General features: G+C 34.0%; 54 protein-coding genes (1 of these 54 running past the window's edge). 36 read left to right on the forward strand and 18 right to left on the reverse strand.

Annotated elements, in window-relative coordinates; translation table 11 throughout:
* Positions 1 to 695: 695 nt before the first annotated feature.
* Entirely contained in the window at positions 696 to 2,114 is a 1,419-nt protein-coding gene (locus Q0845_RS22065) for an L-serine ammonia-lyase (protein ID WP_298518030.1), read from the reverse strand.
* Positions 2,115 to 2,350: 236 nt separating this feature from the next.
* Here Q0845_RS22065 and Q0845_RS22070 point away from each other — a divergent pair, with 236 nt between their 5' ends.
* On the forward strand, positions 2,351 to 2,530 hold the full coding sequence (locus Q0845_RS22070; RefSeq protein ID WP_298518034.1) for a hypothetical protein: 180 nt from the start codon (positions 2,351 to 2,353) through the stop codon (positions 2,528 to 2,530).
* A gap of 150 nt (positions 2,531 to 2,680) precedes the next feature.
* Positions 2,681 to 4,597 carry a molecular chaperone DnaK gene (dnaK, locus tag Q0845_RS22075; RefSeq protein ID WP_298518037.1) on the forward strand — a complete coding sequence of 639 codons (1,917 nt, stop codon included), beginning with the start codon at positions 2,681 to 2,683 and terminating at the stop codon, positions 4,595 to 4,597.
* 65 nt (positions 4,598 to 4,662) lie between these two features.
* Here dnaK and Q0845_RS22080 read toward each other — a convergent pair whose 3' ends face one another.
* From Q0845_RS22080 to Q0845_RS22095, 4 genes are all read right to left on the reverse strand, one after another.
* Entirely contained in the window at positions 4,663 to 5,499 is an 837-nt protein-coding gene (locus Q0845_RS22080; RefSeq protein ID WP_298518040.1) for a DUF6569 family protein, read from the reverse strand.
* Positions 5,500 to 5,835: 336 nt separating this feature from the next.
* Positions 5,836 to 7,488, reverse strand: a complete 1,653-nt coding sequence (locus Q0845_RS22085) for an HYR domain-containing protein (protein ID WP_298518043.1) — start codon at positions 7,486 to 7,488, stop codon at positions 5,836 to 5,838.
* A 218-nt stretch (positions 7,489 to 7,706) separates the two neighbouring features.
* A complete protein-coding gene (recQ, locus tag Q0845_RS22090; RefSeq protein ID WP_298518045.1) occupies positions 7,707 to 9,809 on the reverse strand; it encodes a DNA helicase RecQ in 2,103 nt (700 codons plus the stop codon).
* Between the two features lie 360 nt (positions 9,810 to 10,169).
* A complete protein-coding gene (locus Q0845_RS22095) occupies positions 10,170 to 10,814 on the reverse strand; it encodes an esterase (protein WP_298518048.1) in 645 nt (214 codons plus the stop codon).
* Between the two features lie 73 nt (positions 10,815 to 10,887).
* On the opposite strand from Q0845_RS22095, the gene Q0845_RS22100 reads away from it, so the two are divergent.
* The 7 genes from Q0845_RS22100 to Q0845_RS22130 all read left to right on the forward strand — a co-directional run bounded on the left by Q0845_RS22100 (position 10,888) and on the right by Q0845_RS22130 (position 16,676).
* Positions 10,888 to 11,307 (forward strand): hotdog fold thioesterase, encoded by a 420-nt coding sequence (locus tag Q0845_RS22100; protein ID WP_298518051.1) that lies wholly within the window; start codon positions 10,888 to 10,890, stop codon positions 11,305 to 11,307.
* 11 nt (positions 11,308 to 11,318) lie between these two features.
* Positions 11,319 to 12,410: a chorismate-binding protein gene (locus Q0845_RS22105; protein WP_298518054.1), complete on the forward strand. Its 1,092-nt coding sequence runs from the start codon at positions 11,319 to 11,321 to the stop codon at positions 12,408 to 12,410.
* A 34-nt stretch (positions 12,411 to 12,444) separates the two neighbouring features.
* Positions 12,445 to 14,193 carry a 2-succinyl-5-enolpyruvyl-6-hydroxy-3-cyclohexene-1-carboxylic-acid synthase gene (menD, locus tag Q0845_RS22110; RefSeq protein WP_298518058.1) on the forward strand — a complete coding sequence of 583 codons (1,749 nt, stop codon included), beginning with the start codon at positions 12,445 to 12,447 and terminating at the stop codon, positions 14,191 to 14,193.
* Between the two features lie 95 nt (positions 14,194 to 14,288).
* Positions 14,289 to 14,630 (forward strand): DUF2853 family protein, encoded by a 342-nt coding sequence (locus tag Q0845_RS22115; RefSeq protein WP_298518061.1) that lies wholly within the window; start codon positions 14,289 to 14,291, stop codon positions 14,628 to 14,630.
* A gap of 192 nt (positions 14,631 to 14,822) precedes the next feature.
* Positions 14,823 to 15,296, forward strand: a complete 474-nt coding sequence (locus tag Q0845_RS22120) for a hypothetical protein (RefSeq protein ID WP_298518064.1) — start codon at positions 14,823 to 14,825, stop codon at positions 15,294 to 15,296.
* A 12-nt stretch (positions 15,297 to 15,308) separates the two neighbouring features.
* Positions 15,309 to 15,788, forward strand: a complete 480-nt coding sequence (locus tag Q0845_RS22125; protein ID WP_298518067.1) for a hypothetical protein — start codon at positions 15,309 to 15,311, stop codon at positions 15,786 to 15,788.
* 57 nt (positions 15,789 to 15,845) lie between these two features.
* Positions 15,846 to 16,676: a S1-like domain-containing RNA-binding protein gene (locus Q0845_RS22130; RefSeq protein WP_298518070.1), complete on the forward strand. Its 831-nt coding sequence runs from the start codon at positions 15,846 to 15,848 to the stop codon at positions 16,674 to 16,676.
* A 63-nt stretch (positions 16,677 to 16,739) separates the two neighbouring features.
* Here Q0845_RS22130 and Q0845_RS22135 read toward each other — a convergent pair whose 3' ends face one another.
* From Q0845_RS22135 to Q0845_RS22150, 4 genes are all read right to left on the reverse strand, one after another.
* Positions 16,740 to 16,874 (reverse strand): hypothetical protein, encoded by a 135-nt coding sequence (locus Q0845_RS22135; RefSeq protein ID WP_298518073.1) that lies wholly within the window; start codon positions 16,872 to 16,874, stop codon positions 16,740 to 16,742.
* 154 nt (positions 16,875 to 17,028) lie between these two features.
* Complete coding sequence (locus tag Q0845_RS22140; protein ID WP_298518076.1) at positions 17,029 to 17,760, reverse strand: LamG domain-containing protein; 732 nt, start codon at positions 17,758 to 17,760, stop codon at positions 17,029 to 17,031.
* A gap of 70 nt (positions 17,761 to 17,830) precedes the next feature.
* Positions 17,831 to 19,093: a hypothetical protein gene (locus Q0845_RS22145; protein WP_298518079.1), complete on the reverse strand. Its 1,263-nt coding sequence runs from the start codon at positions 19,091 to 19,093 to the stop codon at positions 17,831 to 17,833.
* A gap of 30 nt (positions 19,094 to 19,123) precedes the next feature.
* Positions 19,124 to 20,245 carry a C1 family peptidase gene (locus tag Q0845_RS22150; RefSeq protein WP_298518084.1) on the reverse strand — a complete coding sequence of 374 codons (1,122 nt, stop codon included), beginning with the start codon at positions 20,243 to 20,245 and terminating at the stop codon, positions 19,124 to 19,126.
* Positions 20,246 to 20,337: 92 nt separating this feature from the next.
* Here Q0845_RS22150 and Q0845_RS22155 point away from each other — a divergent pair, with 92 nt between their 5' ends.
* On the forward strand, positions 20,338 to 21,177 hold the full coding sequence (locus Q0845_RS22155; RefSeq protein ID WP_298518087.1) for a 1,4-dihydroxy-2-naphthoyl-CoA synthase: 840 nt from the start codon (positions 20,338 to 20,340) through the stop codon (positions 21,175 to 21,177).
* Positions 21,178 to 21,315: 138 nt separating this feature from the next.
* The gene (locus tag Q0845_RS22160; RefSeq protein ID WP_298518089.1) at positions 21,316 to 21,918 is read left to right on the forward strand and encodes an outer membrane beta-barrel protein; all 603 of its coding nucleotides are present in this window, start codon (positions 21,316 to 21,318) and stop codon (positions 21,916 to 21,918) included.
* 260 nt (positions 21,919 to 22,178) lie between these two features.
* Here the strand turns inward: Q0845_RS22160 and Q0845_RS22165 are convergent, their stop codons facing one another.
* On the reverse strand, positions 22,179 to 23,000 hold the full coding sequence (locus Q0845_RS22165; protein ID WP_298518092.1) for a DUF695 domain-containing protein: 822 nt from the start codon (positions 22,998 to 23,000) through the stop codon (positions 22,179 to 22,181).
* A gap of 150 nt (positions 23,001 to 23,150) precedes the next feature.
* Here Q0845_RS22165 and menA point away from each other — a divergent pair, with 150 nt between their 5' ends.
* The 7 genes from menA to Q0845_RS22200 all read left to right on the forward strand — a co-directional run bounded on the left by menA (position 23,151) and on the right by Q0845_RS22200 (position 28,583).
* Positions 23,151 to 24,083 carry a 1,4-dihydroxy-2-naphthoate octaprenyltransferase gene (gene menA / locus Q0845_RS22170; RefSeq protein WP_298518095.1) on the forward strand — a complete coding sequence of 311 codons (933 nt, stop codon included), beginning with the start codon at positions 23,151 to 23,153 and terminating at the stop codon, positions 24,081 to 24,083.
* 16 nt (positions 24,084 to 24,099) lie between these two features.
* On the forward strand, positions 24,100 to 24,777 hold the full coding sequence (locus tag Q0845_RS22175; RefSeq protein WP_298518098.1) for a metal-dependent hydrolase: 678 nt from the start codon (positions 24,100 to 24,102) through the stop codon (positions 24,775 to 24,777).
* Positions 24,778 to 24,888: 111 nt separating this feature from the next.
* Positions 24,889 to 25,926 carry an o-succinylbenzoate synthase gene (locus Q0845_RS22180; protein ID WP_298518101.1) on the forward strand — a complete coding sequence of 346 codons (1,038 nt, stop codon included), beginning with the start codon at positions 24,889 to 24,891 and terminating at the stop codon, positions 25,924 to 25,926.
* Between the two features lie 11 nt (positions 25,927 to 25,937).
* Positions 25,938 to 26,882, forward strand: coding sequence for a CPBP family intramembrane glutamic endopeptidase (locus tag Q0845_RS22185; RefSeq protein ID WP_298518104.1), 945 nt, complete (start codon positions 25,938 to 25,940; stop codon positions 26,880 to 26,882).
* Positions 26,883 to 26,961: 79 nt separating this feature from the next.
* Positions 26,962 to 27,366, forward strand: a complete 405-nt coding sequence (locus Q0845_RS22190) for a DUF2500 domain-containing protein (RefSeq protein ID WP_298518107.1) — start codon at positions 26,962 to 26,964, stop codon at positions 27,364 to 27,366.
* A 40-nt stretch (positions 27,367 to 27,406) separates the two neighbouring features.
* A complete protein-coding gene (locus Q0845_RS22195) occupies positions 27,407 to 27,856 on the forward strand; it encodes a hypothetical protein (RefSeq protein WP_298518110.1) in 450 nt (149 codons plus the stop codon).
* A gap of 40 nt (positions 27,857 to 27,896) precedes the next feature.
* Positions 27,897 to 28,583, forward strand: coding sequence for a hypothetical protein (locus tag Q0845_RS22200; RefSeq protein ID WP_298518113.1), 687 nt, complete (start codon positions 27,897 to 27,899; stop codon positions 28,581 to 28,583).
* Between the two features lie 6 nt (positions 28,584 to 28,589).
* Here the strand turns inward: Q0845_RS22200 and Q0845_RS22205 are convergent, their stop codons facing one another.
* The 5 genes from Q0845_RS22205 to Q0845_RS22225 all read right to left on the reverse strand — a co-directional run bounded on the left by Q0845_RS22205 (position 28,590) and on the right by Q0845_RS22225 (position 36,089).
* The gene (locus Q0845_RS22205) at positions 28,590 to 31,079 is read right to left on the reverse strand and encodes an MG2 domain-containing protein (protein ID WP_298518115.1); all 2,490 of its coding nucleotides are present in this window, start codon (positions 31,077 to 31,079) and stop codon (positions 28,590 to 28,592) included.
* 143 nt (positions 31,080 to 31,222) lie between these two features.
* Positions 31,223 to 31,456, reverse strand: a complete 234-nt coding sequence (locus Q0845_RS22210; RefSeq protein ID WP_298518118.1) for a hypothetical protein — start codon at positions 31,454 to 31,456, stop codon at positions 31,223 to 31,225.
* 185 nt (positions 31,457 to 31,641) lie between these two features.
* On the reverse strand, positions 31,642 to 31,863 hold the full coding sequence (locus Q0845_RS22215) for a hypothetical protein (protein WP_298518121.1): 222 nt from the start codon (positions 31,861 to 31,863) through the stop codon (positions 31,642 to 31,644).
* A gap of 391 nt (positions 31,864 to 32,254) precedes the next feature.
* On the reverse strand, positions 32,255 to 34,183 hold the full coding sequence (locus Q0845_RS22220) for a hypothetical protein (RefSeq protein WP_298518124.1): 1,929 nt from the start codon (positions 34,181 to 34,183) through the stop codon (positions 32,255 to 32,257).
* Between the two features lie 10 nt (positions 34,184 to 34,193).
* Positions 34,194 to 36,089 carry a DUF3857 domain-containing protein gene (locus Q0845_RS22225; RefSeq protein ID WP_298518126.1) on the reverse strand — a complete coding sequence of 632 codons (1,896 nt, stop codon included), beginning with the start codon at positions 36,087 to 36,089 and terminating at the stop codon, positions 34,194 to 34,196.
* Positions 36,090 to 36,259: 170 nt separating this feature from the next.
* Here Q0845_RS22225 and Q0845_RS22230 point away from each other — a divergent pair, with 170 nt between their 5' ends.
* From Q0845_RS22230 to Q0845_RS22240, 3 genes are all read left to right on the forward strand, one after another.
* Positions 36,260 to 37,348: an AMP-binding protein gene (locus Q0845_RS22230; protein WP_298518129.1), complete on the forward strand. Its 1,089-nt coding sequence runs from the start codon at positions 36,260 to 36,262 to the stop codon at positions 37,346 to 37,348.
* Between the two features lie 287 nt (positions 37,349 to 37,635).
* The gene (locus Q0845_RS22235) at positions 37,636 to 37,896 is read left to right on the forward strand and encodes a class I lanthipeptide (RefSeq protein ID WP_298518133.1); all 261 of its coding nucleotides are present in this window, start codon (positions 37,636 to 37,638) and stop codon (positions 37,894 to 37,896) included.
* A gap of 195 nt (positions 37,897 to 38,091) precedes the next feature.
* Entirely contained in the window at positions 38,092 to 40,008 is a 1,917-nt protein-coding gene (locus tag Q0845_RS22240; protein ID WP_298518359.1) for a von Willebrand factor type A domain-containing protein, read from the forward strand.
* A gap of 875 nt (positions 40,009 to 40,883) precedes the next feature.
* On the opposite strand, the gene Q0845_RS22245 is transcribed toward Q0845_RS22240, so the two are convergent.
* On the reverse strand, positions 40,884 to 42,512 hold the full coding sequence (locus tag Q0845_RS22245; RefSeq protein ID WP_298518136.1) for an acyl-CoA carboxylase subunit beta: 1,629 nt from the start codon (positions 42,510 to 42,512) through the stop codon (positions 40,884 to 40,886).
* A gap of 166 nt (positions 42,513 to 42,678) precedes the next feature.
* Here Q0845_RS22245 and Q0845_RS22250 point away from each other — a divergent pair, with 166 nt between their 5' ends.
* From Q0845_RS22250 to Q0845_RS22285, 8 genes are all read left to right on the forward strand, one after another.
* On the forward strand, positions 42,679 to 43,038 hold the full coding sequence (locus tag Q0845_RS22250) for a DoxX family protein (protein WP_298518138.1): 360 nt from the start codon (positions 42,679 to 42,681) through the stop codon (positions 43,036 to 43,038).
* Positions 43,039 to 43,067: 29 nt separating this feature from the next.
* Positions 43,068 to 43,604 carry an NADPH-dependent FMN reductase gene (locus Q0845_RS22255; protein WP_298518141.1) on the forward strand — a complete coding sequence of 179 codons (537 nt, stop codon included), beginning with the start codon at positions 43,068 to 43,070 and terminating at the stop codon, positions 43,602 to 43,604.
* Positions 43,605 to 43,651: 47 nt separating this feature from the next.
* Positions 43,652 to 44,080: a (4Fe-4S)-binding protein gene (locus Q0845_RS22260; protein ID WP_298518143.1), complete on the forward strand. Its 429-nt coding sequence runs from the start codon at positions 43,652 to 43,654 to the stop codon at positions 44,078 to 44,080.
* A gap of 20 nt (positions 44,081 to 44,100) precedes the next feature.
* Complete coding sequence (locus tag Q0845_RS22265; RefSeq protein WP_298518146.1) at positions 44,101 to 44,541, forward strand: MarR family winged helix-turn-helix transcriptional regulator; 441 nt, start codon at positions 44,101 to 44,103, stop codon at positions 44,539 to 44,541.
* Positions 44,542 to 44,643: 102 nt separating this feature from the next.
* Entirely contained in the window at positions 44,644 to 45,501 is an 858-nt protein-coding gene (locus tag Q0845_RS22270; protein WP_298518149.1) for a pirin family protein, read from the forward strand.
* Positions 45,502 to 45,833: 332 nt separating this feature from the next.
* Positions 45,834 to 46,934 carry a hypothetical protein gene (locus tag Q0845_RS22275; RefSeq protein WP_298518151.1) on the forward strand — a complete coding sequence of 367 codons (1,101 nt, stop codon included), beginning with the start codon at positions 45,834 to 45,836 and terminating at the stop codon, positions 46,932 to 46,934.
* 585 nt (positions 46,935 to 47,519) lie between these two features.
* Positions 47,520 to 48,236: a pirin family protein gene (locus tag Q0845_RS22280; RefSeq protein ID WP_298518154.1), complete on the forward strand. Its 717-nt coding sequence runs from the start codon at positions 47,520 to 47,522 to the stop codon at positions 48,234 to 48,236.
* Positions 48,237 to 48,356: 120 nt separating this feature from the next.
* Positions 48,357 to 49,295: a glycosyl hydrolase family 17 protein gene (locus Q0845_RS22285; RefSeq protein WP_298518156.1), complete on the forward strand. Its 939-nt coding sequence runs from the start codon at positions 48,357 to 48,359 to the stop codon at positions 49,293 to 49,295.
* A 266-nt stretch (positions 49,296 to 49,561) separates the two neighbouring features.
* Here the strand turns inward: Q0845_RS22285 and Q0845_RS22290 are convergent, their stop codons facing one another.
* Positions 49,562 to 49,846, reverse strand: a complete 285-nt coding sequence (locus Q0845_RS22290; RefSeq protein WP_298518159.1) for a hypothetical protein — start codon at positions 49,844 to 49,846, stop codon at positions 49,562 to 49,564.
* Between the two features lie 419 nt (positions 49,847 to 50,265).
* On the opposite strand from Q0845_RS22290, the gene Q0845_RS22295 reads away from it, so the two are divergent.
* The 6 genes from Q0845_RS22295 (at position 50,266) to Q0845_RS22320 (ending at position 56,160) form a co-directional block, all read left to right on the forward strand.
* On the forward strand, positions 50,266 to 52,290 hold the full coding sequence (locus tag Q0845_RS22295; RefSeq protein ID WP_298518162.1) for an NADPH-dependent 2,4-dienoyl-CoA reductase: 2,025 nt from the start codon (positions 50,266 to 50,268) through the stop codon (positions 52,288 to 52,290).
* A gap of 24 nt (positions 52,291 to 52,314) precedes the next feature.
* Entirely contained in the window at positions 52,315 to 52,851 is a 537-nt protein-coding gene (locus tag Q0845_RS22300; RefSeq protein ID WP_298518165.1) for a hypothetical protein, read from the forward strand.
* Positions 52,852 to 52,942: 91 nt separating this feature from the next.
* On the forward strand, positions 52,943 to 53,698 hold the full coding sequence (locus Q0845_RS22305) for an isocitrate lyase/phosphoenolpyruvate mutase family protein (protein WP_298518168.1): 756 nt from the start codon (positions 52,943 to 52,945) through the stop codon (positions 53,696 to 53,698).
* Entirely contained in the window at positions 53,699 to 54,757 is a 1,059-nt protein-coding gene (locus tag Q0845_RS22310; RefSeq protein WP_298518171.1) for a bifunctional transcriptional activator/DNA repair enzyme AdaA, read from the forward strand.
* Positions 54,758 to 54,869: 112 nt separating this feature from the next.
* Complete coding sequence (locus Q0845_RS22315) at positions 54,870 to 55,580, forward strand: cytochrome c (protein WP_298518174.1); 711 nt, start codon at positions 54,870 to 54,872, stop codon at positions 55,578 to 55,580.
* Positions 55,581 to 55,746: 166 nt separating this feature from the next.
* Positions 55,747 to 56,160, forward strand: a complete 414-nt coding sequence (locus tag Q0845_RS22320) for a hypothetical protein (protein WP_298518177.1) — start codon at positions 55,747 to 55,749, stop codon at positions 56,158 to 56,160.
* Between the two features lie 202 nt (positions 56,161 to 56,362).
* Here Q0845_RS22320 and Q0845_RS22325 read toward each other — a convergent pair whose 3' ends face one another.
* On the reverse strand, positions 56,363 to 57,253 hold the full coding sequence (locus tag Q0845_RS22325) for a TraB/GumN family protein (RefSeq protein ID WP_298518180.1): 891 nt from the start codon (positions 57,251 to 57,253) through the stop codon (positions 56,363 to 56,365).
* A gap of 280 nt (positions 57,254 to 57,533) precedes the next feature.
* On the opposite strand from Q0845_RS22325, the gene Q0845_RS22330 reads away from it, so the two are divergent.
* Positions 57,534 to 57,671, forward strand: partial view of a CAL67264 family membrane protein gene (locus tag Q0845_RS22330; RefSeq protein ID WP_298518361.1) — the 5' portion only. 39 nt of this gene lie beyond the right edge of the window; only the first 138 of its 177 coding nucleotides appear in the window; the start codon lies at positions 57,534 to 57,536; its stop codon lies off the right edge, out of view.

Below are 57,671 nucleotides of genomic sequence, written 5' to 3' on the forward strand. Positions count from 1 at the left end.
CGTCTAAGAGCTTAGTAAGTCTAAGAAGTCTAAAAGCGAAGCATATCTAAAATCAAACATTTCTCGATACAATTTTTTACAAAAATCACTCGAAAAGACGTTTTGAGACAATAATTTTATTGAATAAATCCAAGAACAGAGCAATTCCAAAAGCGAAAGCGCGTCTAAGAGCTTAGCAAGTCTAAGAAGTCTAAAAGCAAAGCGTATCTAAAATCAAACATTTCTCGATACAATTTTTCACAAAAATCACTCGCAAAGACGTTTTGAGTCTATAATTTTATTGAATAAACTCAAGAACAGAGCAAGTCTAAAAGCGAAAGCGCGTCTAAGAGCTTAGCAAGTCTAAGAAGTCTAAAAGCGAAGCGTATCTAAAATCAAACATTTCTCGACACAATTTTTTACAAAAATCACTCGAAAAGACGTTTTGAGACTATAATTTTATTGAATAAATCCAAGAGTAAAGCAAGTCCAAAAGCGAAAGCGCGTCTAAGAGCATAGCAAGTGTAAGAAGTCTAAAAGAGAAGCGTATCTAAAATCAAACATTTCTCGATACAATTTTTTACAAAAATCACTCGAAAAGACGTTTTGAGACTATAATTCTATTGAATAAACCCAAGAACAAAACAAGTCCAAAAGCGAAAGCGCGTCTAAGAGCATAGCAAGTCTAAGAAGTCTAAAAGCGAAGCGTATCTACCTTAACAATCCGCTAAATTCACACCAACAGCCAATCCACCTTCGGAGGTTTCTTTATATTTAGAATTCATGTCTTTTGCAGTTTCCCACATGGTATGAACCACTTTATCGAGAGGAACTTTGGTATCTTCCGGATTGGTTTCCATAGCCAATTCTGCGGCATTAATTGCTTTGATAGCTCCCATAGAATTACGCTCAATACACGGAACTTGTACCAAACCACCAATAGGATCGCAGGTCATTCCCAAATGATGTTCCATAGCAATTTCGGCAGCAATCATGACTTGTTCAGGCGAACCTCCATACAATTCTGTCAAAGCACCAGCGGCCATTGCAGAAGAAACACCAATTTCAGCTTGGCAACCGCCCATAGCTGCAGAAATAGTAGCTCCTTTTTTGAAAATACTGCCAATTTCACCAGCAACTAACAAAAATCGTTTGATGTGACTAAAATCAGCTTTATGATTTTCAATCACCATATAATACATTAAAACAGCGGGAATAACGCCAGCACTTCCATTCGTGGGAGCTGTTACCACACGACCTAAAGAAGCGTTTACTTCATTAACGGCTAGCGCAAAACAACTTACCCATTTAAAAATTTGACGGAATCGCACCTTTGTTTTTCGGATGGTTTGCAGCCATTCTTCCGGATTGGAATATGGTAAATCTCCTTTTAACTTTTGATGAATGTCATATGATCTACGTTTTACATTCAATCCGCCAGGTAAAATACCATGTGTGTGACAACCTGTATACATACATTCAAGCATGGTTTTCCATACACGATTTAATTCAGCATCAATTTCTTCTGGAAAACGCAATAAAGTTTCGTTTAAGAGAACAATTTCAGAAATCTTTTTTTGTTCCTTTTCGCAAAACTCCAGTAAGTCAGTTGCTTTATTAATAGGATATGGAAAAATACGAATAGGATGATCGGTATCATCATGTGTTTCATTTTCTTTGACCACAAATCCGCCACCAATGGAATAGAAAGTTGAAGAATGTATTTTATGATTTACAATCGCGTGAAATGTGATTCCATTTGGGTGAAATGATAAAAAATCAGAATTGAATATAATGTCTTTACTTGGCGTAAATGAAATGTCTTTTTCTTGATTAAAAGATAGCGTTTTCGTTGTTGAAATGGTTTCTACAATTTCAGGAATACGATCGGTCGGAACAGTTTCAGGATCGGCTCCATACAAACCGAGTAATACGGCTAAATCTGTAGCATGTCCCTTTCCAGTCAATGACAAAGAGCCAAATAAATCTACTTTAATAGAGGTAACGTCGTTAAAAAGATTGGCAGCTTTCAGTTCTTTAATCCAGCTTTCGGCAGCTCTCCAAGGTCCTAAAGTATGGGAACTAGAAGGTCCTACACCAATTTTTAGCATATCAAAAACGCTGATGTATTCCATAATAAGTTAGTTGTTCGTGGCTGTAAATATAATTGTATTGTTTGAAACTATACACCTTTATATTTTCCTAGTTAAAGTTTTTTTAAACTTGTAGGAAATCATTTCATTTCTCTGTAAATTTAAGTAATCTAGATCAACAGATTTTAATATCATATGTTAAAATGAGTAAAATCTGAATATGAATTCATCAATTTTTTTAGTAATCGAACTTCAAAAGTTCATCAAAACACATTATTATGAAAAACAAAAAAGCGAACAAAAAGCTAAGCTTTAAAAAAATTAAAGTTTCAGAATTAGGAACCTTGAGTATTAAAGGTGGCGGATCATTATTTACTTGTTATTGTTGTACGTCTGATCACTGTCCAAATTCACAAGATCAATGTGAAACAATTAGGGGAAATACGTGTTTCTGCTAATCATTTTACAACGTTTTTAGGAAATGCTGACATCATGTCAGCATTTTTTTGTTGGCATAGTCATTGACTTATTATACTCGCATTAGAAAAGCAAACATTTTTAAAATTAAAGTATAACACAACACAATAGATAAAAGTTTAAAATAAGTTATGAGTAAAATTATTGGAATCGATTTAGGAACTACCAACTCATGTGTTTCTGTAATGGAAGGAAACGAGCCAGTAGTAATTGCAAATGCTGAGGGAAGACGTACAACTCCTTCTGTTATTGCTTTTGTTGAAGGTGGAGAAATTAAAGTTGGAGATCCTGCAAAAAGACAGGCAGTAACAAACCCTACAAAAACGGTTTATTCTATTAAGCGTTTTATGGGGAACAAATTTTCTGAATCTTCAAAAGAAGCAGGACGTGTTCCTTACAAAGTAGTAAAAGGAGACAACGATACACCAAGAGTTGATATCGATGGACGTTTATATACACCACAAGAATTATCAGCAATGATCCTTCAAAAAATGAAGAAAACTGCTGAAGAGTTCTTAGGACAAGATGTTACGGAAGCTGTAGTTACAGTTCCTGCATACTTTAACGATGCACAACGTCAAGCAACTAAAGAAGCTGGTGAAATTGCTGGTTTAAAAGTAAGAAGAATTATCAATGAGCCAACTGCTGCGGCATTAGCTTACGGATTAGATAAAAAAGGACAAGACCAAAAAATTGCTGTTTTTGACTTTGGAGGTGGAACACATGATGTTTCTGTCTTAGAATTAGGAGATGGAGTTTTTGAAGTATTAGCTACGGATGGAGATACACACTTAGGTGGTGATGACGTAGATGAGAAAATTATCAACTGGTTGGCAGATGAGTTCAACAATGATGAAGGAATGGATTTACGTAAAGATCCTATGGCATTGCAACGTTTAAAGGAAGCTGCAGAGAAAGCTAAGATTGAATTATCTAGCTCAACTTCTACAGAAATTAACTTGCCTTATATTACGGCAACTGCAAGCGGACCTAAGCACTTAGTACGTTCATTATCAAGATCTAAATTTGAGCAATTAATTGACGATTTAGTAAAAAGAACAATCGAGCCTTGTCAAACTGCCCTTAAGAATGCAGGTTTATCTACAGGAGATATTGATGAAATTATCTTAGTTGGTGGATCAACACGTATTCCAGCAGTACAAGAAGCTGTTGAAAAATTCTTTGGTAAAAAACCAAGTAAAGGAGTAAACCCTGATGAGGTTGTTGCCGTTGGTGCAGCAATTCAAGGTGGAGTTTTAACAGGAGATGTTAAAGACGTTTTATTATTAGATGTAACGCCACTTTCATTAGGAATTGAAACGATGGGGAATGTAATGACAAAGTTGATTGATGCTAACACAACAATTCCAACGAAAAAGTCACAAGTATTCTCAACTGCAGCAGACAATCAGCCATCTGTGGAAATTCACGTATTACAAGGTGAGCGTCCAATGGCAGCACACAATAAAACAATTGGTCGTTTTCACTTGGATGGAATTCCACCAGCACAAAGAGGAGTTCCTCAAATTGAAGTAACGTTTGATATTGATGCGAACGGAATCATCAATGTTTCTGCAAAAGATAAAGGAACAAACAAAGAGCAAAATATTCGTATTGAAGCTTCTTCAGGATTGACAGAAGAAGAAATTGCAAAAATGAAGCAAGAAGCAGAAGCAAATGCGGAAGCGGATAAAGCTGCAAAAGAAACGGCTGATAAGTTAAACAGCGCAGATTCTATGATTTTCCAAACAGAAAAGCAATTAAGCGAATTTGGTGATAAATTATCTGATGATAAGAAAAAGCCAATCGAAGATGCTTTGGAAGAATTGAAGAAAGCGTATGAAACAAAAGACATCGCTGTAATCGATCCTGCTTTAGAGAAAATCAACGAAGCATGGAAAGTTGCTAGTGAAGAAATGTACAAAGCACAGGCTGAAGCACAACAAGGTGATGCTGGACAAGCTGGACCAGAAGCTTCTGCACCAAGCGGAGATGAAGGGAAAGACGGAGAAGATGTACAAGACGTAGACTTCGAAGAAGTGAAATAATTATTTCACAGCTATATAAAACAAAAAAGCAGCTCAATGAGCTGCTTTTTTTATAGCAATACTTTTTAAAAAGAAGTCAAGTGCAACTTTTTATTTTTATAACGGAACACAGTTCCTTTTCCTTTTAATTTTGCCTCTTGTTCAGCTTCAATCTTCATGAATTTTTCATAGTATTTAGAAACTTCTGCATTGCTAAGTGTCGGTTTTCCACCATTTGTAATGGCTTCTGTGATGTATGAATGTAACAATCCTTGGTATGCGTTTTTAAACAAATCGTGCGTTGCAAAGATGTCGCAACCAATAATTTTATCGCCAGAAACGGCAATGACTCCAACGACAGAAGATTTATTGATAAGTCTGTTCTTAAAAAAATCTAAATAGGAATTCAAATCTTTGGTGTATGTTTTTGACTTTGCCAATTCAGCATAGGTTCCTGTACCAGAAGTTGCTTGATTTTTCTTGGTAGTTTCTGCCACATTTGCCCAAACTTTTTGCTGATCTTTCTCTACCAAAGCTGCTTTTCTAACTTCCTTGCTACTTACATTATAATAACCATTAAAGTTATTTCCAGATTCTTTTTGTTGCCATCTGTGTTGTTCTACGCAAAACGCTGGAATATTCTTTGTTTCGCCTGGTGCAATCACAACATCTTCTGCAACCAATCGATCTTGTTTTCCGCCTTTTACCACTTCTCCCGCAATGATATATACATTTACATTTGAGTTGTTGATGGCAATAAGCGTATTTACAGAACCAGAATCATTGATTTCTATTTTACCAGATTCAATCGCTTTTTTTAAATTATCATACTTCCCAATATTTTGATAGGCTTTTTTATAAGCAGTATTGGCTTTAATTGGAATGAGTTGTAAATTTTTGAATACATTTTTTTTCGTATTCATGATTTTTAAATTTTTGCTGTTCATCTGCGCCGATACAGAGATAAAACAACAGCAAAATAACGCTACTAACGCATACTTACTATAAGACATGATGTATTGATTTTAAGAATTTCCTATGGAAAATAACTTCAATATCTAAGTAAAAAAATATGAAATTAGTCTAGTGTAGTTCTCAGGATGTAAAAACGGCGTATGGGTTAGGGAAGAAGCTGTATAGAATAGAGAAAGCTATTTGAAGAGTCAAATTTTCGTCAAACCAAACTTGATTCAGGATGACGTTTTTAAAGACTTTTCAAATAGCTTCTGCTCTAAAAATTATGGTGTCTTACTAAGGTTTTAGTTTTTCACAATTCGCTTTACAGCAATATTATTTTGAATGTCTTGCAATCGTATAAAATACATTCCTGCTGCAAGATTAGAAATATCAATAGTTTTTCCTTCTGAAAGTTGTCCAATATCCGTTGAGGTTTGAAGTATTCTTCCATTTAAATCTGTAATGGCAATGCTAGCCAAAGAAACATTGGTCACACTATTAATCGTAATCAAACCTTTTGTTGGATTTGGAACCAAATCAATACTGTTTGAAAATGAATTTTCAGTGACACTTAAGTTTTCATCTACAGTAACGTCAAAAGAGCACATGACAGCATTTCCTGCCAAATCGGTAATCGTAAATGTATTGGTTGTTGTTCCAATTGGGAAATCGGCTCCACTAGCTAAACCAGCTGTTTGCGTAGGAATGTAATCAATTTCTAAAAGATATCTGTACGTACTTCCATTAGTAATGTCATTCCAACCGCCACTTGATTGTATTACAGTATAATCTTCATTTCCAGCATTATTCGGCTCACCGGGATTCCAGTTGTCATAAGTAGATGTATCTCCACTCTGCCATACAAAAGTACCTTCGGTGGCAGTATCACTAAATCCAAGTAAAACATCTCCAGCACCTCCAACTTTACTAATTGCTTCTGTAATAGTTGCATTGTCTGTTGCATTTCTTATTGTTCCCACAAAACCACCTTGTGAAATAGCATCGTTAAATGCATCTGCAGGTGCAAAAGAATTGTCTGATAAATAATACGCTTTCCCATTAATATTGGTCAATGGCGTAAAATCTGTTAAAGGATTGATCAACACACAATTATCGGTAGGAGATAAGGTGTAATTTACAACGGCGGTCGTATCTCCAAAATTAGCAGCAGTAATCATAATATCTGCAGGACAACCCGCTACTGGATCTTCATTATCTGTAACTGTTACCGTAAAACTACAGCTAGATACATTATTATCGGAATCGGTCACGCTCATAAAAACTTCGGTAACTCCAACTGGAAATGCTGAACCAGAAGCTAAACCAGAAGTTACGGTTGGTGTCAACATACCATCTTCTGTATCGTTGGCAGTGACACTATAGTTTACAACAGCTTCGCATAGTCCTGTAGTGTTATTTACGTTTATGTTTGCAGGACAAGTAATTACTGGTGAATCTCCAATAGATTCATACAATTGCACGTCTGCAATTTGATTGATGCTAGATGTACCACAAGTTCCTGTAAAATTAACTCTATAATAGGTATATGAGTTTGTATTTGTAAATGAAAATGTTCTTGAGAAAAAACGAGTGGAAACACACGGAAGATTTCCAGTAGCAATACTTGTGAAGTTTGTTCCGTCGTTAGAACCAAAAATTTCATAATCTGTTGGATCTCTTTCAGGCGCGTCATTTGCAGTGACAAATTCCATGGCAATTGCAGTCGCAGAAACGCCTAATAAATCGACTTCAAATCCAATACCATCAAAAGCATTGAAATCTAAGTATTTTGTATTAGAATTTTGATCAATTACATTCTGAACAGCTTCACCACCAGGAGAATTTACACTACCAAAAGTGGTGGCGGTATGTATGCTATCGTCAAAAATTCCTTGTGCATAATTGGTGGTTATGCCAGTGATAAAAAGAAATAAAACGAGTAATTTTTTTTTCATAATGAGTTGGTTAAGGTTAATTTTACTTTGAAATTTGTCAGGAAGTTAGTAGAATTTGATTAGACTATCAAATTTTTCATTTAAATTGACTAAAAATTATAAACTTCTCAAAATCAACTACATTATAAGGTTATTACTGTGATAAATGCAATCACAGCATAGCTATTTTATCTATCGAACAAATAGATTATGAATGAAGAAAATAAAAATTGAATGCTTTACGATTTTTTCTCGTTTAAAATTGCCAAACCAATCCGAATAGTATTGTATGACATTGCTTCTTGAAAATGTTCAAAATAAGGTTTCAACGTTTCCGGGTTTGCAAGTTCTTCTTGGGCTTTTCGAATACTATCCAAATCGTGTTTATCAATAAATTGATTCAAGTCGATATTTTCGCCTCCATTGTATAGCTTGAAAATATGTGAAAAAATAGTACCAACAGCTAATTTTCGTTCTTCAGCTATTTCTTCAAGCGACAAACCTAATTGGTACAATTCAAAAGTTTTCTTTGTCGTATCTACTTTCCGTTTTTTCTTCTTTTCATTCGTAAAACTGATGATTTCTTTGATGAAAGCATGTCCGTAATTCATCATTTTTACACGACCAACGCCACTAATTCGTATAAATTCTTCGTCAGACATTGGACGTTCGGCTTCCATTTCGCGCAATGTAGCATCACTGAAAATTTGGTATGCAGGAACATCTTCCTCTGTAGAAATTTCCAAACGGATGGCACGTAAACGTTCAAATAACGAATTCTTTGAAACTTTTGGCTTCTTCTTTTTCTGTTCCTCTTTTTCTTTTTCGGCTTCCACTAAATTTGCTAAATCTACTTTTTGCTGATTAAAGAGTACATCTTTCGCAAAATCAGTGAGTTTTAATTTATTATTTTCATGAAAAGCAATTTCTAAATATCCTTGATTAATGAGTTGTGTAATATATTGTTTCCAATCAAGCCAAGCAATATCTTTAGCAATTCCGTAGGTTTTTAATTCTTGATAGCCTTTTTCATAAATTGTATTATTTTGTGCGCCACGCAATACGTCAATCACCGTTCCAATAGGTTCTTGGCCGTTTACACGTGCAACAGCAGATAAGGCTTTTTGTGCAATGACTGTTCCGTCAAAAAACTGTGGTGGATTGGTACATACATCACAGTTTCCGCAATCTTCACTAATCAATTCACCAAAATAATTCAACAAAATTTTTCGGCGACAACTCAATGCATCTGCATATTCTTTCATACGGTCGAGTTTGGCCAACTGAACTTCTACATTTCCAGAGCTTTGGGCAAATTTCTTTAATTGAATCACATCGCCATAACTATGAAAAAGCAGCGTATTTGAGGGCAATCCGTCACGTCCGGCACGACCAATTTCTTGGTAATAACCTTCTATATTTTTAGGTAAATTATAATGAATCACCCAACGAACATTCGATTTGTCAATTCCCATTCCAAAGGCAATAGTAGCACAAATTACTTGGCAGGTATCATTGATAAAATCTTCTTGAGTTTTAGCGCGAAATTCATGACCAATTCCCGCATGATAAGCAACGGCATTGATGTTTGCATTTTGTAGCTTTTCTGCAACTTTTTCGGTGGCTTTTCTGCTCAAACAGTAAATAATTCCACTTTCGTTTGGGCGATCGTCTATAAAATTGATGATTTGTTTGATACGATCATTGGCAGGACGTACTTCTAATTTTAAATTCTTTCGATCAAAAGAAGCAATATGTTGTTTGGCATGCGAAATATTCAACTGACTAGCAATATCTTCGCGTGTTGCTTTATCGGCTGTAGCAGTCAAAGCAATTAGTGGAACCTTTGGAAAACGTTTCTTCAAATACCCAAGATTGGTATACGCAGGACGAAAATCGTGTCCCCAAGAAGAAATACAATGCGCTTCATCTATGGCAATAAGACTAATAGTTTGACTGTTGAAAATATTTTCTAAATACGATAAACTTTCAGGCGCAGTGTACAATAATTTGAGTTCACCGTTTTCAATTTTTTTGAAAATTTCTTGTTGTTCTGTTTCGGTCTGACTACTATTTAAAAATGCTGCAGCAATTCCATTTGTGGTCAATCCGTCTACTTGATCTTTCATCAAGGCAATCAAAGGAGAAATCACAATGGTAATACCATCTAGCAAAATAGCGGGCAGTTGAAAACAAATTGATTTTCCACCACCTGTAGGCATAATCACTAAATTATCATTTCCTTTAAAAATGGAATTTATAATTTCTTCTTGTAGTGGTCTAAATTTGTCGTATCCGAAATATTCTTTTAATGTTTTTGTAAGTATAGTTGGAGCTATCATAGCTTACAAAGAAACTAAAAAATAATGTGAGTATTATGCCATTTTTAGTCTTAAACCATGTGCTTGTAGTATAATTAAAAAATAAAGATTCAGTACTGATATAAAGCTAATAAAGAGAGTATTAGTTTTTCACCTTGTAACCTTTTGATAATGAGTGTAATAAAAAATGCATGATCTTGAAAATCATGCATTTTTTTGGTTGGTTGATTGGTTATTATAGATGAGACTGAGCTACTTTAGGTTTTTTAGGAAAACTAAAAATCATCGCTCAGCGATATTTTTCATAGTGTAAAAGTATATAGAAAAAGGAAAAATGCATTACGTGATCGCCTTACTATATGTAGGTAAGTCCGTTACATTTTAAGCTTTTTTTAACATTTCTAAGGCTGTTTTAGATACTTTGTGCGTGCCTTCGTATGTTTTAAAAGTGTAATTCTTACCAAATAATAATTGCATTTTTTCATGTTCTTGATGCATGCGTTCTTCTGTAAAATATTCGTCTTGCAAACCTACGATATTCAGTATTTTTGTTTTTTCAGGATTGATAAATGAAAAATCTTCTGTAGTTAATTCTGTGGGAATGCTTCCTGCATATATGATCAATTTATCACAAGGAATTTGATAACGCGAAACCCAACGCATTGCTACCGAAACACCTTGCGAAAAGCCTAATACAAAGAAATTTACATGCTCAGGAATTTGTTCTGCATGATAAATGGCGTTTAAATTTGCCATGACATTTTTGATTTCTGCTTGTGTGTTTTCGCGTGTCAACCAACTTGCACCAACATGTTTGTATTCGTTTTTTAAATAGTATTTAGAAGACGCTTGTGGTGCAATGATGTAATTTTCATCCGGATTCAAAGCATCAAAATATTTAATAAAGTAACGGCTCAAAAAACCAATTCCATGACATACAAACCAAACATTCTTCGTGTTATTGGTCAACGTGTTCATGGTTGAATATGTATTTGTAATTTGATACGCAATTTCTTTTTCTTCCATTAGTATAATTATGCTTAGGGTTTCGTATTTTTGTATTTCAAAAGTAGTCGATAAATTTCCATAAATATATCAAATGAATCTCAATAAAGAAGCAATTTTAGCACAACTCAATGCAATTGTCCCTAATACTTTGTTAGAAACACTAAAAATTTCCTATACAGATGTAGGTGACGATTTTTTAACCGCAAAAATGCCCGTAAATCCAAGCGTACATCAACCACAAGGATTATTGCATGGCGGCGCTACTGTAGCATTGGCTGAAACCGTTGGAAGCACAGCTTCTCATTTATTTATTGATACGTCAAAGTTTAAAATAAAAGGATTGGAAATTTCTGCCAATCATTTAAAAAGTAAAAAAGATGGCGAAGTGTTTGCAACCGCACGTCCTATTCACAAAGGACGCACTACACATCTTTGGGAAATTAGAGTGGAAGACGAAGAAGGCAATTTGATTTCCCTTTGTAAATTAACGACCATCGTTTTAGCGAAGTAATATTCATAAATATGTTAGCAAAGCTATCAGTACAACTTCAAAAACAACTTCCTTTTGTAGCTTACAGAAGACCTAAAAATACTTCGGTAATGCTAGTTTTTCAGCATACAAATGAATTGCATACAGTTTCAGATTTTACAGAAAGCGGATTTGTATTTGCACCTTTTGACAATACGAAAAAACCAATTCTCATACCATTTGATGAGGTATACTTAGGATCTGCAGACAAAGTTGAATCTGATAGTACGGCAAGCGGCTCTATGAATCCATCTGCGGAAGCATACGAACAACATCTCAAATTGGTCAAAAAAGGAGTGGACACAATTCAAAATTCAGACATTGAAAAAATTGTATTGTCACGCACAGAAGAAATTGATTCCACGATACATCCTTTTGTCATTTTTGAACGCTTGCGAGCGAATTATCCAAACGCTTTTGTGTATTTATGGTATCATCCAAAAGTAGGCATGTGGGCAGGAGCGACACCAGAAACACTCGTAAATGCTAGAAGAACAAATATTACCACCATGTCTTTGGCAGGAACTCGAAAATTTCAAGAAAATGTGGAGGTTTCTTGGAATCAAAAGGAACGAGAAGAACAGCAAATTGTAACCGATTATATTGTAGATAGTTTGCAAAACATTACGACCAACGTATCCGTTACAGAAGCAAAAACTCACCGAGCAGGAAGTTTGGTGCACTTATGTGCTATGATTTCTGGAAGAATGGCAGCAAATGTAAATATTGGTGATATTATTACGGCGTTGCATCCTACACCAGCAATTTGTGGTTTTCCAACGGAAGCAGCGAAATCGTTTATTTTACAAGAAGAAAATTACGATCGCACCTTTTATACAGGTTATTTAGGAGAATTGAATCTAAAGGAAGAAACTTCGCGAAATCGCAATCGTAAAAATCAGGAAAATAGCGCGTACAAAACCATTCGAAGCTCTTCTGAATTGTATGTAAACTTGCGCTGTATGGAGCTGACAACGACAAAAAGAATCCTGTACATTGGTGGCGGAATTACCAAAGACTCGGATCCTGAATCAGAGTGGCAAGAAACACTAGCCAAATCGCAAATAATGAAGCGAGTATTATAAAAAATACATTGAAATTTGTACTTTTACGCCTCGAATGAAGTATTCAAAAATTCCACTAGCACAAACATTAGTTTCGCTTTGTATAGCCAAAGGTATCAACCATGTTGTGATTTCCCCAGGTTCACGAAATGCACCCTTAACATTGAGTTTTTCTCAACATCCAAACATTCATGCGTATAGTATTGTAGATGAGCGCTGTGCCGCCTTTTTTGCTTTAGGAATGGCACAACAATTACACAAACCTGTCGCAGTTATTTGTACTTCGGGTTCTGCGGTTTTAAATTATTATCCCGCTATTGCGGAAGCGTATTACAGCAATGTTCCGGTAGTCGTTATTTCAGCAGACAGACCTGAATATTTGATTGATGTTGGTGATGGACAAACCATTCGACAAAAACATGTCTTTAAAAGTCATATCAATTATGAAGCAAATTTAAAGCAAGACATTACACATAAAACCACCATTTTAGCAGAAACGCATCAACTTTCGCCAGAAATGGAGCGCGAACTGCAAAAAAATATTCAAGCATATAACGAGCAAGAAATCAATTTGGCTTTGAATGCTGCCGTTGAAAAAAACGGTCCTGTGCATATCAACGCACCATTTGATGAACCTTTGTATGAAATGGAAGAAACACCATCTGTATTTCCAGTAGTGCAACCTTTGGAATTGACAGAAGAAATTGAACATGAAAAGATTGCTGCTGTAGCTTCAATTTGGAGGAATTCTACTCAAAAAATGGTCTTGGTTGGAACTTTGCCGCCAAATACGATTGCTGAAAAATACTTGACTATTTTGGCAAACGATCCTTCGGTGCTCGTTTTTACGGAAACGACTTCCAATTTACGCGATGATACATTTTTCAATAAAATAGATCAAATGATTTTGCCGATTGAGAAGAATGAAGCAATGTTGGACGAATTTCAGCCAGAAGTATTGTTAACGCTTGGAGGAATGATTGTTTCTAAGAAAATAAAAGCGATTCTGCGAAAACGCCAACCCAAACATCATTGGCATATTCATGAAAATAGAGTCTTTGATACATTTTTCTGTTTGGAGCATTTCTTTCAGATGAATCCGAATCATTTCTTTGAATTATTTTTTGAGCAAGAAACGGCTATTGAAAGTTCGTATAAATCGTTTTGGAATGCTATAAAAGCAGATCGTCAGCAACGTCATGAAATCTATTTGAAGCAGGCTAATTTTACTGATTTAAAAGCTTTTGAAGCGATATTAGCTTCCTTGCCGTCTTCTATCATTCTGCATTTAGGAAATAGTTCTACCGTTCGTTATGCACAATTGTTTGAAATTGATGCGAGTATTGAACTGTTTTGTAATCGTGGTACAAGTGGCATTGATGGAAGTACTTCTACCGCTATAGGAACTGCGGTTGTTGCCGAAAAACAAACCTTATTAATTACAGGTGATTTGAGTTTCTTTTACGACAGCAATGCTTTGTGGAATAATTACATTCCGAAAAACTTCCGAATCATCTTGGTCAATAATAGCGGAGGCGGAATTTTTAGAATTCTTCCGGGAAATAAAAATACGGCGAATTTTGATACGTATTTTGAAACCATTCATCCGCATACGGCAAAACAATTGGCGGAGATGTATCACTTTGAATACAGTACAGTTTCTGATGAAACATCGCTTCAAGCGGCATTGGTAAATTTCTATGAAGAAAGTGAACAACCAAAGCTTTTAGAGGTTTTTACGCCAAGAACTGAAAACGACAGTACGTTAATCGATTATTTTAGGTTTTTTAACGAAAAAAAATAACGTGGGCATTATGAAAAGTAGGAATATCTTTCAATTCTATACTTTTGATCCCAGATATTATTAGTCAAATTTTACAACAATAAATACACACAATTATGAGCAAAAGAGACGAGCTAATTACAAAGTACGCTGCTGATTTAAAAGACAAATGTGGAGTAACTCCAGACATGGATTTATTAACAAAAGTAACTATCGGATGTGGACCGGCTATCTATAACAAAGATGCATCAACTGTTGCAGGATCAGATGAAAAAGAATTAGCAACCGTAAAAAACAATTTCTTAATCAAAAAATTAGGATTGGCTGACAGTGCAGATTTAGACAAAGCTATTGACGCAGTTTTAGATCAGTATGGTCGCTCAAACAGATCAAAATATAGAGCTGTTGTATATTACTTATTAACAGTTCATTTCGGTAAAGAAGCAATCTATAACTAATATCAGATTGTATTTTAATACTATTATTAAAATCCCTTTTGAAAACGCCATCTTAATCTCACGATGGCGTTTTTTTATGGAAAAAATTTAATATCACACTAAATAAATTTCTCTTAATGATAATTTCTTCTAAATAATTATACAAAATTGATAACTTTTTAATATATTGTATACTAGCAAAACAAGAATAGAGTGCACATTCATGATGTAGAAAATAACCAATTAATTGAAGTAGAAATTGTTAGTGCCTTAGGGAAAATGCCTTCTTGTGATGATGGTTGGAATTTTGAATGGAACGATCTTATCAAAGAGAAAAATACTAAAACGTATATTTTAAAAATAAAAAATGTACCTAATAGTATCGAAGGAATATTGCAGTTGCGCATTGAAAATGATATGTTAATTATGAACATTGTAGAAATAGCTCCTTATAATATTGGATCTAATACTAAAAAGTTTGATCGTGTTGCAGGTTGTTTAATCGCTTTTGCTTGTAGGGAAAGTTTTAAAATTGAAGGAAACTATAAAGGTTTTTTGACATTTGTTTCAAAAACAAAATTAATAGATTGGTACAGAGATAAATATGGTGCTATTCAAGCATTTGGACAAAGAATGTATATTGATGATGTTGCCGGTTTACGATTGATTGAAGAATATTTGGATTAAAAGTAGAATGATATGGAAAAGCAAAAAATAGACAGCAAAAAGGCACAAGTAATTACCGAAAAAATGGAGGTAAATACTAGCGAGTTTGAGATGTTTCAAGCAATGCTTTTAAACAAATCAAAACAGCGAACATTAGAACAAAAAGAGAAAATTGAGTTAATGGCACTTACGTTTGAAATGGAAGATTATTTAAAATCAAATGATCAAGAGCTAAAATTGGTTGGATATTTTTTGAAAAGTCATTTGAGTACATTTAAAATCAAGCAAAATAAATTTGCAAGCTATATTGGGCAAAAACCATCAAACTTATCTAAATTGATTAAAGGAGAGCGTTCCTTGAGTCACGAATTGGCTTTAGTTTTTGGTCAAATATTTAAAAATGATCCAATGCTTTGGCTTGATATTCAAGATAAAAATAAGCTATTAGCATTAGAAAAAGCTAAAAGACAGGAGATTGATATGTACTCATTGGAAGACTTGATAAAATTATAATTCTACGAAATCTAATTTGAGACAGATAAAGCGTACCTTTGACCGAAATTTAAGAATATGATTCACTTAGGACAACTTAATACATTAGAGATTTTACGAGAAACGCCTCCTGGACTTTTCTTAGGCGATGAGGAAGGAAATGAAATTTTGTTGCCAAATAAATATATACCAAGCTCTTTTGAAATAGGAGATAAGTTAACGGTTTTTGCATATTTAGATAGTCACGAACGTCCTGTAACTACTACGTTAAAACCTTACATGAAAGTGAATGAATTCGCATTACTTCGTGTGACAGCATTAAGTGATTATGGTGCGTTTTTAGATTGGGGATTGGAGAAAGATTTGTTTGTTCCGTTTAAAGAACAAGCACGCGATATGCTAGAAGGAAAATGGTATGTAGTGTATTGTTATTTGGATGAAGAAACGAATCGATTGGTAGCTTCTAGCAAAACAAATAAGTTTTTGAGCAATGAAGAATTGACTGTAGAACGTTTTGAAGAAGTCGATTTGATGGTGTCTCGTTTCACAGATTTAGGTGTAGAAATGATCATCAATGAACAACACAAAGGTTTGGTGTATCAGGATGAGATTTTTAAAGAATTGAAACTTGGAGAGAAACTGAAAGGTGTTATCAAAAAAATTAGAGAAGACAATAAGATTGATCTTTCTTTACAGCAAATTGGATATAAGAACATAGAACCTTCTGCACAAACAGTTTTGGATGCTTTACAACAAAATGGAGGAAGCCTGCCTTTGCATGATAAAAGTGATCCAGATGAAATAAAGAGACGTTTAAAAATGAGCAAAAAGAGCTTCAAGAAAGCAATAGGAAGTCTGTATAAACAACAGCAAATTATTATCAATCCAGACGGAATTGAATTGAAATAAGTTGTTTTAACAGACAAAAGAAATATGAAAAGGCGCGTTTATCACAAACGCGCCTTTTTGTTTTTAGCAATAGTTATTGCACCAAGAAGCATTACTTCTGCTTTCAGATGGCTTGCAAATATCATTGTCACAATAGCGATACAATTTTGGTGGTTTTCCTCCAGAAACTTGATTCAAATTTCCAGTAACATTTTGCAAAATGCTAACTTTTTTAGTGGCTTCTGTTTTTTCATAATTGATTTTTTATGACTAATGTTGAGGTAAAATTAATCATGTAAATCATTGAAAAAAAGCATTATAAGCTTTGGTTTATGAATCAAAGGTATACCGTTTATAAACTGAATGTTACGAATTATTGTTCAAATAAATACGAAACAAATTCTGTAGATTTTGCTTTGCTGTAAATTCGGATATCATCAATACTTCCACTAAACGGATTTTTACCCGATCCATCGTTTCCAATCAATAATGGTAACGTAGACGTAGAAATTTCTCCTTTTATATATTTCATCAATGCAGGTTTCCCATTAATGTATAAGTACATAGTATCACCTTTTAACGTGCAAGTAACCATGTACCAAGTATCTTTTTCATAATTAAACTTTCGCAATTCATGCATAATTCCGTACGGTGCAATCGTAAAAATAATATCGTTGGTAACCACTTCTTCATCTTCTAATGGAGAATAACCAATGGAAATTCCGTACGCAGCTTTTTCAGTTTTTGCGTCAGAAACATTTTTATAAAGTACTTGTTGTAAATGCGTAACATCTGTTTTTAACCATAAATTGATGGTAAACTCATCGGTAAAATTTAAATGTTCGTTGGCAGGAATACGAAGATGATCATCCATACCATCAAATCGATATGCAAAATTTGCATTTCCTAAACGATCAAAAGTTCCGCGAACGCCATTTTGTTGAGCATTAATTCTATACGGACTAAGATCATTGGTGTTTCCGTCAAGCGGATAATACGCAACTAGACTTTCATTAAGATCAAATTGCGGTTCGTCTTCGTCAATACTGCAGCTGCTAAAGGCAAAAAGGATTGCTAGACAGCTAATTAGATAGGTAGTTTTCATGTGGAATCGGTTTTTGTTGACTGATGATTTTATATTTCAACTAGCAACAAAAATGATACCAAACCACAAATTATTCTAGAAGATGTTTAAATTCTGGGAATTCTTTTTGATACTGATAAATGTCAGAAGAATACGGAACCAACGGAGTAGTGGATGCTGAAGATAAGTAATCAACAAACGAATGGTCATATATTTTGGAGTTTATAAGTACATGTTTAATATCATTAATTTGAGTAATTATCCTACTGTAAGGACTATCGTAACGAGTATAACCCGATAATGCATTTTGTAGCAAATAATTTCGGCGGCTATCTTTTATACTCAATTTTTTGTCGTCATTGTCTTCTCCTGCTATTATGAAAAATCGATGGTATTCATATAGAATATCAAGCAGTTCTTTCGCTTCTTTAGAATTTGGTGATACTTGCTTGAGTTGGCGATATACATCAATAGGATCTGGATAATATTGAATACCATATCCATCAAACTTGGCAGACTTAAAATTATGAATCAATATTTTTTGAAGCACAATGTCTTTTAATGCAATCTTTTTTCGTGTTTCAAATTTTTGCTTCGTATTTAACAATAATTGCTGTAAATCTGGATGATCTAAACATTTTAGTAAAGCAATAGTTTCTGTCTTATAAGTTATTCCATAATTTTCTTTAGCATTCGAAATTTCATTCTTTAAATAGCTTAGTTCTTTTTCAAAGATTTTTTCATAAGTAATTTTACTATAGCGCAAATTAGAAACATTTATAAAGCTAAGAGAGATCACACAGAATAAACTAATAAGGAATGCGTACAATTTCCATTTCCAAACCTTAAAATATAGAGAAACTTTTATCCAAGCACCTAAAAACAAATACATAGGAATTAGATATAGAAAATATCCGTACTGTTCATACGTGTTTGATCCAACGAGTATAGGGTTTGAAAGGATTTGAAGTAAAAACTCTACCAACATATACCAACATAAATACTCTATAAACAGAGCATAATTTGTGATGCGAAGTGCTATCTGTTTTCGTGTTTTTTTTAAATGAAATGTTGGTTGCATAAACCAATAACGTATCATCATATGATTTCCCATGGAAATCGAAATACCTAGCAAAAGTGTATGTTCAAATGCTATAGCACTTGAAGATTGATGCGAAATATCAAAAAACATACCTACACGTGTGAGGTTAATGATTTCAAGAATACAAAACACAAAAGCATAAAATATGAAGGCGTAACATACTCCCAAAAATATACCTGTCCAAAATCGAGTTTGCCCAATTTTAGCAATTGTTAAATGTGGTTTGAATTGTATGCGCTTTTCATGCTTCATACAATATCTGTATAAAATATTGAATAAACGTTACAAACCTAGTTTAGAGCGTAAAGCTTTTGGAAGTGCATCTTTGTGTACCATTACAGAAATAGTTTTCAACCTAAAAAAGGATTCACTCATATTCACATGTCCATCATTTGGTACACGTTTGGTATTGCTTCCCCAAGAATTTTTTACACGGAAATATTCGTTTCCATTTTGATCTGTAGCCAATCCTGTAATATGCATTAAATGATCGTCTGTCGTAGTGAAATTTTCAAATTCTTGCTGACGATATCTTTCTGAAATTGACTTTTCTTTTCGAACTTCTCCAGTAAAACTTTTTCTATCTGCAACAGGAGTTTCCGGAATGGTTGCAATTCCATATTTTGCTGAAAATGTAGCTTCAGAAACATCACAATCCAATTCAACTGTATAACCAGTTTTTAAAGCATTTTTAGTCACAGCAACCAATTCGTCCAAAGTCACATTATAAAAACTTCCGTTTGAAAAATTATCAGGAATATTCAAAATAAACGATTTATAATATGGCTGGTGTGTAAACGAAGTAATGGTCACATAATCATCCGGATTAATCTTTGTCATTTCCAAGAATGATTGTGGCGTATATGTTTTTCCATCATACAAAAATGATGCTGGACGTTCACCTAAATAAATATCCAATACACTTTCAATAGCACGTTTCCAGTTCAATGATAATTTTTTACCAGGATTTTTTATGTATGCATTTAGCATCGCTTTTAAAACAGCAATCATTTCTACATGATTGTGCGTTTCTTGTAAAATTTGTAAACCTGAATAGGCACTGTTAGGAACCAAACCGTTCGATTTTACAGCATTCATTACATCATGTGCCAATCCACCTTCGCTGAATTGTGCTTTTCCTTGTCGCATCACATAATTCCATGCTTTTTTCGGATATGTATTTCGTACATTATACATTTCCGAAATATCAATCTGCTTTCCTGTCAATCGTATAATTTCAGATTCCAAAAATGAAGAAGCCGAAAAACTCCAACAAGTTCCAGTACGCCCTTGACTTATTACAGGCGTTGCTTCTAAATCTACCGTAGTTTTGAATTGATAATCTTGTGCAAATGTTACAAACGTGAAACAGCTTAAAAAAGCAGCTAAAAGAATTTTTTTCATGAGAAATTTTAGTGTTTACGAACAAGAATTTGAACCGCGAAATTCTTGATAACTGTGTAAAATGAATTATTTTTACGCAAAATACTAAAAATATGAGTAAACCAGATTGGAAAACAGCAAAAGAGTACGATGATATTACCTATAAAAAAGCAGATGGTGTCGCAAGAATTGCTTTTAACAGACCAGATGTGCGAAATGCATTTCGTCCGCATACGACTAGCGAATTATTAGATGCTTTCAGAGACGCACATGAAGATGTAACTATTGGTGTGGTATTGCTTTCTGCAGAAGGTCCATCGTCAAAAGATGGTGTCTATTCTTTTTGTAGCGGAGGCGATCAAAAAGCACGTGGACATCAAGGATATGTTGGACAAGACGGTTACCATAGATTGAATATTTTGGAAGTACAACGTCTAATTCGTTTTATGCCAAAAGCCGTGATTTGCGTTGTGCCAGGTTGGGCAGTTGGTGGCGGACATAGTTTGCATGTAGTTTGCGATTTAACCTTGGCAAGTAAAGAACATGCCATTTTTAAGCAAACTGATGCTGATGTAACAAGTTTTGACGCTGGTTATGGTTCTGCGTATTTAGCGAAAATGGTAGGACAGAAAAAAGCACGCGAAATCTTTTTCTTGGGAAGAAACTACTCTGCACAAGAAGCCTATGAAATGGGCATGGTCAATGCGGTAATTCCACATGATGAGTTGGAAGATACAGCTTTTGAATGGGCGCAAGAAATCTTAGCAAAATCGCCAACATCTATCAAAATGTTGAAGTTCGCGATGAATTTAACCGATGACGGAATGGTTGGACAACAAGTATTTGCAGGAGAAGCAACACGTTTAGCGTATATGACTGACGAAGCCAAAGAAGGACGCGATGCATTCTTAGAAAAGCGTAAGCCAAACTTTGAGAAAAAGTGGATTCCTTGATTTAGTTGCTAGTTGTTGGTTGTTTGTTTTTAGAAACTGTCATTCCTGCGGAGGCAGGAATCCATTCTTTATAAATTAATTATTTCAATATTTTTTGAATACCTACGTTTGTAGTGTATACACTAATCGACTCACACAATGAAAAAGTTCATAGTTTCTATGTTTTTGTTGTCTTTCTTTATAGGAATTGGACAAAATACAGATCGTAAATTTGAAATCGGATTGCATTTTCCATTATCTACAGGAGATAACTTTATGGTATTTGCTTATGATGGTTTGATAGGTTTAGATTTTAGATATCAATTTGCAGATACGGAACTGATTTCTCCAAAACTGGCATTCTCAGTTGATTATTTCAATTATAACTTTGTAGATGATGTAAATGGTGGTGCTTTTGTGTTGAAACCAAAACTGATTGGTGAATTCAATTTAAACAGTCTGCCACAATTCAAACCCTATGTTTCGTTGGGTTGGAGTGTATTTACGACTTCTTTGAATGCTGCCAATGCAAATTTTGATTTTGGAAGTCCTAATCCTGTCATTCAGCCTAATGGTGATCGATTTAACGATACGCAAAACGGTATCAATTGGGGATTTGGCGCCGCGTACGATCTTACGGAAACATTCTTTGTTGAGGTTTCTGCCGATTTTATCAAGTTAGATTTAGATGGAAATACTTCTGGAAATCGTTATAACGAAAACATTCATACGGTGAATATGGGCGTTGGATTGAGGTTTTGATTCTTGAAATTTTAAATGCTAAATGTTGAATTTTAAATTGAGAAGTTTCAAATGTCAATTCGAGCGCAGTCGAGAATAGTTTTGAAATAAAGTACTTCTCGATACAATTTTTCTGCGAAAAATCACTCGAAGTGACGTTTTTTGCTTGAAATAAAAATGATACTTTTTAAGAGTTAAGATCCAAGACTCAAAAATCTAACTGCGAAGCAGTCTAATATCTAACAGCGTTAGCGGTCTAACAGCAAAGCGTGTCTAAAAACCTATTCCGCCTTCTTCACCACAAACGTTTCCCAACCATCATAATTTCCATTCATCTCTTTGGCAAGATTGATGAGTTCCGTAGTGAATTTCATGGTGTTTTCTAAAGTCACAGAATTGTCGCGATAAAACTTGACTTCATGAGGAAATTTATCATTCTTAACTTTCTTCTTATATGCTATAGTATACGAAAGTTTTTGAACAGCATCTGCAAACAAGTTCATTTCGTTGATAGTTGAAAACGTAGCATAATGCTCAATTTTCCTAGGTTTTACAACATCATCTCCCGCGTTTTTTAATTGAATTACAGTATCGCGATTGGACATGAAATTTTTGATTTCGTCATTCGGATATAAAAAATTGATATACAAATCCCAAGCAGGATCAGACTTTACAAAGACTTCATATTTTTCACCACGAAACTTATTTCTAAACAATTTGTCGATATGACGTTCAATATCAGAAGCATCTTTTACATAATAATACTCAAAACGACTTCCGTCATACATAAATGAACCTACATAATAACTTTCGTCAGCAACCGATTGCATTTTATCATAAATAGCGTCTTTGATTCGGTATAATTTCTTCAACTTATTCCCAACAGGAAAGTCACTTTCTTTGGTAACTTTATATTTAATTTTTACATAAAAAAGAAAGTCGTATGCGTTGATAGGCGCTTTTTCAATCAAATCCATTCGCAAATTTGTAGAACTTACACCTTGTTCTTGTTTGGCTTGATACGTGTTCCAAATTTGAGTTTCTTGCGCATGCACAAAACTAACAGCAAAGAAAAATAAAAAGATGCGTATAACTGTGTTCATAGACTAAAAGTAAAACTTGTTGCAATGTAAGTAAAACTCAGAATTGCGCATAAAAATTAATAGAATATTATGATTCAAACCATCGCAAAAACAATACCAAGTGTTTTTTCAATACTTTTTAAAAGTTATCTTTACAAAAATTAATTGTACATGATAAAAGCATGGTTAGCTGCTGCACGATTACGAACCTTACCATTGTCCGTTTCTGGAATTATAGTAGGTTGTTCGTTAGCCAATTTTTCAACAGGTTTACTAAATGAAACGGTTCTTGTGCAAATTCCGCGATTTGAAAAGAATTACCTCATTTTTATACTTGCCATTCTCACAACCATCGGTTTTCAAGTATTATCAAATTTTGCCAATGATTACGGTGATGGAATTCGCGGAACAGACGAAGATAGAGAAGGAGAACAGCGTATGGTAGCTTCGGGAATTATTTCGCCAAAGCAAATGAAAAACGCCATGATTCTTACGGCTATCATAACTCTTTTACTGGCTTTAGGAGTCATTTATGTAGCTTTTGGAAGTGAAAACTTTAAGTATTCCATTCTCTTTTTATTTTTAGGAATAGCGGCTATTATTGCTGCCGTGAAATACACGGTTGGGAAAAGTGCCTATGGCTATTCTGGTTTGGGAGATATTTTTGTATTTCTATTTTTTGGATGGTTAAGTGTTGTGGGAAGCTACTTTTTATATACAAAATCATTGAATTTTGAAATTTTCTTGCCAGCAACGGCCATTGGATTGTTGAGTGTAGCTGTATTGAACTTAAACAATATGCGCGATCGTATCAAAGACAAAGCACATGGAAAAAATACCTTGGTCGTAAAAATGGGAAGTCAAAATGCAAAACTATATCATTACGCACTGATAATTGGCGCATTGGCTTGTTCGTTGCTGTACGTCAATCTACAAGGAATTCATTCTTATAAAAATTACATTTTCTTAATAGCTTTTGTACCTTTAATCATGAACATGGTTGTGGTTGGCAAAAACATCATTCACAAAGAATTAGATCCAGAACTTAAAAAAGTGGCTTTGAGTACTTTTTTATACGCGATTTTATTCTCAATATTCAACTAAAAAAAACAGATATAATATGAAAATCACTTATTTAGGACACGCTTCATTACATATTGAATTTAGCGAAACTTCTATTATTGTAGATCCTTTTATTTCAGGAAATCCACTAGCTGCTCATATTGATATTAATAACTTACAAGCAGATTATATTCTAGTAACGCACGCACATCAAGATCATATTTTAGATGTAGAAGCGATTGCGAAAAATACAGGTGCAACTATTGTATCTAATTATGAAATTGCAATGCATTATGGCGCAAAAGATTTCAACGTTTTTGCGATGAATCACGGTGGAACGTACACAACTGAAACATTTTCTGCAAAATATGTAAATGCCATTCATACATCATCGTTTCCCGATGGTTCGTATGGAGGACAACCAGGCGGATTTGTATTAACAGCCAATGGAAAATCTATTTATATCGCAGGAGATACTGCGTTGACTTACGACATGAAACTCATTCCGATGCAAACAAAATTAGATGTAGCTATTCTACCAATTGGAGATACCTTCACAATGGGCGTTGAAGATGCGATTATTGCTAGTGATTTTGTAGAATGCGGCAGAGTTTTAGGATATCATTACGATTCTTTTCCACCAATAGCAATAGACAAAGAAGCTGCTAAGATTAGGTTTAAAGAAAAAGCAAAATCATTGGTTTTACTTGATATAGGGAAATCTTTGAATGTATAATTAATAAAATGGCATCTCGACTGCGCTCGATGTAACAAATGGAGTATAGATTGGTCTAAAATTCTAACAATTCTAATAATTCTAATAATCTAAGAAGTCTAGAAAACATAGATGAAAGCAACTTATCACAAACATATTTTAGATTTTAAACGACCAAGCGGAACATCGCGCGGCATATTAAAACAAAAAGAAACTTGGTTTATCCAGCTTTTTTCAGAAGGAAAACAAGGAATAGGAGAGTGCGGAATTTTACGAAGTTTGAGTATTGATGATGTGCCTGAATATGAAGAGAAATTACGTTGGACTTGTGAAAACATCACTTTAGGAGAAGAAGCGCTATTGCAAGCATTAATCGAGTTTCCATCAATTCAGTTTGGCGTAGAGCAAGCATTTCGTTCTTTAGGCTCAACTTCACCTTATATTTTGCATCCATCAGCATTTACCGAAGGTAACGAAGCTATTGATATCAATGGTTTAATTTGGATGGGCGATGCAACATTTATGAAATCGCAAATCAAAGAGAAACTTGCCGCAGGTTTTTCCTGTATTAAAATGAAGATTGGTGCTATTGATTTTGAAACAGAACTCAAATTATTACAAAGTATTCGCAATGAATATTCTGTAAACGATATAGAATTACGCGTAGATGCCAATGGCGCATTTACATCTGAAAACGCCTTAGAAAAGCTCAAACGCTTGTCTCAACTGGATTTACATTCTATAGAACAACCGATCAAGCAAGGACAATTGGAAGAAATGGCCAGACTTTGCGAAATGACACCATTACCAATTGCTTTAGATGAAGAATTGATTGGTGTTTTTCATACATCTGACAAACAAAAAGTATTGGAAACCATTCAGCCACAATTCATTATCTTGAAACCCAGTTTAGTTGGCGGTTATGCCGGAAGTAACGAATGGATTTCGTTGGCAGCCAAACAAAATATCGATTGGTGGATTACAAGTGCTTTAGAAAGCAATATTGGTTTAAATGCTATTGCACAATGGACGCATACCTTGCAAAGTGCGTTGCCACAAGGTTTGGGAACAGGCGGTTTGTATACCAACAATTTTGATTCACCACTAAACATACAAAACGGCGCATTGCATTACAATCCTGAAATGTCGTGGGACGTACCATATTTATAAAAAACAGAAACATGTTTATACAACAAGCTTACAAAGGAGATAACGCCAATTGGAAAGTGATTCTTACCAGCATATTGATGCTTGCAATTTTTATAGTAAACATTATTTATGTATTGTTTGGAGATATTGACACTGCAAAACAAATGGAAGAAATGTACCAACAAGTGTCCAATAAAAACTTTTGGTTTGTTGTGAACTTATCCTTTTTTGTATTTCTCTTATTGATGCTTTTCGGATTGGTTATTTATTTACATAAACGAAGTCTTGTTTCGTTGACGACAGCGCGCAGTAAGGTCGATTTAAAACGAATTGCCTTTTCTTTCGGATTGGTACTTTTTTTAGGAATTGCTTCTTTTGCTGTAGAATGTTATCTGTATCCAGGAATGGTTGTGTTGGACTTTAAACCTGTGAGTTTCTTTATGTTGATTGTATTGAGTTTGATACTTTTTCCTTTTCAAATTGGTTTTGAAGAATACTTATTCAGAGGATATTTCATGCAACAAATCGGAATTCTTGCCAGAAATAGATGGTTTCCGTTACTGCTGACTTCGGTTACGTTTGGTTTGTTACATTCTGCAAATCCTGAAGTAGCAACGATGGGTGGAGTTACGATGATATTTTATATAGGAACAGGTTTGTTTTTAGGAATCATGACCTTAATGGATGAAGGTTTGGAACTGGCATTAGGATTTCATTTTGCAAACAACTTTTTAGCTGCAACACTAGCTACTGCAGAATATTCTAGCTTGCGAACCGATTCGTTATTTAAGTACGTTCCGCAAGAAAGCTCACCATCATTTTTTCATATTTTGGTTCCGATTGTCATTGCATATCCAATTATCTTGCTCATTTTTACAAAAAAATACAAATGGACGCATTGGAAAGAAAAGCTATTCGGTCGCGTGCCAAGTGCTTCCGAAAGTACGGTTGTACTTGAAGCTCCATTTAAAAATTAAAAAATTAAGGTTGTAAAAAATTTTGAAGTGATGCTGTCTTACAACCAAATACTATAGTTTAATAAAAATAAATACAGTTATGGATTCTACCCAATCTGATATGCTCTTTGTCATTGTAATTATTACCGTATGTGTGATCATTGTCGCTGGACTTTTTAAAACGATCAATGAAAAAGTACTTAACAATCGTGCTCCTGTACTTGAAATTCCTGTAAAAGTGGTTGAAAAGAGAGTACAAAGACGCAATAGAAACAAGAATCATTCTAGAAATGTATTCAAAGTAATTTTTGAAGATTTAGACACGGCAGAACGACATACATTTTCGGTAACTGAATCAGAATTTGATCAAATGGTAGAAAATGATATTGGCTATTTAAGTTATCAGCGAAAGCGTTTCCATGCTTTTCAACGAGACGAACTCGCCGCAGAATTTGAAGATGAGGTTTCTTCAAAAGATGGTTCGCAATTTAAGATTGAAGAATAGTGAAAGTAGCAATTGAAATCATAATGTTAAGATTGAAAAGATGAGTTTTATAAGTAAATTTTTTAATAAAGAAAAAGTACAGTGTCCACGATGTTTAGGAAAAGGACATGTAGATTTGGACGATATAAAACGCTTAAACAAAGAATTGAAATGGCTTCCCGGTTCGTGTGCTTATTGTAATGGAAAAGGAAAAGTGAAACCTGAATTAATTTCTAAAATCGCAGTTGATACTACATATTTAACCACCGATTTATCTACTGAAGAAAGAAAGAAACTCATTGCCCATGACGAATTAGCTGTATTAAAAGCAGCATATCACGATATTCATACAGACAGTTTTATTGAAGAAATTACATTTTTACACTTTCAAGGAAATCTGGATTCCAACACAATTGCAGCATTTTATCAACTGAATCAAAAAGCACTGAATGCAGAAGATAAAGCGAAATTAATTGATTATATCAATGAAGTTATAGCACATAAAAAGTAGACGCTAATTCATAAGTTAGGAATCGTAAAACAAACAATTAATGACTGATAAGGAAGAAAAAGTATTCGAAAATTCTGAAGAAATTTTTAACTGGACCTATCCTGGTGCTACGCTGTATTATAGAGATTGTGAACTTAAAAGTTCTGTAACTGAACGATACAAAGAAGGTCAAATTCTAAGAAATGGCTTTTTCCTAGATGTGAGCTGGAAAGGAGCAGGATTGGATAAAAACACCCGATTTATTGTAGCATCATCCAAAGCAGCAAAGTTATATAAAGTTAATCCGGATGTTGAAAAATATGGACATTGTTGCATTAATGCCAATAGTTACTTTAAGGTGCTGAATATTTATAAACTAAACGGTAAAACTCAAATTTTTCTATTACATATTCCTGCAACTGGAGTCGATTTTTTTTCTAAAGTTATTTCTAATATTGACGACCAATTTATTGAAAGAGCTAAAAAAAGCTTTGACGAAAAAATTGTAATGAGTCCGTTGCCTGAATTATTGGAAAAAACTTGGGTTGAGAGAACAAATTTCCCTGTTGGAATGGATGCTTACGACGTTTTTTACCCTCTTGATTCCTTGACACCTCTTCAAAAACAAGCTGAATCGTTATACAACGGTATCAGAAATTTAACCAATGATACCACAGATATAAACGTATCAAAAATTACAAAAAAAGAAAGTCCCAAAGGTTTTTTTGGGAAGTTGTTTAGAAAATAAAATAACTCAATTCACATCAAACTGAAAAACAGTTCCGCCTAACAAACCATTTCCATTGGTTCCTTCCAATTTTCCTAAAAAGGTAGTCTGCACATCAGAGGTATAAAAGCTTACTTCAATCTCGCCGTTTTTATTGGAGACCAAATTTGGCGCCCAAAACAAGGTTTTTCTATTGTCTGGAAACATAGCTTCATCTGGATTTTTATCGTATTGCGGACTGTAAAATTCCTTTGCTGGATACAATCCTCGAATTTTTATAAAACGACTGTTTTTAGCACTTTCAGCTTTTGCCTTTTTGAAAATATACGTTACGTATCTGCCATCATTTAAACGATAGGTTTGGCCATCTTCAGGTTTTCTTCCCGTAGGATGGTTTCTACAATTTAAAATATTAAACTGACATACATAATCTCCGTAATTATCGCCAAATTCTCCTTCGCTGCCACGATTTCTATGGCGTCCGCTAAAAGAATCTAAGTTCACTTCGTCCAAAAAATTGGTTTCCGTAAAACTAAATTTAGTATCGTATGAAGATTGCTTCTTCTTTTGTATAGCCAAATCATTTTCTGGAAAAGTGAAAGTACATTCTTCCGTCATTTTTTCAATATTTTTAAAAGGATCGTTAAGTTGAATAACCACATTCTTGTTCTCAAATGGAATAAATACCAACTCTGTTCCTTGTGCTTCTTTGTATGCAGATAACGGTAAATCAAAAGAAGCCGTTATATCCGTTTTTACGCCTATTGTATAAGTTGGATATGTAACATTAACGGTTGCTTCAGGAGCATTTTGTAAAGCGCCATTGGCTAATTGTTGAAATACTTTTCCTTTGATAAATGGATCAAATTGTACGGTGTTTATTTCGTGTGAAAGTTGTTTTTTGTTCCAAACATAATTACGCCAACCTTGTGTGAGCAATAATAAATCTAAATGTTTTTCCCTCTTTTTATTTTTCGGATTGAAATAATAACCAGCATCATACACATGACCTTTTAATTCTGAAAAGAGATAATAATGCGGAAACAACGCGTAATCATTGGTTGTATCAGCATATAAATGATCGTGTACACTCATGCTAAAATTTGCAATTGCAGGATTTTTATTTTGATCTGTCACTTCAAATTTCATAGTAACTTTGTCTTTTTGTGTAAAAGAACTTCGAGAAATTTCTTTGAGTATTACGTTTAATTTTTGATGCATATTCGCATATACCAAGCGTTCTGCCAAAGGTTGAAAATGCTCGTCAAAAATGGTGACTTCTGCAATTCCTTGTGGAAATTTGTCTAAAGGTAATCTAAAACGAACACGCTCTTTTTCTAAGGAAGCTGTTGCCATCCAATAGACCAATCCGCGATTTTGCGCTCTGATATACACTTTTTGTGACGGAATATTTTCTGATCGCGTAATGCTAAAATGTACGTGCTTTTCATTTCTTCGGTCTACTTGCAATTTAATGCCTTCTGGTAAAATTTTAGGTACTTGAAAAATGCTATCAATTTTAGGTTCGGTTAATTTTATGGTATATGTTTGATTTGCTTTCGGATTAAAATTAAACGTGCCCATTCCGTTATGCACAGCGGAAAATGATTGTACTTTTTTTCCGTTTTCAAACAAAATACCTTTTACTTCCACAGGTCGTCCACTAGGATCTAAGGCTTTAAATGCTACCGTATTTGGTAAATTCGCTACTAAACTTCCACCTTCAGGATACATTCCAAATTGAATTTCGTTCATACTTTTAAAAGGAATCTCAATACGATGAATGGCTTCTTGTCTTTTGTATTTTACACGAAGTTTAATATGTGTCGCTTTATTACTTTTTTCGGCAGGAAAGTTAATATTGACAATTCCTTCTTCGTTTGTTTTGATTCGAGTTCGAGCTAATTTTTTCGATCCGTTATACAATTGTGCAATCACAGTGGCATTTACATAAGGCGCGCGACCTCTGGAAAATACGGCAATTTCTGCCGCGATGTCTTCATTTCGATGGTATTCTGTTTCAGAAAACTCTGCATCAATTAAAATCTTGGGAATGACACTTTGTTTGATCTGAATTTCTTTTACGCCAAGAAACTCTTTTGAGGTACTTTCTAAGGTGTTCTTTGTGTAAATCGCCAATTGATACCTTCCAATATCTAAAGTTTCCTTTAAAAATAAATGTCCATTAGCAAAACCATTTGCAGCTTCGTACTTTTCATGGATAATGGTTTTATCTCCATCTGGATGTAACTGTGTCAGTGTTACAAAAATCATCTCAGTATTCGTAGATAGCTTTAAGGTATTTCCATTTAGTAAATAAGCTTTAAACCATACGTCTTCGCCGGGTTCGTAAATATCTTTATCTGTATGAATGTAAATGTTTTCTTTGAGTTGTTGTGTCGCAATATATTCAGGATATTTAACCAAAGAATCGTTGGCAACTTCACCTAATAATTGTGAATACGAAAGAAAACTACTGAGCAGTAATAGGTAACAAATTGTAGTTTTGTAATTCATACTTTAGTGGTATTTAATCGGTTCTTCTAAGATACGAATTTTTCTATTTTTAAAATCTAACTTTATAATATTGAGATCTTACATTAAAAAAAAGTCCGCCATAATTGACGGACTTACTTTTTGTAGGTTTTTGTATGATAGTTTTATCTACCATTACACCAATCTGCTTCTTTGCTTAAGCAAATAGAACCATCGTCGTGTCCGATAGTTGGAAGGTCACATCCGTCCCATTGAGTACAAGCTGCGATTGAAACAGGAATTGTAATGGTACAAATAACTCCAAGCGTTGGAATTGTTCCTCCTTGGATACTGTTTGAACTTAAATGAGAAATTGATTTCTTGTTCAATTTTAAGTTTTTAATTTCTTTTTTCTTCATAATGGTTGTAATTTATTGATTAATAGTAGATTAAGTTAATGAAATATTTTTTGATTTGAAAGAAAAATACTCAAAAAGTATAAATTTTATCTTTCTTTTTAAGGAAGAGAAAAGAAGTTTTATGGAGATTCTATAAAAAAAGTCCGCCATAATTGACGGACTCCTCATTTTTTTTAGGATAGATTTTATCTACCGCCACACCAATTGGCTTCTTGACTTAGACAGTTAGAACCATCATCGTGTCCAATTGTTGGTAAGTCACATCCATTCCAGCGTGTACATACCGCGATTGATACTGTACAAATTACGCCAAGTGTTGGAATAACTCCTCCTTTAATTTCCTTGGAGTTTAGGTTTGAAATAGACTTCTTGTTTAATTGTAAACTTTTGATCTGTTGTTTTTTCATAATTGTAATAATTTTTTAATTAATGATGATTTAAATTACTACAAAAACAATTTATTTGAAAGAAAAGGATTATTCGTTTTATTAAATAAATATGTTTAATTTATAAAATAGAAAGACAATACGTTGCTACTTTTTTTTCTTGAAACGCTGGTAAATCAAGTTTATAAGTAAAATTATTCCAAGGGCAACGCCTACTAAAAAATGTGGAGGAAAATGATCTAACATGGTTTAAAGTGTTGGTAATAGAAAGATTGTATATAGTTTAATAACTAAAAAATGTCAAATTGAGCGCAGTCGAGATTTAAATGAAACAAAATAGTTTTGTAAGCTTTCTAACTGCGCTCGATTTGACATTTGTGTTAATTTGCTTAAAATAAAAAGCTATTATTCTTTACTCCTTTGGATTCATCAAAATTGCAGCTTTGTTAAAGTCAGAAGCCGCATTGATCACTTCTCTAAAGCCTTCATATTCAGTAATTTCATATTCAAATTCTTTATAGAATTCTTCAATAGTAATTGTGAGTTTATTTCCGTCTAGTTTATAATTAGATTCAAACTTACATTTCTGATTTCCTTCTTCATCTAGCAATTCTTTCTTAATGATCAGCGATTCTAAGCCTTCAATTTCATAATCTGAAGGAATCGTTACTACAATTTCATAATTGTAACGATTTGGATATTGCATCTGAATTGGATTGATACGCTCGGTTTCTTGGTACAATTCACTTTGCGTTCCAATGACTTTTCCCACCTGAAAAATATAACTCTCACCAGCTTCTTCCAATAAAGATTCAGAAGTTATGGTACTGCTTACCAAAAATGGTTTGTTGTATTCCAATTGCAGCATTTCCTTGTTGGCAGTCTCGTATTTTTTAACCACTTTATCTTCAATTCCAGAACCTGTTAAGTAGTCTTCAAATTCTTTGACAGCTTGTTCTGGCGCTAGATTTAAGTACGCTCTGTTGTTCATTGCCCAATGTCCGTAATACTCTTGATTCTGGTTAATTTTCACATATTCCATTTCATCTTCAAAAGAAATATTCATATTGCGCACAACACGACTATAATCTTGGTCTTTTTGTAGTATTTTATAGAAGCTGAATTGCTTTTTATTGTTCACGAAAATTCCTGTATTCCCTAAAATATTCGGCGGAATTTCACTCAAACGGTAATCCACTCTATTTGGCGTAATATAGTTGTAGGCTTCTGGAATGTAAATTAAAAATTCGCGCAAAGCTGTCGGATTAAAGAATTCAGAATCAAATTTATGCTCATATACATCTGACGTAATTACAGGCATATATTCCACTTTTGCAGCTTCTAATAAATGCGAATATACTTTGATGATTCCCAAATCACTTGCCGATTTATTTTTGATAATATAATCAATTTCAGAAAGTTGTGAGTTGTTGTTTTTTACAATTGTATAATTCTTCTTTACATAATCATCAATCAAATACGCTTTGGTATACGCATCTGTTTTTTGATCTTTAAGAATGCCTGCTACAATTTTTGTAATCTCAGGATTCACTTTTTCAGGAAACATTCCTTCCGTAATATTCGTCACTACATTGCTCCACAACATATCATCGGTTACTTGTGTTCCAGGACCAAAACATTGAAAAGCAACATAGATTTTATTAGAATCTGGCGTTGCGTATTCTTCTTCAATCATAGGAACAATATCTTCCAGTACCAGTTGTTTTCCTTCTCTTTTATTATACGTACGATTGTCAAAATCCGTAAAAGCATTGTATACTTTTGTACGACCAGGCAATTTTCCATAAATAAAATCGTATTCCAGCTTTTTAATCGGATAGCTTTTCTGTAATGTTTCGCGCCCAAAAGCAGAGTATTCTTTTTCCAACGTATATAAGACTTCAATTTCCGAATCCTTTTCAGCACCTTCAATAGCAAAGATTTTAAAATCGCCGTATTCTTCTACATTTTTGACTTCTTTGATATTGTCTTTGTTCAACAAGGTCACTTTTCCATCGGGCGTAATTGTACGTGCTTTAATATCTACAATATTAATGACATCGTACATAGAAATATACACCGTATTGTGTGTTTTAATTCCTTTTTCGTCATGTACACGTGCAATCGTATGCGTTGTTTCAAACTTTTGCAGCTCGTTGCCGAACTTTGGTACTACATATTCTACCATATATTTTTCCATGATTGCAATGGAAGATTCGTTGGCTTCTTTATCAGATAATTTGTGTAGTTTCGGTTTCTTTGCCCAATCATAATCTTTGTAGAATTGAGAAAATGCTTGTGTTGTACATAAACACAAAAGGATGACAATAACTGCTCTCATAGATGTTAATTTACTTTTCAATAATAATACTTTTTTTGTAGGCTTTTATTAATTTTTTGACAAAACTATTCCAAGCTTCAAAATCATTTTTTTCTACACGTAACGTATTGATGTAAATGGTTTTGTGTTGAATAATTTTTCCTTCTTTTTGTTCGTAATGAATGTCAAAACCATAAGCTTTTCCGTCATATTTGATAGGTTTTGGCACCGAAGTCACTTTGTAACCTTCAGGAACAACAAAAGTAGTTGTGTATTCCTTTTGAAACTGATGATCGATCTTTTTGGCGTATTTACGCGCTTCAATATCAATCTTTTGCTTCGATAATACGCGGTCAATATTGAGGTTTAAAATGGTCTTTGAACCAATAGTTTTCGCGTAGCTTTCAATCAATAAATCAAAAGATAGCGTCAATGTTTTATACTTTGATTCTAATGGTGAAACTTTAATATTTTGATACTTTGTTTTGTTATTACCAAGTGCCAAGGTTGTGTTTAAAAACTCTTCTTCTGTATTGTCTTTTTTCTTGTATAGATAATCTGTGACAAAATCTACTTTTTCGTATCCTGTCATAATACGTTTTTCAGAAGCTTTGATATTGCCATCTTCAAAAGTAATCGTCGTATTGATAGCAGTTTTACTCTTTTCAGAAGGTTGCACAGGCACTTTTTTAAGGACAAATTTTTCAGGAGAAATTCCAATTAAAGCTTCTTTTGTTTGCGTAAAGGAACTTGGCATTCCAAAATTGACATAACTATCGGTTCCATCAATAAAAATGGTGTCTTTATCAATCACCGTCGCAGTAATCATATGATTGTCAACCATTGGTGTTGGTACTTCGTCATACAAATACGGACGATCGCGTGTACCAATCCAAGTTCTATAAGACGGAATTCCCACACGATTCAACATTACATACAGTAAATTTGCCATGTCTTTACAATCACCATAACGGTTTTTACAAACACTTGCAGCGCCACGCGGAATGAATCCTCCTAAACCATCTTCAAAAGCTACATACGTAATATTCTCTTGTACCCAATTGTAAATTGCTTCTGCTTTTTCACGATCAGTTTTATATTTTTTAGCAATATCTTCTGCGATTTGATATACTTTTTTTAAATCATTTTCATCGACTTGTTTGGCTAAAGAAGCGTACCAACTGTACAGATCGTTTACGTTGTTTAAAATTGGAATGGTTTTGTTATTTTCTTTGTAATTTTTAATATGTAAAATGACATGTGGTAAGTGATATAATGCAGCTTCGGCATCGTCTTCCATGCTAAATTTTGCTACATTTTCCGTGGTCCATGTATAGATATTACTGTTTTTCGTTTCTTCTTTTTGGAAATCAATTTGAATATTTTCGGTGTGAAATTCTTTATAACCAATCTCTACATTTTTAGGAAACTCAATGCGCAATACTGCTTTTTGTGTTGGCGCGTAGGTTCCAAAACGAAACAAACCTAAAAAGTGTGGTTCGCTGATGACTTCTTTATATTTTAAATCGGTAATAGCGCCTTTGGTTACTCCTGGAAAGGTGAAGTTTTTCGTTTGCTGATCGCTATAAAAAATACCATCGTCAAACTCGTGCTTTGTTTCTATATAATCAACTTCTAGCGTTTTCCCAGAAGTTGGTAAATACGTAGTAGCTTCAATATCTTCTAATTTGGTAAAACTGTCAAAATGCAGTACTTCATTCGCAAAATATAGTTTGTTAGCAGTTATATATTCTGCTTTTTCGTGAATGCTCTTTACAATATTAAAGGAACCTTTTTGCAAGTTGATTTTAATATTTTCGGTGCGTTCTAGGAAACGGAAATCTTCGTTTGTATTTTTCTGTGCCAAGCAAATATTTGCTACCAAAAACAGCAATACTACAGGGAATTTCATATATGATGTTGTCATAAATTACAATTTAAAATTGTTGAGGAGAAACTTACTTTATCACAAACAAATCTTCTTCAAAAATATTGTATCGCAAAAAATAAGTGTTATCCACTAAAATACTAAAAACTCTGCAAGAAATGGGCGATTTCTCGATGTGAATCTTTAATTTTATAGAACAATTAACAAAAATGATTCCAAGCTTTAAAAATATTCATCTAAAGTTTAAATTAGATGGCAATTACTTCGATAGAGAAGCCTTAAAAGAAGTTGCTTACAGCTTTGTAAAAGAAGGAACATCACATGAACAAACGATGGGTAATTTTTTAATCGATTGGTTGGATGAGAAACCCTATGTAGATGTTTTTACTTCAGGTTCTACAGGGAAACCAAAGCAAATTCGTTTAGAGAAACAAGCAATGGTACATTCTGCGTTGGCAACAGGTGATTTTTTCGGAATCAAACCCGGAGCTACCGCGTTGCAATGTTTGCCTTCAAATTTTATTGCTGGAAAAATGATGTTGGTTCGCGCCATGATTTTAGGATGGTCGTTAGATTTGATAGCACCAACCTCCAATCCTTTAGAGAACCTTCAAAAAGAATATGATTTTGGTGCGATGGTTCCGTTACAAGTTGAAAATTCAATAGAAAACTTATCGCAAATTAAAACCTTAATCGTTGGTGGTGCGCCAGCTTCATCCGCTTTAATTGAACGTTTGCAAACGGTTTCTTCTAAGATATTTGCTACGTATGGAATGACAGAAACTATCACGCACATAGCGGCAAAACCATTAAATCATCTCCCGAAAGGAAAGACAGCGAATTATCAAACGTTGCCTAAAATTCACATTAGTACAGACGATCGAAACTGTTTGGTGATTAACGCGCCAAGAATTACCAACGAGACAATTGTGACCAATGATGTGGTTGAAATCATCTCGCAAACGAAATTCAATTGGTTAGGAAGACATGACAATGTAATTAACAGTGGCGGTATCAAACTACATCCCGAACAAATAGAGGAAAAGCTGAGTGCCTTGATCAAAACACGATTTTTTGTTGCTGCCATTGACGATGCGCAATTAGGAAAAAAGTTGGTATTGCTAGTGGAAGACACCTTAGAAAATATAAATGTTTCTCAACTTTTACAAACCATCAAAGATTCTAAAAAGCTTTCAAAATTCGAAATCCCAAAAGCTATTTTTATAGTAAAAAACTTCTCTGAAACGAATACTGGAAAAGTACAACGTGTTAAAACGCTGGCTTTAGCATGTTTATAAATCAAAGTTCCACTTTTGTATGAAGCTTTGACTTTCTCGATATTAACCTTTACACTCGCACGTTTCTTCATGAGTACAACACAATTGTTCGGTATTGCAAAGTTCACTACAAGGAAGAACTGGCTTTCCTTTCACACTACATTGTGGCAAACCTCCATGTATCTTATGCATAAGGTTTGAAATTCTTTTTTTAATACTCGTAATTGTAAAAATCAGACTACTATCAATTTGAAAGTAGTCAGATCTGTTATAAATTTTGGGTAATGTTTAATTTAAATTTTATAGTAATGAAGAAAAAAAGGAGTTTAAAAAAGTTGTCGCTAAATAAAAAAGCTATTTCGATGTTACAACCTGAAAATATAATTTATGGAGGAAATGAAGCAGATGAAGGATCATGGTTATTTTGGTATTGTCACACGCATCCAAGAATTTGTTCAGGAGAACTAACACTAGGGAATGCCTGTCTCAATTTGACAGAAAGACCAGTTTGTGATGGAGATACAGGTTTGGCATCTCCGTGTCAAGAAACTGTTGTAGACTGTGCTTAATACAATTTAGTTTATACAAAAGCTTCGCATACTTGTGAAGCTTTTATTATGAATGTACAAAACCCAAAACCCAAAACCCAAAACCCAAAACCCAAAACTCAGTTCCCTAACTCAAAATAGCACTTCACTCAATTCCAGTTTTTTAACACGGTATGGTTGTTTAGTTTCGTTTAGAACTATTAAAACAATACTATGATGAAAAAGCTCTTAACACTTTGCATATTCTTGATGATTAGTCAAGTTTGGGCACAAAAAATTGAAGTCAGCGGAAAAGTAACTGACGATTCAGGAATGCCATTACCAGGTGCATCTATACTGATAAAAGGTACAGCCAAAGGAATGACGACCGATTTTGATGGAAAGTATAAAATCAATACAAATGTCGGTGCAATTTTAGTCTTTTCCTATGTTGGATATGCAACCCAAGAAGTAGTAGTATCTCAAAAAATAATGAACATTCAACTGAAGCAAGATGCAACGTTGGATGAGGTTGTAGTAACTTCGTATGGAAGTAAAAATAATTCTGCTAAAGTGTCTTCCGCAGTTAGTACTGTTTCAATGGATCAAGTGCTAAGTGGCGCTGCTGCTGGAGTTAGTGTTAGTTCTAGTAGTGGGCAACCAAATCTAAGTAAAAGAATAATTATAAGAGGACAAAGCTCAATACAAGGAAATCTGGGATATTACAATCCACAATATCAGGCTTCAACAGAATCATATAAAGAAATTAATGAAAATACGTTTAAAAGAGCAACCTTAACACCATTATCTACGTTTTCTATTGATGTAGATAAAGCTGCTTATAGCAATGTGCGACGTATGATTAACAATGGAGAAACAATACCTGTGGATGCGGTGAAAATTGAAGAAATGATCAATTATTTTGAGTACGATTACAAACAACCAAAAGGAAGACATCCATTAGCTATTCATACAGAAGTTGGCACAACACCTTGGAATACAGATACAAAATTGCTAAAAATTGCTTTGAAAGGGAAAGAAATTCCTTTACATAAAATTCCGCCATCAAACTTTACCTTCTTAATTGATGTTTCGGGTTCTATGTCGTCACAAAATAAACTACCATTATTAAAATCTGCTTTTAAATTAATGGTTGATAAAATGCGAAAAGAAGACAAAGTTGCCATTGTTGTGTATGCAGGTGCTGCCGGAATGGTGTTAGAACCAACATCGGGTGACAATAAAGAAAAAATCTTAGCAGCGTTAGATAAATTAAGTGCTGGCGGATCAACAGCTGGTGGCGCAGGAATAGAATTGGCTTATAAAATTGCAGCAGAAAATTTCATTAAAAAAGGAAACAATCGTGTGATTCTAGCAACAGATGGTGATTTTAATGTAGGACAAACAAGCAAAGATCATATGGAAACCTTGATTGAAGCGAAACGTGAAACTGGAGTTTATTTATCTGTATTAGGTTTTGGAATGGGGAATTATAAAGATGATCGTTTGGAATTGTTGGCAGACAAAGGAAATGGAAATCATGCATATGTCGATACAATGCAAGAAGCGCATAAGATTTTTGGAAAAGAATTCGGTGGAACTTTATATACAATTGCAAAAGATGTAAAGTTACAATTGGAGTTTAACCCAAATACCGTACAAGCGTATCGTTTAATTGGATATGAAAATAGATTGTTAAATGATGAAGATTTTAAAGATGATACAAAAGATGCAGGTGAATTAGGCGCAGGACATACGGTAACTGCTTTATATGAAATTATTCCTGTTGGTATAAAAACGGAGTATTTGAAAGATGTAGACGATTTAAAATACACCAATAAAAATGTGGATGTAAAATCATATTCGGACGAATTATTGACAGTGAAAATTCGTTACAAGAAGCCAGATAAAAAAAGAAGTATTCAGTTAAAAGCAGTTGTTGAAAATGAAGTAGCTAAAAATGCTTCAGATGATTTCAACTTTACAGCAGCTGTTGCTTTATTCGGAATGCAATTAAGAGGTTCTGAATATCATAACAATTCAAAAATAAAGGATGTAGTAAACTTAGCAGAATTGGGTAGAGGAGAAGACAAAAACGGATATAGAGCGGAGTTCATACGATTGGTAAAGGCATCACCAATGCCAACTAAGTAAGTATATGACTTCACTCACCAATACAGAGCGTTTGCTCAATATGGGTTTCAGAATCAAAAGTAGTAACGTACTTTTAATATAGAATTAACGAAAGGTTGGTTGTTTAGTTGTTTTGAAAAACCTAATAAATACGACCTCATTGAAAATCTTTGAGGAGTATGTAAAGAATTCATTTAAAAAATATCAGGGCAAGACTCAGATATTAAAAATCTCAATTGTGAGTAAAATTCTGATTTATTAGGTTTTTCTTTTTTTGTTAAATTATTCATAAAAATTATGTAGAATGGCATAGAATTTGTGACTTTTATAGAAGCGAATCTTTGCTTTCAAACGAAATAAAGATTAGGTTATTTTAGGTTTTTTAGGGGGAAAAGGTCTGGTAATTAAGTTACTAGGCCTTTTCTTATATAAGTCATTTAAAAATAAGTTTTTTACAACTTTTGAAGTCATTTCGCTAATTTCTGCGTTTTTTAAAGAATTTTAATACTAAAATTAGTAGTGAGAAGTTAGTTTTTAGTATTGAGAGGTTTCAAATGTCAACTTGAGCACAGTTGAAAATACATTAATATAATGACAACTTCAATTTCAACTAGCATAATAAATTCATACTGCTATAAGTTCAGCCAAACATAACAAATTGACAAACAAGCGAAGCGATCAAAAAAACAAATCAACACTTTTGCAATCCTAACAAATCAACAAACAAGCAAAGCGATCAAAAAAACAACATTGAGCGCAGCAAAATAAAAAAATCCAAAGGCAAAGCCGTGTCTAACAATCTAACAGCGAAGCGATACTAACATTCTAAGAGAAGAGGCAAAGCCGTGTCTAACAATCTAAAAGAGCAACGAGTCCAAAAGCGTCAGCGTATCTAACTACACCTGAATAACTCCCAAATTAAAAGGTTTCTCAATCGGAGCTTGATTCGCAGCTTCAATTCCCATAGAAATCCAAGTACGTGTATCTAACGGATTGATAATAGCATCGGTCCATAAACGTGCAGCCGCATAATATGGAGAAATCTGCTTGTCATAGCGTGACTTTATCTTATTGAATAACTCATCTTCTTTCTCTTTCGTAATTTCTTCTCCTTGTTTCTTCAAAGAAGCAGTTTCAATCTGTAACAATACCTTTGCAGCAGAATTTCCACTCATTACCGCCAATTCAGCACTTGGCCAGGCAGCGATTAATCTTGGGTCATAGGCTTTTCCGCACATAGCATAATTTCCTGCACCGTACGAATTTCCAATCACAATCGTAAACTTAGGAACCACACTATTACTCACCGCATTTACCATTTTGGCTCCATCTTTAATAATTCCCCCATGTTCCGATTTACTTCCTACCATAAATCCAGTAACATCTTGTAAAAACACTAACGGAATCTTCTTTTGGTTACAATTTGCTATAAATCGTGTGGCTTTATCAGCAGAATCAGAATAAATCACACCACCAAACTGCATTTCTCCTTTCTTGGTTTTTACTAACTTTCGTTGATTTGCCACAATTCCAACAGCCCAACCATCAATTCTCGCGTATGCGGTAATAATACTTTGGCCGTATCCTTCTTTATATTCATCAAACTCAGAATTATCAACAATTCGTTTAATGATTTCTTTCATGTCATACTGTTCATGACGTGCTTTTGGAAGAATTCCGAAAATATCATCTGGATTTTCGGTTGGTTTCGCAGCTTTCTCACGATTATAACCTGTCGGAGTATAATCACCAATCTTACTTACAATATTCTGAATCGTGGTCAACGCATCTTTATCATCTTTCGATTTATAATCAGTTACACCCGAAATTTCACAATGCGTAGTAGCACCACCTAAAGTTTCATTATCAATACTTTCACCAATAGCAGCTTTCACTAAATAGCTTCCTGCCAAGAAAATACTTCCTGTTTTATCAACAATCAACGCTTCATCACTCATAATAGGTAAATATGCGCCACCAGCGACACAACTTCCCATTACGGCAGCAATTTGGGTAATTCCCATGCTACTCATCACAGCATTATTTCTAAAAATACGTCCAAAGTGTTCCTTATCAGGGAAAATTTCATCCTGCATCGGCAAATACACACCAGCGCTATCTACCAAATAAATAATAGGCAATCTATTTTCAATAGAAATTTCTTGTGCGCGTAAGTTCTTTTTTGCGGTAATAGGAAACCAAGCACCTGCTTTCACAGTTGCGTCATTGGCAACCACAATACATTGTTTTCCTTTCACATATCCAATCTTCACAACAACACCGCCAGAAGGGCAACCACCATGTTCTTCATACATTTCATCTCCAACAAAAGCTCCAATTTCAATCGAAGGTTTCTTAGTATCTAACAGAAAATCAATACGTTCGCGAGCAGTCATTTTTCCTTTGCTGTGCAATTTATCAATACGTTTCTGTCCGCCGCCCAAAGCTACTTTGGCTAAGCGTTGACGTAATTCTGATGCTAAAAGTCTGTTGTGATCTTCGTTCTTATTGAAGTTAATGTCCATGGTTATAAAATTTTCGCTCGTAAAAATACGAAACTATTATCGCTATTGAAAGTGACAGCGTTTGAAAGTTTTCTTAAAAAATCATTAAAATATTACATGGAAATAGTTTCCTTGGAAAATAAAAATATTTTACGTAGCTTTGTAAAGAATTTAAAAACTAACAAACATGAAAACTCAAAAAATAATTTATTACGTACTTACAGGTTTATTTACAGCATTAATGTTATTTTCGGCAAGTATGTATTTTTTTAAGAATGCCGATATGGTAAAAGGATTTACAAGTTTCGGATATCCAACTTACATTATTTATCCATTAGGGATTGCTAAAATTTTAGGATTGATCACCATTTGGCAAACAAAATACAAGACCATCAAAGAATGGGCGTATGCAGGTTTCTTTTTTAATGTAGTACTTGCTTTTTTTGCTCACTATATGATTGGTGATGGAGAACAAACAGGTGCAATCATCGCATTAGTGCTTTTACTAAGCTCTTATTATTTTGGAAAGAAAACAGGAAATATTTAATTGATTAATTACACGATAAAAAATAAAACATGAAAACAATAATAGCCTTTGCAGGTAGCGATAGTAAAACATCGATCAACAAAAAATTAGCCGCATATGCAGCTGGTTTGGTAAAAGATGCAGAAGTAAAAGTATTAGATTTAAACGATTACAAATTGCCATTATATGGAATTGATAGAGAAGCGGAAAGTGGCATTCCAGACAATGCACATGCGTTTTTAAACGAAATAAAAGCTGCGGACGGAATTGTATTATCCTTAGCAGAACACAATGGCGCGTATGCAACAGTCTTTAAAAATATCTTTGATTGGATGTCACGTATTGATGGAAAATTATGGTCCAATGTACCCATGTTATTAATGGCAACTTCTCCAGGTGGAAGAGGTGGACAAACAGTGTTGGATATTGCTAAAGGAAGATTCCCATACATGGGCGGAAACATTGTAGCTGACTTTTCATTGCCATCTTTTGGAGATAATTTTTCAGAAAATGGAATAAAGGATGCAGCCTTAGCAGAAAAACTAGAAGAAGCTGTATTTGTATTATCAAAAGCAATTTTTGAGTAATAGCTTTTGTATCTTTAAGGAGCAAGAATCATTAAAAACTAGCAATCATGGCAGAAAAAGAAATCATCAAAGAATACAGTAATGAAGACATTACCGTGGTTTGGAAACCGAAAACATGTACACATTCCAAAAACTGTTGGAAAGGCTTGTTGCAAGTATTCAATCCGCAAAACAGACCTTGGGTGAATATGGATGGTGCTAGTACAGAACGTATCAAAAAACAAATTGTGGCCTGTCCATCAGGAGCATTATCATACAGAAGTAACAAAGAAGATGATCCAGAAGAAATGCACTTGGAAACCAAAGTGGAAGCTATGGAAAACGGACCTTTAATAGTATATGGTACGCTAAACATTACAAATTCTGATGGAACCAAAGAGAAACGCAACAAAACAACAGCATTTTGTAGATGTGGAGCTTCTAATAACAAACCGTATTGTGATGGCGCACACATTGCCGCTGGTTTTAAAGGATAATTAAAAAGAGACAACAAAGCATGGGAGACATTGCAAAAGACATACAATCAACATTTCCATCTGAAAGAGTGAAAGCGTTTATCAATATAAAATATACCGCAAATTGGATTACGAGTTTAGAAAATGATTTTTTTAAACCCTACGGAATCTCTCCGCAACAATTCAACATATTGAGAATATTACGTGGAGCAGGAAACGCAATAAAAGTGCAAGAGATCAAAGACAGAATGATTGAAAGAGCACCAAATGCAACACGCTTGATGGACAAATTATGCAGTAAAAATCTCATAGAACGCATTCGTTGTCCAGAAGATCGGAGAGTAGTTCATATTGCCATTACCGATGCCGGATTGAACTTATTGAAAGAAATTGACAAAATAGGAGAAAAACGTAAAGTTCTCGACAAATTAACGGAAGAAGAAGCCAAACAATTAAGTGATCTTTTGGACAAAGTCCGTTAATACAAGTAATAAAAATAGGCTACGAGATAGCCTGTTTTTAAAACCAAATATTTTCCATGGAAAATATTTAAAACACAATTAAAAAAAGAAAGAGTAGAAATCATGAAAACACTAAGAAGCATAGCGTACAAAGGAAAAAGTGACTATGTAAATATGGGCGGAAATCTAATTCGCCAACCGTTGCCAACACAAGAACTCGATCAAGTAGATCCATTCTTACTGTTGCATCATTACAAATACGATGTAGGACCGTACAGTCCTGGATTATCATTATCGCCGCATCCACATCGCGGATTTGAGCCGGTAACGTTTCTGTTTCAAGGAGAACAATTACATCGAGATTCTCTAGGGAATGAAGGCATTTTAAAAGCTGGTGATGTACAATGGATGACTTCTGGAAGCGGAATCATTCATGACGAAGGACCAAGCAAAGACTTTGTCGGAACCATGGAAGGAATTCAACTTTGGGTAAATCTTCCAAGTGAGTTTAAGATGACAACACCAAAATACCAAGATATCAAAGCGGAAACGATGCCAGTTGTTCCTGTAGACAATGGAAATGGAAGCATAAAAGTGGTTGCAGGAGAACTCAACGGACAAAAAGGAGCAGCGAGTACTTTTACTGAAATCAATGCATTTATTGTCAATCTCGAAGCCAATGATACCACAACAATTCTGTTGCCAACACATCATGAAGCCTTAATATATTTGGTAGAAGGAGAAACACACGTCAATGACGATCAAACCTTAAAATTAGATCAATTGCAAATGCTTAGATTTCACAAAGACGGAGAAGCCATTGCATTGGAAGCCAATAAAAACAGTACGTTACTAATCCTTTCTGGAGCTCCAATTGAGGAAAAAGTTGCGTCTTGGGGACCGTATGTCATGAACACGCAAACCGAAATCATGGAAGCTTTACGCGATTATCAACAGGGCAAAATGGGACATTTGTATTAGAGGTTAGATTTGAGTATTGAGTATTGAGAAGTTTCAAAATACATTCTGGTGTTCGCAAAGACAGAAACGTATCAACAAAAAAACAAATAGACAGATCAACAAATCAACAAAAAAAACAAATCAACAAAATAAGTTGAATAGTCTATAAATCAAATCAATAGCAGGAAAACAAAGAAACAATGGGCGCAACTCCCGAAAAAAAACGGGAGTCGCGCTTTCAAGTGTTCTTTATACGGATGAGTAAGCTTGTTGCCTAATTAGAAACGAACATTAACTCATTCTGCGTTTCAGAAAAACATAAAAATGATTAAGTTTAAAAAAATCAAAACATAATGAAACGAATACTTTACATACTATTCTTGATATTAAGTCAAACAGTTTTTGGACAAATTAGGTATGAACCGACCTTCATCAATCAATGTACAGATAAAGTTGAAGAAAACGTCCTTTGGTATGTTACAGATTCAGATACAACATATGGATTTGACTATGAGCAATCAAAAAGCATTTCATTACCAAAATTAGGGACATATCAGTTACATTATAATTTTGAAGATCCAATAAAAATAGAAATTCTAGATAGCGGCGTCAATAGAGATACATTATTATTGAAAAAAATAAGCCTAGCAATTTATGTAAGTAATCCTCCGCATTCAGAATATTTTGATTGTGATAGTCTTGCAAATGGTAAAATTACAGATTTCTATATGAATGGAAATAAGCGAATGCAAGGCGTTTTTAAAAATGGACAGCCAGTTGACAGTCTCTTCTCATATCACAGAAACGGCCAGTTATCAGAATTGTTCATACAGAATAAAAAGAGTTGGAAAAAGAGCATTTATTTTAAAAATGGTCAATTGCACTCAGTGTATAATACGAAGAAACGATTTGAAAAAGAGTATTATCAAAATGGTCAAATAAAAAAAGAAAGATCTTGGTCTAAAAAATACCACGTAAAATCAACAGAATATTTTCAAAATGGACAAATTAGCAAGCAATGGAATCGTAGAAAATTAAAAATATTTAACAAAGAAGGAAATCTAATTGAGAAAATAAAAAGAAAAGAATTTTTAGTTTTAAGAAGAATTTTTTCCAAAGATCCTTATGAACGAAATAATAGATTCTATAAATACAAATGGGAAACATTTACTCAAAATGAAATGCCTAAAAGAAAAATAGTTTTTCATGAAGAAGGATTTCTAATGACACCTTTTCCCGACAGTATTCAACAAATAAAACCTTTTTTATTTGACAATATAACGTTCTTTAAAAATGGACAAGAAATCAAAAAACTAGAATCAAAATTTGTCCCTGAAAATGGTAAGTACATATATAAATTATTTATTTACAGAAAAGAAGAAAACGAGTGGATTGAAGAAAAAGTAACAGCAATTGATGACGTACATAAAATAATTACTGCTTATTCAAAATAATTGCGTTGTCTTTTAATGATTATGGCGTAACTCCCGAGAAAATCGGGAGTCGCGCTTTCGAGAGTCGCTCTCTACGAGGAGCTTCAACAAATCTCTCAATCGCTTACGCGGTTCAAAAAGTATTGAGGTTTTAGTATTGAGTATTGAGAAATTTCAAAGTACAGCCTCAGACTTTCAAAGACCAAACCAATACTTCGATAGCCTCAACATAAACAAAAAAGAAGTATAAAAGTTTATAAGTTGAACAGTTTACACTAGGTAACAAAAAGGAAGTAAATAACACAGCCCAAAACAAATCAACAAATAGACGAATCAACAAAAAGAAGTATAAAAGTTTATAAGTTGAACAGTTTACACTAGGTAACAAAAGGGAAGTAAATAATATAGCCCAAAACAAATCAACAAAAAAGAAGTATAAAAGTTTATAAGTTGAACGGTTTACACTAGGTAACAAAAAGGAAGTAAATAACACATCCCAAAACAAATCAACAAAAAAACAAATAGACGAATTAACAAAAAAGAAGTAAATAACTTAACCCAAAACCCAAAACCCAAGACCCAAGACCCAAAACAAACAACAAAAAAATGAAAACAACAGTTCACAAAGCAAATACAAGAGGAAAAGCTGACCACGGATGGCTCAAAAGTTACCATAGTTTCAGCTTTGCAAATTATTACGATCCAGAGCGCATGGGATTTGGACAATTACGCGTCTTAAACGACGATATCGTACAACCAAAAATGGGCTTCGGAACACATCCACATCAAAATATGGAAATCATTTCTATTCCGTTAAGTGGTGCATTATCACATAAAGACAGTATGGACAATAAAAGAGCCATTACGGTTGGTGAAGTACAAGTCATGTCGGCAGGAACAGGTTTGCAACATTCTGAGTTCAATGATAGCAAAACCGATGAGGTCAACTTTTTACAACTATGGATTCAACCACAAGAATTAGGTGTTGAACCACGTTACGAGCAAAAACAATTTGATCAAAGCAAACGCGAAAATCAATTCCAAACAGTCGTAGCTCCAAAAGATAATGTCATCGATGAAGCACTTTGGATTCACCAACAAGCATACATTTCATTAGGAAACTTTACGGCATCACAAACAGTAGACTTTCAACTCAATGATGCTTCTCACGGAATCTATGTTTTTATCCTAGAAGGTTCCATTGCTATTGGAGGCGAAACGCTTGCTACCAAAGATGCACTAGGCATTTGGGAAACAGGAAATGTAACCATGAATATCAAAGAAGATTCTAAAATTTTAGTGGTTGAAGTTCCAATGAATTAAATAGTTGCTCCACAACAAACGCATATCACACATAAAAAAGACTATCTAGAACATGAAGTTATAGATAGTCTTTTTCTTTTTCCAACTTTTTATACCTACCTTTTCAAAAAACGAACCACCATGAGCAACACAAATTCATTATTTGGAGGTAGTGATATGATGGGCGTATGTTACGCTCCTTATCATCAAGCTGCTACCGTAAAAAAATCATCCTACACCAAAGCAGATGTAGATGCAGATTTAAAAATTATTAGTGATTTCAACATGACATTTATTCGTACGTATACAGTACAAGGATGTCAGCAGCATCTCCCCGAATTGTGTAAAGCACACAACATAGGTCTTGCTTTAGGCGCATGGATTTTTCAAGGCGATAGTGCAAGCACACATACAGAAATAGATACAGCGCTTACGCAAGCAAATGCACATCCAGATATGGTAAAAGTCATTGTCATAGGAAATGAAGTTGATCTGGCTTCAAATAACTATACGCTTGCAGAAGTAGAGGCAGCTTTTAATTACGCAAAAACACAATTAGTCAACTATCCAAAAATCAGCAATGTTCCTTTAACTATTTGTATGACCGGATCAGGTCCAATACCTCAGAAAGCACCTAATATTAACTGGTCATCATTATTGCCGCTGATGCAGGACTATGCATTTCTAACCATTTATCCGTGGTATGGACAAAAAGTGAATAATAAATTTAATCCTAATGATATTACTGCAAACATGCAGTATTCTTATAATAATGGAATGGCACAAGCTATAGCGGCAGGATTGGAAGTAGTTATTGCAGAAATTGGTTGGCCAACTGCTGGAGATACTACAGCGGATACAAATATAAAAGCATCAGTAGCCAATTTTAAAGCAACATGTACATGGATTAACGGCACAAATATATATAAGAAGGCTTTCATTACGATGTGGTTTGAAATGTTTGATGAACCATGGAAAACAGCTGAAGGCCCTTGGGGACCGCACTGGGGAATTTATGGTTCAGGTGTTTCTCCCGAATTAAAAAAAGATGGTTCAACAAAATTCACCATTTGTAGTTAAACTACACCTAAAGAATCTAAAATCGAACTTATTGTATGAGGATTTGAAGCAAATTGGAGAATTAACAAAAGAAAAGAAAGCTTTGTTACTAGTATCATAATCATTAACATAAAAGAAATAATACAAAATGTATAATTTTTAATACATGAGTACTATTTAAAAATCCTCAGAAATTATGAAACAACAGTATAAAATAAAAGCAAACCGAATTAAGTTAAGATCGAAAGATTTTTTCTTTCGACCTTAACTGTATTTAAGCATTTTTTCTAATCTAAATCATTGGTCTCTCCGCAATGCAAATCGGAATAGTTACATATAAAAATCGTATTCGGATTACAATCATTATAGTCGCTGTTAGTACAATAAAAATTTATAGAAACAATACAGGTATCATGTAATTTTGAATGATTATCACAAGTTACATCATAAGAAATATCTGTAGTGCAAGTATTTCCAGCACTATTTGGTCCTTGCCCTTTAATTTGAGCGGATGATAAATTCGATACAAGCTTCTTATTGAGCTTTAACGATTTAAGATTCTTTTTTTTCATGGTTTTAATGTTTATGGTTTATAATAATATAACAAATTAAAACAGTAAATTCCTACAGTGAAATAAATAATTAACAATTAAACAGTAGTTATTATGAAAAGGAAACACTTATTAGGCTCTTTAGAAGAAATAAAAAACTAACTTTCTTCTAAAAGTAAAATCCCAACACAACCGTTGAGATTTTTATTAAGAAGAAATTTCTTAGTACACCATAAGTTAATCAAACTCAAAAAGCCCAAGCAAAAGTTTAGGCTTTTTCTTTTCAAACAACCACAATTCTTAAGCAATCACCGAAAAATATTCGCCACTTCTCAAAAATTAGTTATATTGCATAATGTTATGCGTGCATAATAAAAACAAACGATTCACATTGGTAGAATTATAGTATATTTAATACAACCACAAAACCATCAGCATAGATGAAGTATAAGCATATTTTTGAACCATTGGATTTAGGATTTACAACACTTAAAAACAGAGTGTTAATGGGTTCCATGCACACAGGTTTAGAAGAAGAGAAGAACGGATTTGAACGATTGGCTGCATTTTACGCAGAACGTGCAAAAGGAGGCGTTGGATTAATTGTTACAGGAGGAATGGCACCGAGTGTACGTGGTTGGTTGACACCTTTTTCATCGCGAATGAGCACGAAGAAACATGCCAAAAAGCATAAAGTAATCACGGAAGCAGTACATCAAAATGGCGGAAAAATATGTATGCAAATTCTACATGCTGGTCGCTACGGTTATCATCCGTTGAATGTAGCTCCTTCGGCAATTCAATCGCCAATTACACCATTTAAGCCTAAAAAGTTGAGTGGGAATGGTGTAAAAAGAACGATCAAGAGTTTTGCGAAATCAGCAGAATTGGCAAAATTAGCTGGATATGATGGAGTAGAAATCATGGGTTCTGAAGGATATTTGATCAATCAGTTTACAGTAGAACATACAAACAAACGTACAGACGAATGGGGCGGAAGCTATGCAAATAGAATGAAGTTTGCTGTAGAAACGGTAAAAGCTGCACGAGAAGCTGTAGGAAAAGATTTTATCATCATATATCGTTTGTCCATGCTCGATTTGGTAGATAAAGGAAGTAGTTGGGAAGAAGTAGTAGCATTAGGAAAAGCTATTGAAAAAGCAGGCGCAACGATTATAAATACTGGAATTGGTTGGCATGAAGCCAGAATTCCTACCATTGCAACTTCTGTTCCAAGAGCTGCTTTTACTTGGATAACGGAACGTATGAAAAAGGAGATAAGCATTCCTTTAATTACATCAAACAGAATCAACATGCCAAGTGTAGCCGAAAAGGTTTTGGCAGATGGACATGCAGATATGATTTCGATGGCACGCCCATTTTTGGCAGATGCAGATTGGGTAAATAAAGCCGCAGAAGAAAAAGACGAAGAAATCAACACATGTATTGCATGTAATCAAGCATGTTTAGATCATATATTTAGTAAAAAAGTAGCGAGTTGTTTGGTAAATCCAAGAGCTTGTCACGAAACAGAATTCGATTATAAACCTGCAAGTATCAAAAAGAAACTAGCCGTTATTGGAGCTGGTCCAGCAGGTATGGCAGCAGCAACCATTGCAGCACAACGCGGACATGAAGTTACATTATTTGACGATCATGCTGAGGTTGGTGGACAATTTAATATTGCAAAACAAATTCCTGGAAAGGAAGAATTCTATGAAACCATTCGCTATTTCAACAAACAAATAGAATTGCATAATGTTGAACTACAATTAAACAAGCGTATCACTGCCGATGAGCTTTCGCAAGGAAATTTTGAAGAAATTATTCTGGCAACAGGAATTAAACCAAGAACTCCAAAAATTGAAGGCATAGAACACGAAAAGGTATTAAGCTATTTAGATGTACTAAAGCATAAAAAACCAGTTGGAAAACGTGTTGCTGTCATTGGAGCAGGAGGAATTGGCTTCGATGTTTCCGAATATTTATCGCATGAAGGAGAAGCTACTTCGCAAAACATAGATGCTTGGTTGGCAGAATGGGGAATTGATAAAACTCTAGAAGCACGTGGCGGAATCGAAAATATGAAACCTGATTTTCACGGTTCGCCAAGAGAAATTTTCATGTTCAAGCGTAGCAAAGGAAAGTTTGGAGGTAATCTAGGAAAAACAACAGGTTGGATTCACCGAGCAAACTTGAAAAAGAAAAAAGTAAACTTTATCAACGAAGTTCAGTATACAAAAATTGACCATGAAGGATTGCATTATACACAAAACGATGAAGCCAAAGTATTGGCTGTAGACAATGTAATTATCTGTGCGGGACAAACACCATTAAAAGAATTATTTGAACCGTTAGAAGCCAAAGGAATGAAAGTTCATGTGATTGGTGGAGCAGACATCGCTGCAGAATTAGATGCCAAACGTGCCATTGATCAAGGAAGCCGATTGGCAGCGAAATTATAGAAGTATAAATCCAACACGTATATTTTGAGCTCTAAAGATGATTATGCAAACGAACTATTATTTTTTGGAGTAACCTGTATTGTTTGCGCCTTCTATTTTTTTGCACCTACCTTATTAACTTCTCAATCATCTTTAATTGAACAGAAAGGTACAGTTATCTATGTGAAAACAACGTATATTCCTGTGGGAGATAGTCGTTCAAAAAGTACAAAAGCTAGATTGGCAATTCGTCTAGAAAATGATCCTAAATTTTATTCAATCTTCAAAAATATAGGAAACGATCGTTCTTATAAATTATATGAAGACATTGAAAGGCGACTCGAAAAATCTGGAAGCGCAAGTATTTGGATTCAAGAAGGTGAATTGAAAGACATAGAACCCAAAGTATTTCAAATCGCTACAGGAATAGGAAACATTCTGTATGATATGGATGATGCAAAGTCAGAATTACGATGGGTATTTCCCTTTTTATTAGTCTGTGGATTTGTAGGAATTGGAGCGTTTGGACACCATAAATACCCTGGATTATTCAATAAATTAAAAGAATACTGGAAGTCATAAAATCCTATTTTATAAGCTAAAAAAATACACGTCCAATTTTCGGTTGCGGACTAAACTTCATCATAGTTACTTTGCTTTAAAATATAAAAAGATGGAGTTTAAAAATTTACACAATCAAGATAAACCATTAATAATTGCGAATGTTTGGGACGTACCAAGTACGAAAACAGCCGAAGAATTAAACTTTCAAGCAATAGGAACTTCAAGCTCAGCAATTGCCTCACTTTTAGGATATAATGATGGTGAAGAAATAAAGTTTTCTGAATTGGAATATTTTATAAAACGAATTGTTAGTAACACAAATTTACCTTTGTCGGTCGATTTGGAATCTGGATATAGTCGTGATCCGGAAAAAATTGTTCAACACATTAAAAAACTATCAGCATTAGGCGTTGTTGGAATTAATATTGAAGATAGTATAGTTAATGAGAAACGAGTTTTATTAGACGCTAATGACTTTGCAAAGACACTCACGGAAATAATACAACAGTTAAAAAAAGAAAATATAGCTATTTTTATAAATGTGAGAATTGATACGTTTATGTTACTTCAAGAAAACGTACTTCAAGAAACAAAAAAAAGGATTCAACTATATGAAAATGCTGGCGTAAATGGAGTTTTTGTTCCTTGTATTGAAAAAGAAAATGATATAAAAACGATTGTCAATTCAACAAGTTTGCCCGTCAATGTAATGTGTATGCCAAATCTTCCAAATTTTGAAACACTAACAAAATTAGGCGTCAAACGAATAAGCATGGGGAATTTTCTTTTTGACAAGATGTATGATAAATTTGAAGAAACCGTAAAGCATGTGTTAAGTCAGAATTCTTTTAAATCTATTTTTTAAATGTTAATCACGGATAACAACAAAATTGAAACGTATTATCAAGCGCTGTTAGACAGAAAACAAAGTTTTGTTGGTATTTTCTTTGTTGGAGTAAAAACGACCTCTATTTTTTGTATTGCGACTTGTAGAGCACGAAAACCCAAGCGGAAGAATGTTGAATTTTATACATCTTTTAAAACGGCTTTAGCTAATGGATACAGACCTTGTAAAATTTGTAAACCTACAGAAAATACGAATCAAGCACCTGAAATAGTTGAAAAAGCGATTCAAATGGTAAAAGAGCATCCTACAGACAAAATAACGGACTTTCAATTAAGACAAAAAGGAATTAGCCCAGAAGTAGTACGCAGATGGTTTAAAAAGAATTATGGTATGACGTTCCAAGCATATCAGCGAATGTATAGAATAAACAATGCTTTTCAAGAATTAAAACAAGGAAAGAATGCGACACATACTGCTTTTGATTCGAGTTATGAATCGTTAAGCGGATTTAATTACACTTTTAAGAAACTGATAGGAGAATCGCCAAAGCACAGTAAAAATAAAAACATAATCCTCATAAACAGACTCACAACACCGTTAGGTCCCATGTTTGTTTGCGCAACGGATAACGGAATTTGTTTGCTGGAATTTGTAGATAGACGAATGCTTGAAAAAGAATTCAAAGATTTACAAAAGTTATTGAATGCCACGATCATTTTGGGCGAGAATCTGCATATTAAACAAGCCAAGAAAGAAGTCAAAGAATACTTTGAAGGAACGAGAAAAGTTTTTGATCTACAACTGGAAACACCTGGAACTGAATTTCAAAATTCTGTATGGAACTATTTGAAAGATATTGAATATGCTAAAACGGTAACATATCAACAACAAGCAGAAAAAATAGGCAATCCTAAAGCTGTACGAGCAGTCGCTTCTGCAAATGGTTGTAATCGAATTGCTATTGTGATACCTTGTCATAGAGTGCTAGGAAAAGATGGAAAAATGACGGGATATAGTGGTGGAATTGAACGAAAAAAATGGCTTATTGAGCACGAACGAAAAAACTCCAAGTCATAAGAATATTCTAAAAAACATAAAAAAATCCGCAGTATTCCAGCATGAATATTGCGGATTTTCTTTTAAAAAATAGTAAATTTATGGTGTCTTTCCCTCAGATAAAAATTCCTAAATGAAGAAAAATATAGTAACTACTTTCGTAATTACACTGCTACTATTAAGTATTGTATTTGCATTACCTAAAGAAAAAACGAAATATACATTACAAGTAGCATCGAATATTGAAATACAGCAAGACACTATGTTTACTTATGGAAAAGCATTATTTAAAGAGAATTGCAGAGCCTGTCATTCACAAGATATGATTCGTACATCAACAGCACCGCCATTAGGAGGCGTAACGAAGAAACGAAACAAAGAATGGTTATACAAATTCACCAAAAACTCATTAAAAATGTATAAAGAAGGAGATAGTCTTGCTGTAGCCATAGGTGATGAATATTGGGGATTAATGACATCCTTTCCAATGTTAGCGGATAAGGATTTAGATAAAATCTATTATTATGTAGAAAAGCGTTATGAAATGTCGCTACAAGGAATTCCAGTCCCAATAGAATTTGAATTTAAAGCAGCTGAAAACAACAATGCCAAAGCTTGCACGCATATTTTAATTGATAAAGAAGATATTTTAAACGTATCCGTTTCAAAGACCAGACATTGGACATTTAGTTGCAAACGTACATCACACAGCAAATCTAACTGGAAAAAAACTACGTTAAAGGCAATGTTTGATTATGATAAATCTGTCAATGAAATAGCAGCTTTAGTACATGATTTTTCAGCTTTTAGAAGCTCTAAAACTTCCTATTGGGATTTTAAGTAAGTCTCATGGTATCACATATAAAACAAGTGAAGTTATATAGAAATTTTTATCAGTGTTACACAAAATATAATTAAAGAAAAACCAATGGATAGAAAAGAAATTATAGATAAAAAACAGCTTTTTGAACTGATTGAATTCATCTTTACAGACACTAAAAACGAGTTTTATGAATCCTATTCAGAAATGGAAAAAAGAGCTTGTTCGAATGCATACATTTTCGGAGTTTCAACACTATTTTGAAAATGGAATCGCGAATGGAAAAGTACATTTCGGATTTGGCATTTATCATCCTGAATCCAAAGGTAAATTCTTCACTTCAAAAATAGCACTTGATCCAAAATATTGTAACGGAAACACATTTCGGTATAGAATAGATGGTTGGGCAATCATTGCGATTCACCTTGATTTACAAAATGGAGAAAACCAGATGGAATGTAATATATCTGTAAACTCAAAGGAAAGAGCTAAAGATTGGAATAATACAAATCCTGAATTTGGAAATCCTGAATTATGGGATTGGAAGTTTGTAAAAAGTAACGCTCAAAAAATAATTAATCAACTCAAAAAAGTGGCGAAGTAAGGAAAATAACCGCCAATCATATCAAAGCACAAAACATAAAAAATCCGCAATGTTCATTTTAGAATATTGCGGATTTTTTTATATCATCTAAAAGTTGTCGCTTTTGCGGGAACAAATACAATTGCGCAGCAATCCAAAGAGCTCCAATTTCGCAGAAACAATTCTAAAAGCGAAGAGGTCTAACAGCAAAGCGCTCTAAAACCTAAAGAACCGGTTCCACCGTATATCCTTGCTTTCTCAATAAGTTAATCACACCTTGATCTCCTGGCAAATGCAACGCACCAACACCAATAAAAGCAGGCGCTTCTTTTGTAATATTCTCAATTAATGGAATCCAATTTCTATTGCGTTGATCTACTAAATTATCTTGAAAATCTGCTTCCAAACCTTGTTCTGTCATCACAGATAACAAACCTTCCAAATCTTCTGCATTGTAATATTTGGTCATTTCTTCAAAGCTTTTTTTGCTTTCATCCATGCCGCTAGTTGCCATTTCTACCAATGATTTCAATTGTTCTTCGTATGGAATATTATCAAATACTTTCATTTGATCAGCAATCGTTTCCAAGCCAATAACATCTTCTTTTTGTTCTTTAGCAACTTTCATAAACTCAGTTTCATACGCAGTTCCATTATCACAAACAGCCATTTTTGCTGTAATTGCTGAGGTAATTGCTAGCGGTTTCATAGTATTGAAAAACTTTAAATCCATACCAACTTGTTCTTGGAAAAAATCTGATAGGGTTTTATAATCTTTATCATTCATCAAGCCTTTGATGGTTTTGCCATCTTCCAAAAAGATATGCTTCATCATATCTGCTTGCAATTTAGGATCGGACATGTCAATCTCTAACACCAAACGTTCAGTCTCATCAAATGCTTTTCTAAGCTTATCTGTATAATTATAATCACAGGTTAGGTGAATAGTTCCGTATAGATAAGAAGGTTTTTCTAAACCATTTCCAGAAATTTTCCAGAGTAACGAATTTTCTAATTTTGCAGTTGTAGTACTTTTAGCAACAGATTTGCTAGAATTACAACTCATAAATAATGCGAGTACAGAAAGTACTAATAGGGACAGTTTTTTATTCATAAATTAAATTTAATGCGTCTGGGAACGCTCTTTTTTTTGATAAAGATACTAAAAATATATGCGTAGACTTGGAAAGCACACTCGAAGTCAATTTGAAATGCTTATATTATTTTTTTTAGTTTTTTAGATTAAAAATTCGATATTTGTATTTCACAAAAGCGCAAAGGATAGAGGCATTGTTGAAGCTCCTCGCAGAGAGCGACTGCCGAAAGCCTGACTGCATAAACACTGAGCGGAGTCGAAGTGTGTTGCAGATGCGCCAAAATATCAAATTATGGGAATGAATAAAAATACAGTATTAGGTTGGGCTACATTAATAATGATCATAGTCGGCGTAGGTTTAATTGCACTCGGTGCTTTTCGCTATGACGATGTTGCAGGCTACGGCTTTGCAGCGGTTGGTGTAGGATTTTTTTCT

The organism is uncultured Kordia sp. (assembly GCF_947489565.1).
Classification (GTDB): Bacteria; Bacteroidota; Bacteroidia; order Flavobacteriales; family Flavobacteriaceae; genus Kordia.

Coding starts and splice junctions, on each gene's coding strand:
- Q0845_RS22195 (WP_298518110.1), top strand. CDS start 27,407: ATGAGTTTTATAAGTAAATTTTTTAATAAAGAAAAAGTACAGTGTCCA.
- Q0845_RS22265 (WP_298518146.1), top strand. CDS start 44,101: ATGGGAGACATTGCAAAAGACATACAATCAACATTTCCATCTGAAAGA.
- Q0845_RS22205 (WP_298518115.1), bottom strand. CDS start 31,079: ATGAATTACAAAACTACAATTTGTTACCTATTACTGCTCAGTAGTTTT.
- Q0845_RS22305 (WP_298518168.1), top strand. CDS start 52,943: ATGGAGTTTAAAAATTTACACAATCAAGATAAACCATTAATAATTGCG.
- Q0845_RS22280 (WP_298518154.1), top strand. CDS start 47,520: ATGAAAACAACAGTTCACAAAGCAAATACAAGAGGAAAAGCTGACCAC.
- Q0845_RS22240 (WP_298518359.1), top strand. CDS start 38,092: ATGAAAAAGCTCTTAACACTTTGCATATTCTTGATGATTAGTCAAGTT.
- Q0845_RS22095 (WP_298518048.1), bottom strand. CDS start 10,814: ATGGAAGAAAAAGAAATTGCGTATCAAATTACAAATACATATTCAACC.
- Q0845_RS22230 (WP_298518129.1), top strand. CDS start 36,260: ATGATTCCAAGCTTTAAAAATATTCATCTAAAGTTTAAATTAGATGGC.
- recQ (WP_298518045.1), bottom strand. CDS start 9,809: ATGATAGCTCCAACTATACTTACAAAAACATTAAAAGAATATTTCGGA.
- Q0845_RS22070 (WP_298518034.1), top strand. CDS start 2,351: ATGAAAAACAAAAAAGCGAACAAAAAGCTAAGCTTTAAAAAAATTAAA.
- Q0845_RS22185 (WP_298518104.1), top strand. CDS start 25,938: ATGTTTATACAACAAGCTTACAAAGGAGATAACGCCAATTGGAAAGTG.
- Q0845_RS22165 (WP_298518092.1), bottom strand. CDS start 23,000: ATGAACACAGTTATACGCATCTTTTTATTTTTCTTTGCTGTTAGTTTT.
- Q0845_RS22275 (WP_298518151.1), top strand. CDS start 45,834: ATGAAACGAATACTTTACATACTATTCTTGATATTAAGTCAAACAGTT.
- Q0845_RS22065 (WP_298518030.1), bottom strand. CDS start 2,114: ATGGAATACATCAGCGTTTTTGATATGCTAAAAATTGGTGTAGGACCT.
- Q0845_RS22295 (WP_298518162.1), top strand. CDS start 50,266: ATGAAGTATAAGCATATTTTTGAACCATTGGATTTAGGATTTACAACA.
- Q0845_RS22325 (WP_298518180.1), bottom strand. CDS start 57,253: ATGAATAAAAAACTGTCCCTATTAGTACTTTCTGTACTCGCATTATTT.
- Q0845_RS22255 (WP_298518141.1), top strand. CDS start 43,068: ATGAAAACAATAATAGCCTTTGCAGGTAGCGATAGTAAAACATCGATC.
- Q0845_RS22155 (WP_298518087.1), top strand. CDS start 20,338: ATGAGTAAACCAGATTGGAAAACAGCAAAAGAGTACGATGATATTACC.
- Q0845_RS22250 (WP_298518138.1), top strand. CDS start 42,679: ATGAAAACTCAAAAAATAATTTATTACGTACTTACAGGTTTATTTACA.
- Q0845_RS22210 (WP_298518118.1), bottom strand. CDS start 31,456: ATGAAGAAAAAAGAAATTAAAAACTTAAAATTGAACAAGAAATCAATT.
- menA (WP_298518095.1), top strand. CDS start 23,151: ATGATAAAAGCATGGTTAGCTGCTGCACGATTACGAACCTTACCATTG.
- Q0845_RS22175 (WP_298518098.1), top strand. CDS start 24,100: ATGAAAATCACTTATTTAGGACACGCTTCATTACATATTGAATTTAGC.
- Q0845_RS22270 (WP_298518149.1), top strand. CDS start 44,644: ATGAAAACACTAAGAAGCATAGCGTACAAAGGAAAAAGTGACTATGTA.
- Q0845_RS22290 (WP_298518159.1), bottom strand. CDS start 49,846: ATGAAAAAAAAGAATCTTAAATCGTTAAAGCTCAATAAGAAGCTTGTA.
- Q0845_RS22150 (WP_298518084.1), bottom strand. CDS start 20,245: ATGAAAAAAATTCTTTTAGCTGCTTTTTTAAGCTGTTTCACGTTTGTA.
- Q0845_RS22145 (WP_298518079.1), bottom strand. CDS start 19,093: ATGAAGCATGAAAAGCGCATACAATTCAAACCACATTTAACAATTGCT.
- dnaK (WP_298518037.1), top strand. CDS start 2,681: ATGAGTAAAATTATTGGAATCGATTTAGGAACTACCAACTCATGTGTT.
- Q0845_RS22200 (WP_298518113.1), top strand. CDS start 27,897: ATGACTGATAAGGAAGAAAAAGTATTCGAAAATTCTGAAGAAATTTTT.
- Q0845_RS22320 (WP_298518177.1), top strand. CDS start 55,747: ATGAATCCTATTCAGAAATGGAAAAAAGAGCTTGTTCGAATGCATACA.
- Q0845_RS22115 (WP_298518061.1), top strand. CDS start 14,289: ATGAGCAAAAGAGACGAGCTAATTACAAAGTACGCTGCTGATTTAAAA.
- Q0845_RS22190 (WP_298518107.1), top strand. CDS start 26,962: ATGGATTCTACCCAATCTGATATGCTCTTTGTCATTGTAATTATTACC.
- Q0845_RS22080 (WP_298518040.1), bottom strand. CDS start 5,499: ATGAATACGAAAAAAAATGTATTCAAAAATTTACAACTCATTCCAATT.
- Q0845_RS22245 (WP_298518136.1), bottom strand. CDS start 42,512: ATGGACATTAACTTCAATAAGAACGAAGATCACAACAGACTTTTAGCA.
- Q0845_RS22260 (WP_298518143.1), top strand. CDS start 43,652: ATGGCAGAAAAAGAAATCATCAAAGAATACAGTAATGAAGACATTACC.
- Q0845_RS22085 (WP_298518043.1), bottom strand. CDS start 7,488: ATGAAAAAAAAATTACTCGTTTTATTTCTTTTTATCACTGGCATAACC.
- Q0845_RS22315 (WP_298518174.1), top strand. CDS start 54,870: ATGAAGAAAAATATAGTAACTACTTTCGTAATTACACTGCTACTATTA.
- menD (WP_298518058.1), top strand. CDS start 12,445: ATGAAGTATTCAAAAATTCCACTAGCACAAACATTAGTTTCGCTTTGT.
- Q0845_RS22125 (WP_298518067.1), top strand. CDS start 15,309: ATGGAAAAGCAAAAAATAGACAGCAAAAAGGCACAAGTAATTACCGAA.
- Q0845_RS22310 (WP_298518171.1), top strand. CDS start 53,699: ATGTTAATCACGGATAACAACAAAATTGAAACGTATTATCAAGCGCTG.
- Q0845_RS22285 (WP_298518156.1), top strand. CDS start 48,357: ATGAGCAACACAAATTCATTATTTGGAGGTAGTGATATGATGGGCGTA.
- Q0845_RS22105 (WP_298518054.1), top strand. CDS start 11,319: ATGTTAGCAAAGCTATCAGTACAACTTCAAAAACAACTTCCTTTTGTA.
- Q0845_RS22235 (WP_298518133.1), top strand. CDS start 37,636: ATGAAGAAAAAAAGGAGTTTAAAAAAGTTGTCGCTAAATAAAAAAGCT.
- Q0845_RS22160 (WP_298518089.1), top strand. CDS start 21,316: ATGAAAAAGTTCATAGTTTCTATGTTTTTGTTGTCTTTCTTTATAGGA.
- Q0845_RS22100 (WP_298518051.1), top strand. CDS start 10,888: ATGAATCTCAATAAAGAAGCAATTTTAGCACAACTCAATGCAATTGTC.
- Q0845_RS22130 (WP_298518070.1), top strand. CDS start 15,846: ATGATTCACTTAGGACAACTTAATACATTAGAGATTTTACGAGAAACG.
- Q0845_RS22140 (WP_298518076.1), bottom strand. CDS start 17,760: ATGAAAACTACCTATCTAATTAGCTGTCTAGCAATCCTTTTTGCCTTT.
- Q0845_RS22215 (WP_298518121.1), bottom strand. CDS start 31,863: ATGAAAAAACAACAGATCAAAAGTTTACAATTAAACAAGAAGTCTATT.
- Q0845_RS22220 (WP_298518124.1), bottom strand. CDS start 34,183: ATGAGAGCAGTTATTGTCATCCTTTTGTGTTTATGTACAACACAAGCA.
- Q0845_RS22225 (WP_298518126.1), bottom strand. CDS start 36,089: ATGACAACATCATATATGAAATTCCCTGTAGTATTGCTGTTTTTGGTA.
- Q0845_RS22180 (WP_298518101.1), top strand. CDS start 24,889: ATGAAAGCAACTTATCACAAACATATTTTAGATTTTAAACGACCAAGC.